The organism is Aquabacterium sp., assembly GCF_035476535.1.
Classification (GTDB): Bacteria; Pseudomonadota; Gammaproteobacteria; order Burkholderiales; family Burkholderiaceae_C; genus Pseudaquabacterium.
The window spans coordinates 1-43,345 of record NZ_DATILJ010000045.1; the positions used below are offsets into that span (position 1 = coordinate 1).

The 43,345-nt window shown below is 68.8% G+C and carries 36 protein-coding genes; 17 read left to right on the forward strand and 19 right to left on the reverse strand.

The annotated features are described in order from the left end of the window. Positions 1-188: 188 nt before the first annotated feature. Complete coding sequence (locus VLK61_RS04650) at positions 189-890, reverse strand: Bax inhibitor-1/YccA family protein (protein WP_325418776.1); 702 nt, start codon at positions 888-890, stop codon at positions 189-191. Positions 891-1,005: 115 nt separating this feature from the next. Then, complete coding sequence (locus VLK61_RS04655; protein WP_325418778.1) at positions 1,006-1,749, reverse strand: TerC family protein; 744 nt, start codon at positions 1,747-1,749, stop codon at positions 1,006-1,008. Positions 1,750-1,861: 112 nt separating this feature from the next. Here VLK61_RS04655 and nhaR point away from each other — a divergent pair, with 112 nt between their 5' ends. Beyond that, complete coding sequence (nhaR, locus tag VLK61_RS04660) at positions 1,862-2,758, forward strand: transcriptional activator NhaR (protein ID WP_325418780.1); 897 nt, start codon at positions 1,862-1,864, stop codon at positions 2,756-2,758. On the opposite strand, the gene VLK61_RS04665 is transcribed toward nhaR, so the two are convergent. Next, positions 2,721-3,863, reverse strand: coding sequence for a glycosyltransferase (locus VLK61_RS04665; protein WP_325418782.1), 1,143 nt, complete (start codon positions 3,861-3,863; stop codon positions 2,721-2,723). The genes nhaR and VLK61_RS04665 overlap by 38 nt on opposite strands. 48 nt (positions 3,864-3,911) lie before the next feature. Next, positions 3,912-4,778, reverse strand: a complete 867-nt coding sequence (gene asd, locus VLK61_RS04670; RefSeq protein WP_325418784.1) for an archaetidylserine decarboxylase — start codon at positions 4,776-4,778, stop codon at positions 3,912-3,914. 53 nt (positions 4,779-4,831) lie between these two features. Between asd and VLK61_RS04675 the strand changes: the two genes are divergently transcribed. Beyond that, positions 4,832-6,481, forward strand: coding sequence for an aminotransferase class III-fold pyridoxal phosphate-dependent enzyme (locus VLK61_RS04675; protein ID WP_325418786.1), 1,650 nt, complete (start codon positions 4,832-4,834; stop codon positions 6,479-6,481). Between the two features lie 2 nt (positions 6,482-6,483). Here VLK61_RS04675 and VLK61_RS04680 read toward each other — a convergent pair whose 3' ends face one another. After that, positions 6,484-7,086 carry a hypothetical protein gene (locus tag VLK61_RS04680; protein WP_325418788.1) on the reverse strand — a complete coding sequence of 201 codons (603 nt, stop codon included), beginning with the start codon at positions 7,084-7,086 and terminating at the stop codon, positions 6,484-6,486. A gap of 134 nt (positions 7,087-7,220) precedes the next feature. On the opposite strand from VLK61_RS04680, the gene VLK61_RS04685 reads away from it, so the two are divergent. Next, entirely contained in the window at positions 7,221-8,453 is a 1,233-nt protein-coding gene (locus tag VLK61_RS04685) for a glycosyltransferase family 4 protein (protein ID WP_325418790.1), read from the forward strand. Positions 8,454-8,476: 23 nt separating this feature from the next. Here the strand turns inward: VLK61_RS04685 and lplT are convergent, their stop codons facing one another. Continuing rightward, positions 8,477-9,736: a lysophospholipid transporter LplT gene (gene lplT / locus VLK61_RS04690; protein WP_325418792.1), complete on the reverse strand. Its 1,260-nt coding sequence runs from the start codon at positions 9,734-9,736 to the stop codon at positions 8,477-8,479. Between the two features lie 222 nt (positions 9,737-9,958). On the opposite strand from lplT, the gene VLK61_RS04695 reads away from it, so the two are divergent. Then, on the forward strand, positions 9,959-11,395 hold the full coding sequence (locus VLK61_RS04695; RefSeq protein WP_325418794.1) for an aldehyde dehydrogenase family protein: 1,437 nt from the start codon (positions 9,959-9,961) through the stop codon (positions 11,393-11,395). Between the two features lie 96 nt (positions 11,396-11,491). Here the strand turns inward: VLK61_RS04695 and rpoD are convergent, their stop codons facing one another. Then, positions 11,492-13,486, reverse strand: a complete 1,995-nt coding sequence (gene rpoD, locus VLK61_RS04700) for an RNA polymerase sigma factor RpoD (RefSeq protein ID WP_325418796.1) — start codon at positions 13,484-13,486, stop codon at positions 11,492-11,494. Positions 13,487-13,807: 321 nt separating this feature from the next. Between rpoD and VLK61_RS04705 the strand changes: the two genes are divergently transcribed. The 7 genes from VLK61_RS04705 to VLK61_RS04735 all read left to right on the forward strand — a co-directional run bounded on the left by VLK61_RS04705 (position 13,808) and on the right by VLK61_RS04735 (position 27,209). After that, positions 13,808-15,133 carry an efflux RND transporter periplasmic adaptor subunit gene (locus VLK61_RS04705; protein WP_325418798.1) on the forward strand — a complete coding sequence of 442 codons (1,326 nt, stop codon included), beginning with the start codon at positions 13,808-13,810 and terminating at the stop codon, positions 15,131-15,133. A gap of 97 nt (positions 15,134-15,230) precedes the next feature. Continuing rightward, positions 15,231-18,359 (forward strand): efflux RND transporter permease subunit, encoded by a 3,129-nt coding sequence (locus VLK61_RS04710; RefSeq protein ID WP_325418800.1) that lies wholly within the window; start codon positions 15,231-15,233, stop codon positions 18,357-18,359. After that, the gene (locus VLK61_RS04715; protein ID WP_325418802.1) at positions 18,356-21,535 is read left to right on the forward strand and encodes an efflux RND transporter permease subunit; all 3,180 of its coding nucleotides are present in this window, start codon (positions 18,356-18,358) and stop codon (positions 21,533-21,535) included. Before VLK61_RS04710 ends, VLK61_RS04715 begins: the two co-directional genes overlap by 4 nt. A gap of 19 nt (positions 21,536-21,554) precedes the next feature. Next, entirely contained in the window at positions 21,555-22,970 is a 1,416-nt protein-coding gene (locus VLK61_RS04720; RefSeq protein WP_325418804.1) for an efflux transporter outer membrane subunit, read from the forward strand. Between the two features lie 130 nt (positions 22,971-23,100). Continuing rightward, positions 23,101-23,457 (forward strand): hypothetical protein, encoded by a 357-nt coding sequence (locus tag VLK61_RS04725; RefSeq protein WP_325418806.1) that lies wholly within the window; start codon positions 23,101-23,103, stop codon positions 23,455-23,457. Positions 23,458-24,248: 791 nt separating this feature from the next. Continuing rightward, entirely contained in the window at positions 24,249-26,621 is a 2,373-nt protein-coding gene (locus tag VLK61_RS04730) for a DUF6351 family protein (protein WP_325418808.1), read from the forward strand. 462 nt (positions 26,622-27,083) lie between these two features. After that, positions 27,084-27,209: a hypothetical protein gene (locus VLK61_RS04735; RefSeq protein ID WP_325418810.1), complete on the forward strand. Its 126-nt coding sequence runs from the start codon at positions 27,084-27,086 to the stop codon at positions 27,207-27,209. Positions 27,210-27,298: 89 nt separating this feature from the next. On the opposite strand, the gene VLK61_RS04740 is transcribed toward VLK61_RS04735, so the two are convergent. The 12 genes from VLK61_RS04740 to nac all read right to left on the reverse strand — a co-directional run bounded on the left by VLK61_RS04740 (position 27,299) and on the right by nac (position 36,998). Then, positions 27,299-28,144, reverse strand: coding sequence for an ABC transporter substrate-binding protein (locus VLK61_RS04740; RefSeq protein WP_325418812.1), 846 nt, complete (start codon positions 28,142-28,144; stop codon positions 27,299-27,301). A 40-nt stretch (positions 28,145-28,184) separates the two neighbouring features. Beyond that, complete coding sequence (locus VLK61_RS04745) at positions 28,185-28,919, reverse strand: amino acid ABC transporter ATP-binding protein (protein ID WP_325418814.1); 735 nt, start codon at positions 28,917-28,919, stop codon at positions 28,185-28,187. A gap of 12 nt (positions 28,920-28,931) precedes the next feature. After that, positions 28,932-29,690 carry an amino acid ABC transporter permease gene (locus VLK61_RS04750; protein WP_325418816.1) on the reverse strand — a complete coding sequence of 253 codons (759 nt, stop codon included), beginning with the start codon at positions 29,688-29,690 and terminating at the stop codon, positions 28,932-28,934. A gap of 4 nt (positions 29,691-29,694) precedes the next feature. Next, positions 29,695-30,396, reverse strand: coding sequence for an amino acid ABC transporter permease (locus VLK61_RS04755; protein ID WP_325418818.1), 702 nt, complete (start codon positions 30,394-30,396; stop codon positions 29,695-29,697). 42 nt (positions 30,397-30,438) lie between these two features. Further along, positions 30,439-31,191 (reverse strand): SDR family oxidoreductase, encoded by a 753-nt coding sequence (locus VLK61_RS04760; protein ID WP_325418820.1) that lies wholly within the window; start codon positions 31,189-31,191, stop codon positions 30,439-30,441. Between the two features lie 113 nt (positions 31,192-31,304). Next, positions 31,305-32,075 carry a LamB/YcsF family protein gene (locus VLK61_RS04765; protein WP_325418821.1) on the reverse strand — a complete coding sequence of 257 codons (771 nt, stop codon included), beginning with the start codon at positions 32,073-32,075 and terminating at the stop codon, positions 31,305-31,307. Then, the gene (locus VLK61_RS04770) at positions 32,075-32,506 is read right to left on the reverse strand and encodes an acetyl-CoA carboxylase biotin carboxyl carrier protein subunit (protein ID WP_325418823.1); all 432 of its coding nucleotides are present in this window, start codon (positions 32,504-32,506) and stop codon (positions 32,075-32,077) included. Before VLK61_RS04770 ends, VLK61_RS04765 begins: the two co-directional genes overlap by 1 nt. 2 nt (positions 32,507-32,508) lie before the next feature. Further along, positions 32,509-33,519: a biotin-dependent carboxyltransferase family protein gene (locus tag VLK61_RS04775; protein ID WP_325418825.1), complete on the reverse strand. Its 1,011-nt coding sequence runs from the start codon at positions 33,517-33,519 to the stop codon at positions 32,509-32,511. Continuing rightward, complete coding sequence (gene pxpB / locus VLK61_RS04780; protein WP_325418827.1) at positions 33,516-34,172, reverse strand: 5-oxoprolinase subunit PxpB; 657 nt, start codon at positions 34,170-34,172, stop codon at positions 33,516-33,518. Before pxpB ends, VLK61_RS04775 begins: the two co-directional genes overlap by 4 nt. Next, positions 34,169-35,521, reverse strand: a complete 1,353-nt coding sequence (accC, locus tag VLK61_RS04785) for an acetyl-CoA carboxylase biotin carboxylase subunit (protein WP_325418829.1) — start codon at positions 35,519-35,521, stop codon at positions 34,169-34,171. The genes pxpB and accC overlap by 4 nt, the downstream gene beginning before the upstream one ends. Positions 35,522-35,535: 14 nt before the next feature. Further along, positions 35,536-35,991, reverse strand: a complete 456-nt coding sequence (locus VLK61_RS04790; protein WP_325418833.1) for an acetyl-CoA carboxylase biotin carboxyl carrier protein — start codon at positions 35,989-35,991, stop codon at positions 35,536-35,538. Positions 35,992-36,059: 68 nt separating this feature from the next. After that, entirely contained in the window at positions 36,060-36,998 is a 939-nt protein-coding gene (gene nac / locus VLK61_RS04795; protein WP_325418836.1) for a nitrogen assimilation transcriptional regulator NAC, read from the reverse strand. A 157-nt stretch (positions 36,999-37,155) separates the two neighbouring features. On the opposite strand from nac, the gene VLK61_RS04800 reads away from it, so the two are divergent. The 6 genes from VLK61_RS04800 to VLK61_RS04825 form a co-directional block, all read left to right on the forward strand. After that, positions 37,156-38,364, forward strand: coding sequence for an aspartate transaminase (locus VLK61_RS04800; RefSeq protein ID WP_325418838.1), 1,209 nt, complete (start codon positions 37,156-37,158; stop codon positions 38,362-38,364). Between the two features lie 19 nt (positions 38,365-38,383). Continuing rightward, positions 38,384-39,061 carry an RraA family protein gene (locus VLK61_RS04805; RefSeq protein ID WP_325418840.1) on the forward strand — a complete coding sequence of 226 codons (678 nt, stop codon included), beginning with the start codon at positions 38,384-38,386 and terminating at the stop codon, positions 39,059-39,061. Positions 39,062-39,205: 144 nt separating this feature from the next. Further along, positions 39,206-40,459 carry a LysR family transcriptional regulator gene (locus VLK61_RS04810; protein ID WP_325418842.1) on the forward strand — a complete coding sequence of 418 codons (1,254 nt, stop codon included), beginning with the start codon at positions 39,206-39,208 and terminating at the stop codon, positions 40,457-40,459. A gap of 133 nt (positions 40,460-40,592) precedes the next feature. After that, a complete protein-coding gene (locus tag VLK61_RS04815; protein WP_325418844.1) occupies positions 40,593-41,573 on the forward strand; it encodes a Bug family tripartite tricarboxylate transporter substrate binding protein in 981 nt (326 codons plus the stop codon). 10 nt (positions 41,574-41,583) lie between these two features. Further along, positions 41,584-42,444, forward strand: a complete 861-nt coding sequence (locus VLK61_RS04820) for a metal-dependent hydrolase (protein ID WP_325418846.1) — start codon at positions 41,584-41,586, stop codon at positions 42,442-42,444. Positions 42,445-42,457: 13 nt separating this feature from the next. After that, positions 42,458-43,345: porin (locus VLK61_RS04825; RefSeq protein WP_325418848.1), on the forward strand; the 888-nt coding region annotated here is incomplete at its 3' end.

Genomic DNA, 43,345 nt, shown 5'->3' on the forward strand with positions numbered 1-43,345 from the left:
CGGGTTCGGCGGCGCCCCGTGAACAGGACCCGCAGCACGAACCCAGTGGCCAGCAGCAGTGCCAGCAGGGTCGTCGCCACCAGCAGGGCCAGCACCAGCACGGCCCGCGCCACGCGCCCCAGCGCGGTCAGGGCGACAGCCAGCCCGGATGCCGGCGCATGGCTTCGGATGTTGGACATGGTCGTCACCTACTCGTCGCGCCCGCCGAAGATGCCCAGCAGCATCAGCAGCGACTGGAAAACGTTGTAGATGCTGAGGTACACGCCCAGCGTGGCGCTGATGTAGTTGGTTTCCAGGCCGTCCTGTACCCGCTTCAGATCATGCAGGATGAAGGCCGAGAAGATGCCGATGGCCAGCACCGACAGCGTGATCATCAGCGCGCTGGACTGGATGAAGAAGTTCGCGATGCCAGCCACCAGCAGCATGATCATGCCGATGAACAGCCACTTGCCCATGGCGCTGAGGTCGCGCTTGATCACCGACGACAACGAGGCCATGCCGAGGAAGATCGCCCCCGTGCCGGCGAACGCCGTCATCACCAGGCTGGCGCCATTGCCCAGGCCCAGCACCGTGCCGACCAGGCGGGACAGCATCACCCCCATGAAGAAGGTGAAGCCCAGCAGCATGGGAACGCCAGCGGCCGAGTTCTTGGTCTTCTCGATCGCGTACATGAAGCCGAAGGCGCCGGCCAGGAAGACGATCAGGCTGATGCCCGGCGTCATCGCTCGCGACAGGCCGGTGGCCACGCCGAGCCAGGCGCCCAGCACCGTGGGCACCATGGACAACGCGAGCAGCCAGTAGGTGTTGCGCAGCACGGTGTTGCGCTGCACGGTCGACACCCCGGGGCGGGTGCCGGAGAAGCCGTCTTGACGGATGGGTTGAAGGTTCATGTCGAATCCTTGGTGGTTCGTGACAGGTTCAATCTACGCGGTCCAACACTTCGCGTAAATGCGCAAGTTGCGATCAGTGAATTCGGGAAAACCAATGTGATGTCCCGAAAGGGGCTCAAGCGGGCTGCGCTTGCCGCTTGCTGCGGGAACGGATGTTCAGGGCCTCAACGGCCAGCGAGAAGGCCATCGCGGCATAGATGTAGCCCTTGGGGATGTGGGCGTCGAAGGCTTCGGCCGTCAAGGCCATGCCAACCATCACCAGGAAGGCCAGTGCCAGCACCTTGACCGAGGGATGACGATCGACGAAGTCGCCGATCGGCTTGGCCGCCACCAGCATCACGCCGACCGAAGCCATCACCGCCGCGATCATCACGCCGATCTGGTCGACCATGCCCACCGCGGTGATCACCGAGTCGAGCGAGAACACGATGTCGATGATCGCGATCTGCCCGATCACGCCCCAGAACACGCCCCGGCGTGCTGCCGCCGCGGCGGTGGCACTTTCGCCGGGCTCATGCTGGTCAGGCGCCTCGACCTCGACGAAGATCTCGTGCGAGGCCTTGTACAGCAGGAAGATGCCGCCGAGCAGCAGCACGATGTCACGGCCGCTGATGCCCTTGCCGAAGAGGGAGAAGAGATCGCTGGTCAGGCCCATGACCCAGCTCAGCGACAGCAGCAGCAGCACCCGCGTGACCATCGCGAAACCCAGGCCCAGCCGGCGCGCCCGGTCGCGTTGCTCGGCCGGCAGGCGGCCGACCAGGATGGAGATGAAGATGATGTTGTCGATGCCCAGCACGATTTCCAGGGCGGTCAGCATCGCGAAAGCGATCCAGAGGTTGGGGTCGAGCAGGAATTCCATGGTGGTGCGTCGTCAGCTTCAGTGCCACGAACTGTAGGCACCCTCATGATTCGCGTAAAGTCGGGATTGACGTGATTTTTATTCGAAAAAATCGCACTGTTCGGAACGCTCAGTGAACTTCAAGCACCTGCACTACTTCTGGGCCGCGGCCAAGGCGGGCGGCATCGTGCGTGCAGGCGAACAGCTGCACATCTCGCCGCAAACCCTGTCCGGCCAGATCAAGCTGCTCGAGGACCGGCTGGGCTGCGCGCTGTTCCGCAAGGCCGGCCGCGGCATCGAATTGACCGAGGAGGGCCGCCTGGCGCTGGGTTATGCCGATCAGATCTTTGCGCTCGGCGCCGAGCTGGAGTCCAAGATCGGCAAGACCGCCGATGGCGAGCAGGCGCTGGACTTCCACGTCGGCATTGCCGACGCCGTGCCCAAAGCCATTGCCTACCGCCTGCTGGAGCCGGCGCTGGGCGTGTCGGCGCATGTGCGCCTGATCTGCCATGAAGGCCGGTTCCAGGACCTGCTGGGCCAGCTGGCCGTGCACCGGCTGGACATCGTCATTGCCGATGAGCCGATGGGCCGGCAGGTCAGCGTGAAGGCCTACAACCACCTGCTGGGCGCCACCGAGATGAGTTTCTTCGCGGCGCCGGCACTGAAGCGCACGCTGACGGGCGCGTTCCCGCAATGCCTGGATGGCGCGCCGATGCTGCTGCAGGGCTCGTCGTCGGCGATGCGCCAGCGCTTCGACTTCTGGCTGGCGGCGCACAAGATCCGGCCACGCGTGATCGGTGAGTTCGACGATGCGGCGCTGATGAAGGCCTTCGGCGGTGAAGGCCGCGGCATCTTCATGACACCCACCGTGCTGGAGTCGGAAACCTCGGCGCAATATGGCGTGCGCGTGGTCGGGCGGACCTCGGAACTGATCGAGGAGTTCTATGCAGTGTCGATCGAGCGCCGCATCACCCACCCCTGCATCGCCGCGATCACCGATGCAGCGCGGGAGCAGCTGTTCGGCAGCTGAGCAGATCCGCCAGGATCTCCGGCACCTCGAACACTGCCCGGTTGTGCATGCCGGCCACGCGGGCCGCGAAGGCCGGCCTGTCGGCCAGCAGTGACTGCAGCGCCGGCGCAAGCTGCCGGAAGCTGCTGACCACGACGCCCAGGCCGTTCTCGCGCACCCAGCGCACGTTGTAGCGCTCCTGCGGCATCGTGAAGGCATTGCGTGAAGTGATCACCGGCAGGCCTTGCTGCACCGCTTCGCTCAGGCTGCCAGGTCCCGGCTTGCCGATGAAGACGTCGGCCAGCGCCATGTAGCGCCGCACCTCGGTGGTGTAGCCGACGACCACCCGCGCCGCGGCCGCGGGCTGCGCCCGCAGTTGCGCGGCCAGCGCCGCGTTGTGGCCGCACAGCAGGATCAGCGGCGTCTCGGGCAGCTGGCGGGCGATGCTGCTCATCACCGGCGAGCCCTGGCCGCCGAAGAGCACCAGCGCGACCGGCTGGTCCAGCGGCAGGCCCAGCCGCTGGCGCTCGGCGACGCGGTCCAGCGGCAGCGGGTCGTAGAAGTCCGGCCGCAGGATCATGCCCGAGCACAGGTGCAGCCGGTGTTCGGCATGGCCGGCTGCGCGTGCCTGCGCCAGCGCCATCGGCGTGCCGCAGACGATGTGCTGTGGTTGATCGGGCTCGATCCAGAAGTTCGGTGGGTGATCGGCCATGTCGGTCATCACCGTCACATAGGGCACGCCGGGCCGCGCCTGGGCCAGGCTCTCGAACAGCACGCGGTTGAAATTGGGCACCAGCGAGACCACCAGGTCGGGCGCCGTGGCCTGCCAGTGCCGCGCCAGGCGCTTGCGCATCGCGGCATGGCCGAGCCGGATCAGGCCCTGCAGCAGTTTCAGTTCCTGCGCCAGCCCCAGCGTCCAGCCCTTGGCCAGGCGCTTGTTGTACAGGTCCTCCGGCGCCAGGCCGGTCACTTTGCGGAATAGCGCCTGCGGATCCAGCACGTCCACCAGGTTCACCAGACGGACCGTCCAGGGTCGCCGCTGCTGCGCGATCACCGCCTGCAAGGCCAGCGCGGCGGCGCGGTGCCCGCCGCCGGCATTGAAGTAGATCAGGTCGATGGTGCTCATGGGCGCTTGCGCCGGCATCGTCGGGTGGCTCGATGACCCCCGTGTGACTCAGGGCCGCAGCATCAGCCGCTGGCCGGCGCGCAAGGGCTGGCCGGGCACGATGCCCTCGCACAGCCGGAAGCCGCGCGGCGCGAACACGATGATCGTCGATCCGTGCTGGAACCAGCCCATCTCCTGGCCCTTGCTGAAGTCGGCCGCGCAGGGGATCTGGTTCGGCCCGCGGTACTTCAGGTGCAGCAGCACGTTCAGGAAGTGCAGGCGGATGCTGGCCACCAGGATGGCCGCGACGGGCACCAGCGCGATCGGCGGCCCGTCCGGCGAGAGGCGGCAGCGGATCACCGCACGCTCGTTGCGGCAGAACAGCCGCTCGACGCGGCGCAGCGCGATCGGGTTGACGTTCCAGGTGTCGCCGCTGATGTAGCTGACATGCTCGACATGGCAGTCGTGCGGCGCGTGGAAGCGGTGGTACATGCTGGACTGCAGGCGCAAGGTGACGTAGCAGCCGTCGCGGTAGGTCTCGGCGAGCTCGCTGCCGCCGAACAACTCGGTCAAGGCATACGGAAAGCCCTTGGCCTGGAACACCTGCGTGCCGGCCACCGCGCCGCAGGCGCCGACGATGGCATCGCAGGGGCTGGCCAGCACGGCGGGGTCGGCATCGAAAGTCCGCGCGCCGGGTAGCAGTTCGCGCACGAAGCAGTCGTGCAGGCTGGTGAACGAGGACTGCTTCGCGTCACTCAGGTCCAGTTCGGTGAACAGCCGCCACACGGCGATAGACAGCCGCGTCAACCACGGGCTGCGGATCTGGCTGTACCAGCCCATCCAGCGTGTCAGCAGCAGGCGTGGCACGCGGTTGGTCAACAGGAAGTTCAAGTCTTCCTGCAGCAACAGGCGCTCACGCCAGCGCCTGGGTTTCATCGTTGTGTCGTGCATCTTGGGTACATCTCCGGAATGAGGACTTGTCTCTGACCATGAACCTGACTGTCACCTTGACCGCCACCGCGCTGGCCGCACTGGCCGCCTGCGCACCACTGGCCTGGCGCCGGCTGCAGCTGTCGCGCGCCAAACATCCTTCGTTGATCGGCCACCAGCGCTGGGCCAAGCGCGTGGCCGCGCAGATCCCGGGCTACGACTACGACGCGCAGCGCTTCTTCGGCTCGGACGGCGCGCCGCATGAGCTGGTGGCACGGCGCCGCGCGGCGCTGGCGCGGCTGTCGGCGCTGTACCTCCAGCGCTACCCGCGCTCGCTGGCGCTGACGGCCGAGGCCGCCGAAGGCATCAGCGACCTGCAGTTCACCGGCGCCTACCGCGTGCCTTACCAGTACAGCCGCGTTCTGCGCGAACACCTGCGGGTGGGCTCGTTCATGCAGGCCGCCAGCGGCGTGACGCTGACTGACCTTGACGGCAATGAATTCTTCGACCTGACCGGCTCCTACGGCGTCAATGTCTTCGGCATCGATTTCTACAAGCAGTGCATCGCCGAAGGCAGCGCCCGCGTGCAGGCGCTGGGGCCGCTGCTCGGCAGCTACCACCCCTGCGTGGCCTGGAACGTGCAGCGCCTGCGCGAGATCTCGGGGCTGGACGAAGTGTCCTTCCACATGTCCGGCACCGAGGCCGTGATGCAGGCCGTGCGCCTGGCGCGTTATCACACCCGGCGCAGCCACCTGGTGCGCTTCTGCGGCGCCTACCACGGCTGGTGGGAGGACGTGCAGCCCGGCCCTGGCAACCCGCTGCCGCCGCACGAAACCTACACCTTGCGCGACATGCACGCCCAGTCGTTGCACGTGCTGGCGACGCGGCGCGACATCGCCTGCGTGCTGGTGAACCCGCTGCAGGCACTGCACCCGAACAGCGGCGCGCCCGGCGATTCGTCGCTGGTCGACAGCAGCCGCCGCGCCGGCGCCGACCGCGCGGCCTACACCGCCTGGCTGAAGCAGCTGCGCGCGGTGTGCAGCGAGCGGGACATCGTGCTGATCTTCGATGAAGTGTTCGTCGGCTTTCGGTTGGCACCCGGCGGCGCGCAACAGTATTTCGGCGTGCAGGCCGACCTGGTGTGCTACGGCAAGACGCTGGGCGGCGGCCTGCCGGTGGGCGTGGTCTGCGGCCGCAAGGACCTGATGCAGCGCTACCGCGCTGAGCGTCCGGCCGACATCTGCTTTGCGCGCGGCACCTTCAATGCCCATCCGCATGTGATGGGCGCGATGCAGGTCTTCCTGGAGCGCCTGAACGAGCCTGCGCAGCAGGCGCTGTACGAGGGCCTGGACGAGCGCTGGAACCAGCGAGCCGAGCAGCTGAACCAGCGGCTGGCCGAGGCTGATCTGCCGGTGCGCGTGGCCAACTTGTCGACGATCTGGACCGTGCTCTACACCCGGCCGTCGCGCTACAACTGGATGCTGCAGTTCTACCTGCGCGCCGAAGGCCTGGCGCTGAGCTGGGTGGGCTCGGGCCGCCTGATCTTCAGCCTGAACTACAGCGAAGAAGAGTTCCAGGCCGTGGCCGAACGCTTCTTCGCCGCTGCACAGGCGATGCGCGAAGACGGCTGGTGGTGGGAGGGCCCGGCGCAGACCAACCAGGCCATCCGCCGTGGCCTGTTGAAGGAGATGCTGGCGCACCGGTTCTGAGATCAGTGCGCGTGCGGCATCGGGTCGATCAGCTCGCCGCGCAACAGCGCCAGCGGTGCCTTGCGGTACAGCAGGAAGTCGTGGAAGGGGTCGGTGAGGATCTTCGTCACCCACACCAGCGCGGTCATCGTGCTCTGCTGCAGCGTCAGCTGCAGCGCGCGGAACAGCAGCCCGCCGATGCCGATGGCCAGCCACAGCAGGCCGACATCGTGCAGCCAGCCGGCCAGGCTGGTGCTGGGCACGATCAAGCCGAACATCGAGCGGTCCAGCGCCAGCAGCACCGGCGCCAGCGCCCATACCGCCATCAGCACCACTTTGCGGCGCAGGTTGTAGCCAACCTTGATGGCTTCCTTGTGCTCATGCGTGGCACGGTTGACCAGGTCGTAGCCGCGCGGCTCGAAGAAGAAATGGCCGGCCTGCCGCGTCGTCATCGAGACGCCCCAGGCCAGCAGCGCGGCGCTGGCCGGGTCAATCAGCAGCAGCCCGTAAGACACGATGAAGCAGATCGCGCTGACCAGGTGCAAGCTCTGGTTGATGCGGCTGTGGTGGTAGTAGCGGTGGTCGTCCCAACGCTGAACCTTGAGGGCCTGCAGAAATTCGGTCACGGTCTCTCCTGGGGTCTGGAAAACGTGACCGCATGGTGACGCTGCATGGTGAAACTTCGGTGACTGCGCGATGTCATTCGCTGCCGCGCGGCCACCGTCATCGAACTGTTGCGTTGGGCCGGCACCATGCTCGCATGGCCGCTGTGCAATCCGCCCCCTTCGTCGTCGACGACTTCGCCCCTGCGCGGCGCTCGATGCGCATCGCCGTCGTCACCGAAACCTATCCACCCGAGGTCAACGGCGTCGCGATGAGCCTGGCGCGGGTGGTCGAAGGCCTGCATGCGCGCAACCACGCGATCCAGCTGGTGCGCCCGCGCCAGCCGGCCAGCGACGCGGAGGGCGGCGACGGCCGCTTCGACGAAGTGCTGCTGCGCGGGCTGCCGATTCCGCGATATCCGCACCTGAAGATGGGCATGCCGTCGAAGAAGGTGCTGGTGGGGCTGTGGACGCTGCGGCGGCCCGATGTCGTGCACATCGCATCCGAAGGGCCGCTGGGCTGGTCAGCACTGCAGGCGGCGTTGCAGCTGAAGCTGCCGGTGTGCTCGGACTTCCGCACCAACTTCCACACCTACAGCAAGCACTACGGCATGGGCTGGTTGAACCGGCCGATCCTCGGTTACCTGCGCAAGTTCCACAACCGCACGCAACACACCATGGTGCCCACCGAGGCGCTGCGCGATCAGTTGACGGGACATGGCTTTCTCAACGTCTCGGTGCTGGCGCGCGGCGTCGACACCACGCTGTTCCATCCAGCGCGGCGCAGCGCAACGCTGCGAGCCGAATGGGGCGCCGGGCCGGACGACACGGTGCTGTTGTGCGTGGGCCGCCTGGCGCTCGAGAAGAACCTCGGCAGCTTGCTCGCGGCCTACGAAACCATTCGGCAGTCCGAGCCGAAGACGCGGCTGGTGCTGGTGGGCGATGGCCCGGCCCGCAAGGACTTGCAGCGGCGCTGCCCGCAGGCCGTGTTCGCCGGCGTGCGTTCGGGCGAAGACCTGGCCACGCACTACGCCTCGGGCGATGTGTTCCTGTTTCCCAGCGTCACCGAGACCTTCGGCAATGTGACGCCCGAAGCCATGGCCAGCGGCCTGGCGGTGCTGGCCTTCGACTATGCCGCCGCGGCGCAGCTGATCCGCAGCGGCGACAACGGCCTGCTGGCGCCCTACAACGACAACGGCGACTTCGTGCGCCAGGCCGTGCTGCTGGCCGCCGACCGCAGACTGGCGCGCGGCATGGGCCTGCGCGCACGTGACACCGCCTGCCAGTTCGGCTGGGACCGCATCGTCGGCCAGCTCGAGGCGGTGCTGCTGTCGGCCATCGACGCGCAGGGCGAAGCGCCTTCCGTCGCGGCGCTGCGCGCGACGGCCTGACCTCGAGCCTCGACGGCCCTGCCTCAGCGCGGCGCCACGAATGCGGCCGCCTGCAACTCGGCCCGCACGCGGCAGCGTTCGCGCCACCACAGCATCGCCATGGCCGCGGCAATCGCCACGCCCAGAGCGCTCATCACCCAGACGATCGGCACTTCCCAGGCCAGCAGCGCGGCATAGGCCGCCAGCATGCCCAGCACACTGAGGTTCTCGTTGAAGCCCTGAACGGCCACCGATCGGCCGGCACTGAGCAGTTGGTAGCCGCGGTGTTGCAGCAGCGCATTCATCGGCACCACCAGCAGGCCGCCGACGGCACCCACGAGCATCAGCATCGGCAAGGCCGTGCCCAGGTGGCTGCACGCAGCGGCCAGCGGGATCAGCAGGCCCAGCACGATGCCCAGCGGCAGCACGTTCACCGCGCGGTGCAGGGCAATGCAACGCCCGGCCACGGCAGCGCCCGCCACCACGCCCACCGCCACGCCGGCCTGCAGGTAGGCGGCGCGGTCCAGCGTCAGCCCCAGCACATCCACCGCCCAGCGCAGCACCGCGAACTGCAGCGTGGCGCCGACGCCCCAGAACAGCGTGGTCACGGCCAGCGACAGGCCGCCTTCGGCATCGCGCCATAACATTCGATTGGCGTGGCCGAAGCTGCGCGACAGCGCCATCGGGTTGCGCCCGCTCCTGGCGTAGCGCACACCGCTGTCCGGAATGCCGATGTTCAGCCAGGCGGCGATGCCATAGACCAGCAGCAGAGACGTCAAGGACAGCGCCAGGCCGCTGGCCGAGCCGCCCCACAGCGCCTGCACCTGGCCGGCCAGCCCCAGTTCGCGCAACGGCTGGCTGACCAGCACACCGCCGAGTCCGGTGCCCAGCAGCGCGGCGCAGACCACCGACACCTCGATCCAGCCATTGGCCGCCACCAGCTGGTGCGGCCGCACCAGCTCGGTCACCAGCCCGTACTTGGCCGGCGCGTAGGCGGCGGCGCCGAGGCCGACGATCGCAAACGCCAGCGCCGGGTGCAGGCCCAGCAGCAACGCGATCACGCCGACCACCTTGACGCCGTTCATCCAGGCCATCAGCCGGGCCTTGGGCACGGCATCGGCCACCGGCCCGACGAAGGGCGCTAGCACCACATAAGCAATCGTGAACGAGAACTTCAGCAGCGGCGCCCACCAGCCAGGCAGTTGCTGCTCTTGCAGCACGGCGATGGCGACGATCAGCAGGGCGTTGTCGGCCAGCGCTGAAGCGAACTGGGCAGCAATCAGTCGATGGAAACCAGGTGGCATGCGGGGCGAACTGCGGCGCGGCTGGAATCGGCCGCCGGAAGTGCGGAACAAGCGGCGATGGTGCCGGCCGCGCGCGACGCGCGCCTGACGCTGCGGTGACAAAGTGATGACGCGCCTGCGGCGGGCCGAGCACCGGCTGGGGACCGACCGGTGGCCGGCGACGCGGCCTAGAATTCCGCTTCAACCCGGCCCGCAGCGGCCGCCGCCTTCCTGGAGCCCACCATGCGCGATTATCTGAAGTTCTACATCAACGGCAGCTGGGTCGACCCGGTCGCGGCCAAGCGCATCGAGGTCATCAACCCGGCCACCGAAAGCGCGGCAGGCCACATCTCGATGGGATCGGCAGCCGACGTCGACCGTGCCGTGAAAGCCGCGCGTGCCGCGTTCGCCAGCTATTCCCAGACCAGCGTCGATGAGCGCGTGGCGCTGCTCGAACGCATCATTGCCGAGTATCAGAAGCGTTATGCCGACATGGCCGCCGCCATCACCGAAGAGATGGGCGCTCCGGCGGTGCTGGCCCAGAAGGCGCAGGCCGCGATGGGCATCGGCCACCTGCAGGCGGCGCTGGGCGTGCTGAAAAGCTACCACTTCCAGGAACTGCGCGGCACGACGATGCTGGCCAAAGAGCCGATCGGCGTCTGCGGCCTGATCACGCCGTGGAACTGGCCGGTCAACCAGATCGCCTGCAAGGTGGCGCCGGCGCTCGCCGTGGGTTGCACGATGGTGCTGAAGCCTTCGGAGTTGTCGCCGTTCTCGGCGCAGATCTGGACCGAGATCCTCGATGCCGCCGGCGTGCCGGCCGGCGTGTTCAACCTGGTCAACGGCGACGGGCCGACGGTCGGCGCGGCGATCGCCAGCCATCCCGAGGTCGACATGGTGTCCTTCACCGGCTCCACCCGGGCCGGCGTGGAAGTGGCGCGCAATGCCGCGCCCACCGTCAAGCGCGTGCACCAGGAGCTGGGCGGCAAGTCGCCCAACATCATCCTGGAAGACGCCGACTTCAAGCGCGCCATCACCGCCGGCGTGCGCGGCGTGATGAGCAACTCGGGCCAGTCCTGCAACGCGCCGACGCGCATGCTGGTGCCCAACGCGCGCCTGGCCGAGGCGCTGGCCATCGCCAAGCAGGCGGCCGAAGCCACGACGGTCGGCGCGCCGGACAGCGGCGCCGCGCTGGGGCCGGTGATTTCGGCCACGCAGTGGGACAAGATCCAGACCCTGATCCACAAGGGCATCGAAGAAGGCGCCACCGTGGTCGCCGGCGGCCCGGGCAAGCCGGCCGGGCTGGAGACCGGCTACTACGTGAAGCCGACCGTGCTGGCAGTGAAGGACAACCAGGCCACCGTGGCCCGCGAAGAGATCTTCGGCCCGGTGCTGACGATCCTGGGTTACGACACCGTGGATGAGGCCATCGCCATCGGCAACGACACGCCTTACGGCCTGGCCGCCTATGTCTCGGGTACCGACCTCGACGCGGCGCGCAAGGTGGCTTCGCGCCTGCGGGCCGGCCAGGTCAACATCAACAGCGCGGCGCCCGACCTGATGGCGCCTTTCGGCGGCTTCAAGCAATCCGGCAATGGCCGCGAGTGGGGCGACCACGCCTTCGCCGAGTTCCTGGAGGTCAAGGCACTGCTGGGCTACGCGCCCAAGCCGGCGGCCTGAGAGCGCTTCCAGGCTGGTCTTGCCGGCATTGCCGGCCGCCCCCGCGGGGAACTGAGCAGCCCGGAAGCGGCGCCGGATCTGCTCAGGAGCACCCGATCACTGCACCTCGGCGTACATGCGGATCTTGTCCGCGCGGCTGGGGTGCTTGAGCTTGCGCATGGCCTTGGTCTCGATCTGGCGGATGCGCTCGCGGGTCACGTCGAACTGCTTGCCCACTTCTTCCAGCGTGTGGTCGCTGCTCATGTCGATGCCGAAGCGCATGCGCAAGACCTTGGCCTCGCGCGGCGTCAGCCCGTCCAGCAGCTCGCTGACCACGGCGCGCAGGCCGGACTGGATTGCCGCGTCCATCGGCGTGGTGTTGTACTTGTCCTCGATGAAGTCGCCCAGCGTGGTGTCGCCATCGTCGCCGACCGGTACCTCCAACGACACCGGCTCCTTGGCGATGCGCATGATCTGGCGCACTTTCTCTTCGCTCAGTTCGAGCTTGGCGGCGATGGTGGCGGCATCAGGCTCGAAGCCGAATTCCTGCAGGTGCGCGCGGCTGACGCGGTTGATCTTGTTGATCGACTCGATCATGTGCACCGGCACGCGGATCGTGCGGGCCTGGTCGGCGATCGAGCGCGTGATGGCCTGGCGGATCCACCAGGTGGCGTAGGTCGAGAACTTGAAGCCGCGGCGGTATTCGAACTTTTCCACCGCCTTCATCAGGCCCACGTTGCCTTCCTGGATCAGGTCCAGGAACTGCATGCCGCGGTTGGTGTACTTCTTGGCGATCGAGATCACCAGGCGCAGGTTGGCCTCGATCATCTCGCGCTTGGCGTCCAGCGCGGTGCGGTCGCCTTCGTTCATGCGCTTGTTGATCGCCTTCAACTCGGCCAGCGGAATCACCGCCTTGGTCTGCAGGTCGATCAGCGCGTTCTGCAACTCGTGGATCGCCGGTTGGTTGCGGCGCAGGATGGCGCTGTAGGGCTTGCCGGTAGCGGCTTCGGTCTCGACCCAGTCCAGGTTCAGCTGGTTCGGCGGAAACTGCTCGATGAAGTGCTGCTGCGGCATGCCGCAGCGGTCGACGGCGATCTTGCGGATCTCGCGCTCGCAGCGGCGCACATGCTCCACCTGGGAGCGCAGCAGGTCGCACAGGCGGTCGCTGGTCTTGACGGTGAAGCGCAGCGTCATCAACTGCTCGCTGAGCGCGGCCTGGGCCTTGCGGTAGGCGGCCGAGTCGTAGCCGGACTTTTCATGCGCCTTGCGCAAGGCGTCGAAGCTCTTGCGCATCAAGGCGAAGCGCTCCAGCGCGGCGCCGCGCATCTCGTCGAGCCGGCGGGTCATGGCCTTGCTGGCCCCCGGGCCTTCGTCGTCCTCGCTGTCGTCGAAGGAATCGGCGTCTTCTTCAGCCACGTAGTCGTCGGCTTCACCGTCGACCACGAAGCCGTCGACGACCTCGGCGATCGACAAGCTGCCGTCGGCAATCTTCTCGCCGCAGACCAGCACCTCGGCCATCACCGAGGGCAGGGCGGAGACGGCCAGCATCGTGGCCTGGCGGCCGGCTTCGATGCGCTTGGCGATCTCGATCTCGCCTTCGCGGGTGAGCAGGTCGAAGGAGCCCATCTCGCGCATGTACATGCGCACCGGGTCGGTGGTGCGGCCGAACTCCGAGTCGACCGTGGACAGCGCGGCTTCGGCGGCCTCTTCGGCCTCTTCCTCGCTGGTGGCCGTGCCGGCGCCGCCCACCACCAGCAGGGTGGCCGCATCGGGTGCTTGCTCGTACACGGCGATGCCCATGTCGTTGAGCATCTTGACGATGGCCTCGATCACCTCGGCATCGACCAGCTTCTCCGGCAGGTGGTCGTTGATCTCCTGCTGGGTCAGGAAGCCACGCGACTTGCCCATCTTGACCAGGGCCGTCAGTTCGCGGCGGCGCTTCTCCACCTCTTCGGCGGTGAGCAGCGTCACGTCCAGGCCGAATTCGCGAATCAGTGCGCGGGCCTTGGACTTGGGCACCTTCACGCGCAGCGGCTTGGCTCCAGATGGTTCGACCTCGGTGGTCTCGGGATCGGGCAATTCGGCAGTGTGAACGGGCTTCTTGGCGGTCATGCGGGTCCTGACGGTGACACAGACCGTGCAAGCGTGGCCTGAGTGGAGAATGCCCCTGCGGGGCCGGACGGATGACGGAAACGAGCGTCGAAAACGCTAGTCGCCGGCAAAACCGGTGCGCACTGATAAATTGGGGCGGAACCCGCCATTGGAACACCTTCTGGCAATCCCGACAAATCCGCACCTGCGGGGGCTGCGCGGCATGTGACTTGCCACCGCCCGGCCGGCACCGCCGAGGGCCAGAAACATTGGCTTGACAGTGCAAAGGTTCGGCGTTTACATGCCGCGCGCACAGTGCCGTGCACCGCTTCCTCGAACAACATGCCAAATATTCAAGAAGCATCGCCCCCATCGCCGCCCCGTGCGCGCCGCCGCTGGCTCGGCTCGCTGGTGGCCATCACCGGCTTGCTCCTGCTGGGCGGTTTGACCTGGTACCTGACGCACCGGCCCGCGACCACGCCGGCCGGCGCGGTCGGCGGCGCCGGGGGACCGGGTGGACCGGGCGGCGGCGGTGGCCGTGGCGGCGGCCTGGCCAGCACCGTGGCGGTGGTCACCGCGCGCCAGGCCGATGTGCCGGTGTGGCTGAACTCGCTGGGCACGGTGACGCCGGCGGCCACGGTCACCGTGCGGCCGCAGGTCTCGGGCGTGCTGAACCAGGTGCTGTTCCAGGAAGGCCAGCTGGTGACCAAGGGCCAGTTGTTGGCGCTGATCGATGCGCGGCCCTTCGAGATGGCGCTGATGCAGGCCAGTGGCGCCCGCATGCGCGACGAGGCGCAGCTGCAGAACGCCAAGCTGACGCTGGAGCGTTACCGCACGCTGCTGGCGCAGGATTCGATTGCGCGGCAGGAGGTGGACACGCAGGACGCGCTGGTCAAGCAGCTCGAAGGCACGGTGACGACCGACCGGGCCAACGAAGGCACGGCGCGCCTGAATCTCGCCTACACCCGTATCGTGGCACCGGTGGCCGGGCGGGTCGGCCTGCGGCCGGTGGATGCCGGCAACCTGGTCAGCGCCAGCGACACCACCGGCGTCGCGGTGATCGCCCAGGTGGCGCCGATCGACGTGCAGTTCACCGTACCGCAGGACAAGGTACCCGAAGTGATGGAGCGCCTGGGCCAGGGTCCGCTGCTGGCCCGCGCCTTCGACCGCACCCGCAGCCTGATGCTCGAGGAAGGGCGCTTTGCGACGCTGGACAACCAGGTCGACACCACCACCGGCACCGTCAAGGCCAAGGCGCGGTTCAGCAACACCAAGGGCGCGCTGTTCCCGAACCAGTTCGTCAATCTGCAGATCGAGCTGCGCATGATCAAGAACGCCGTGGTGGTGCCGGTCAGCGCGGTGCGCAATGGCGCGACCGGCGACTTCGTCTACGTGCTGAACGACGACAAGACCGTCAACCAGCGCAAGGTGATGCGCGGCGAGGCCACGCCGGACCAGGTGGTGATCAACAGCGGGCTGCAGGCCGGCGAGCGCGTGGTCACCGAAGGCGCCGACCGCCTGAAGGACGGCGCCAAGGTGCAGCTGGGCGCCGACCGCGCTTCTGCACCCGCCCGTGACCGCGCCTCGGGCGCCGGCCGCGGCGCTTCCAGGCCCGCTGGCGCTTCCCGTCCGCATCGCGGCGACCGGGCCTCCGCGCCGGCGCCATGAGTCCCGCACGGTCGCCACTGCCTCGCAAGAGGCCATTGCATGGCCCGGGGGCTCATTCCCGCTCGGCGGGACGGCGCGCAGCGCCAAGGGTGCACCAATGAGTCCTTCAAAGCCGTTCATTGAGCGGCCGGTCGCCACCGGGCTGCTGATGCTGGCCATCGTGCTGGCCGGCCTGGTCGGCTTCCGACTGCTGCCGCTGTCCGCGTTGCCGCAGGTGGACTATCCGACGATCCAGGTGCAGACCCTGTACCCCGGCGCCAGCCCGGAGGTGATGACCCGCACCGTCACCGCGCCGCTGGAGCGGCAGTTCGGCCAGATGTCGGGCCTGAACCGCATGAGCTCGACCAGTGCCTCGGGCGTCTCGATCATCACGCTGCAGTTCGCGCTGGCCGAATCGCTGGACGGGGCCGAGCAGGAAGTGCAGGCCGCGATCAACGGCGCCGGCTCCAGCCTGCCGGCCGACCTGCCGGCGCCGCCGGTGTATGCCAAGGTCAACCCGGCCGATGCGCCGGTGCTGACCCTGGCCATCACCTCCGACACCTTGCCGCTGACCGAAGTGCAGAACCTGGTCAACACCCGCCTGGCGCAGAAAATCGCCCAGGTCACCGGCGTCGGCCAGGTGTCCTTGAGCGGCGGCCAGCGCCCGGCCGTGCGCATCCAGGCCGATACGCAGGCGCTGGCAGCCAAAGGCATCGGCATCGACGCGCTGCGCACCGCCATCTCGGCAGCCAACGCCAACAGCGCCAAGGGCAGCTTCGACGGGCCGACACGCGGCTACAGCATCAACGCCAACGACCAGCTGCTGACCGCCAACGACTACCGCAACCTGATCATCAGCTACAAGAACGAGGCGCCGGTGCGCTTGTCGGACGTGGCGCGGGTCGTCGACAGCGCCGAGAACACGCAGCTCGGCGCCTGGGCCGGCAGCAGCGGCACGACGGTGACGCTGACGCCGGCCATCATCCTCAACGTGCAGCGCCAGCCCGGTGCCAACGTGATCCGCACGGTCGATGCCATCAAGAAGCAACTGCCGGCGCTGGAAGCCCAGTTGCCGGCCACGCTGAAGGTCGAGGTGCTGAGCGACCGCACCACCGGCATCCGCGCTTCGGTCGAGCATGTGCAGATCGAGCTGTGCCTGGCCGTGCTGATGGTGGTGCTGGTGATCTTCTTTTTCCTGCACAGCCTGCGCGCGACGATCATCGCCAGCCTGGCGGTGCCGATCTCGCTGATCGGCAGCTGCGGGCTGATGTACCTGCTGGGCTACAGCCTGAACAACCTGAGCCTGATGGCGCTGACGATTGCCACCGGCTTCGTCGTCGATGACGCCATCGTCATGCTCGAGAACATCTCGCGCCATGTCGAGCGCGGCGAGAAGCCGATGGACGCCGCGCTGAAAGGCGCCTCCGAAATCGGCTTCACAATCATCTCGCTGACGGTGTCGCTGATCGCCGTGCTGATCCCCTTGCTGTTCATGGGCGACGTGGTCGGCCGGCTGTTCCGCGAGTTCGCGGTGACGCTGGCGATCACCATCCTGATCTCCGCAGTGGTCTCGCTGACGCTGGTGCCGATGATGTCGGCGCGCTGGCTGGGCGATGCGCATCAGCACGGGCCCGGCCGCTTCGGTGCCGCGGTGCAGCGCTTCTTCGACCGCGTGATCGCCGGCTACGACGTCTGGCTGGGCCATGTGCTGGCGCACCAGACGCTGACCCTGCTGCTGGCGCTGGCGACGCTGGTGCTGACGGTGATCCTTTACCTGGTGATCCCCAAGGGCCTGTTCCCGACGCAGGACACCGGCCAGCTGCAAGCCCGTGTCGAGGCCGTGGAAGGCGTGTCGTACAACCGCATGCGCGACCTGCAAGTGGCGGCGGCCGAGGCCATCCTGGCCGACCCGGCGGTGGCCTCGCTCAGTTCCTTCGTCGGCGTCGATGCGGCCAACAACACCATGCTGCACACCGGCCGCCTGCTGATCAACCTGAAGCGCGAGCGCGACGCCCAGGCCACGGTGATGCAGCGCCTGCGCGATCGGGTGCGCCAGGTGGCCGGCGTCACGCTGTACCTGCAGCCGACCCAGGACTTGACGATCGATGCCGAGACCGGCCCGACCGAGTTCCGCGTCTCGCTCGAAGGCGCGGACACGGCCAGCGTCACCGAGTGGGCGACGAAGCTGGTGCAGCGCCTTCATGGCGTGGACGCGGTGCGCAACGCCGTCACCGATGCCGGCGCCACCGGGCCCTCGGCCTATGTCGACATCGACCGCGACACCGCGTCGCGGCTGGGCATCACCGCGAGCGCGATCGACGATGCGCTGTACTCGGCCTTCGGCCAGCGCATCGTCTCGACCATCTTCACCGAGACCAACCAGTACCGCGTGATCCTCGAAGCCCGGCCCGGCGTGCTGACCACGCCGCAAAGCCTGAGCGAGCTGCGCCTGAAAGCCGGCAACGGCAGCAGCACACCGCTGTCGGCGATTGCCACCGTGCGCGAGCAGCCGGCGCCGCTGCAGATCACCCACGTGGCGCAGTACCCGGCCACGACCATCGGATTCGACACCGCGCCGGGCGTGGCGCTGGGCAAATCGGTCGATGCCATTCGCCAGGCGGCGCGCGACATCGGCCTGCCCGCCGGCGTGACGATGAGCTTTCTCGGCGCCGCCGGCGCCTACGAGAACTCGCTGTCCAACCAGCTGTGGCTGATCCTGGCCGCGGTGGTCTGCGTCTACATCGTGCTCGGGGTGCTGTACGAGAGCTACATCCACCCGCTGACGATCCTGTCCACCCTGCCGTCGGCGGGCGTGGGCGCCTTGCTGGCGCTGATGCTGGGCGGCCATGACCTGGGCGTGATCGGCATCATCGGCATCATTCTCTTGATCGGCATCGTCAAGAAGAACGCGATCATGATGATCGACTTCGCGATCGACGCCGAACGGCACCAGGGCAAGCCGCCCGAGGCGGCGATCCGACAGGCCGCGCTGATGCGCTTCCGCCCGATCCTGATGACCACGCTGGCGGCGCTGTTCGCCGCGCTGCCGCTGATGTTCGGCTGGGGCGAGGGCGCCGAGTTGCGCCGCCCGCTGGGCCTGGCGATCTTCGGCGGGCTGGTGCTGAGCCAGATGCTCACACTCTTCACGACGCCGGTGATCTACCTGGGCTTCGACCGGCTGGGCCGCCGCGTGGGGCGTTGGCGCGAGCGCCGCGCGCAGCGGCGCGGCGAAGGGGCCGCGGCGTGAATCTTTCCAAGCCCTTCGTCGAGCGGCCGGTGGCCACCGTGCTGCTGACCATCGGCCTGGCGCTGGCCGGCGTTGCCGCCTTTTTTGCGCTGCCGGTGTCGCCGCTGCCGCAGGTCGACTTCCCGACCATCTCGGTCAGCGCCAACCTGCCCGGCGCCAGCCCGGCGACCATGGCCTCCAGCGTCGTCACGCCGCTGGAGCGGCGGCTGGGCGTGATCTCCGGCGTCAACGAGATGACCTCGTCCAGCTCGGCGGGCTCGGCGCGTGTCACGCTGCAGTTCGACCTGAACCGCCAGATCGACGGCGCCGCGCGCGAGGTGCAGGCCGCCATCAACGCCGCGCGGGTGGACCTGCCGTCCACGCTGCGCAGCAACCCGACCTACCGCAAGATGAACCCGGCCGATGCGCCGGTGGTGATCCTGGCGCTGACCTCGAAGACGCGCACGCCGGGCCAGGTGTACGACGCGGTGTCCAACATCGTCAGCCAGCGCCTGGCGCAGGTCGACGGTGTCGGTGATGTCGAGATCGGCGGCGGCTCCTTGCCGGCGGTGCGCATCGAGTTGCAGCCGCTGGCGATGCAGCGCCTGGGCGTCTCCAGCGCCGAAGTGCGGGCCGCGCTGCAGGCCGCCAACGCCAACCGGCCGCAGGGCGCCATCGAGAGCGGCGAGCGCCGGCTGCAGCTGTACACGCCGCGGCCGGCGCGCGACGCGGCCGAGTTCGGCCGCCTGATCGTGGCCTGGCGCAACAACGCGGCGGTGCGCTTGTCGGACATCGCCAGCGTCGAAAACGGCGTCGAGAACACACGCACGCTGGGCCTGTTCAATGGCCAGCCCGGGATCGTGGTGCTGATCACGCGGCAGCCCGGCGCCAATGTCATCGAAACCGTGGACGCGGTGCGCAAGCTGGTGCCCGAGTTGCGCGCCCAGCTGCCGCAGGACATCGAGCTGCAGGTGGCCTCGGACGGCACCAATTCGATCCGCGCGTCGCTGAAGGAAATCGAGCTGACGCTGGTGGTGTCGGTGCTGCTGGTGGTGGGGGTCGTCGGCATCTTCCTCGGCAGCCTGCGGGCCACGCTGGTGCCGGCCGTGGCCACGGTGGTGTCCTTGCTGGCCACCTTCGGCGCGATGTATTTCTTCGGCTTCAGCCTGAACAACCTGAGCCTGATGGCGCTGACCGTGGCCACCGGCTTCGTCGTCGACGACGCCATCGTCGTGCTCGAGAACACCGCGCGCCACATCGAGTCGGGCATGGACCGCATGCAGGCGGCGCTGCTCGGCGCACGCGAAGTCGGCTTCACGGTGCTGTCGATCAGCCTGTCGCTGGTGGCGGTGTTCATCCCGCTGCTGTTCATGGAAGGCCAGGTCGGCCGGCTGTTCCGCGAGTTCGCGATCACGCTGTCGGCCTCGGTGATGATCTCGCTGGTGATCTCGCTGACCACCACGCCGATGATGTGCGCGTGGTTCCTGCCCAACCCGCAAAAGAAGCGGCCCGAGAAAGCCCGCGGCCTGCTGGCGCGCGCCGGTGCCGGCGCCTGGGGCTTCGTGATGCGCGGCTACGCGCGCAGCCTGGACTGGGCGCTGGCCAGCAAGGCGCTGGTTATGCTGATCCTGGTCACCGTCGTCGGGCTCAACGTGTGCCTGTACGTCATGGCGCCGAAAGGCTTCTTCCCGCAGCAGGACACCGGCCAGATCAACGGCGGCCTGGCGGCCGACCAGAGCATTTCCACCAAGGCCATGGGCACCAAGCTGCGCCAGGTCGTCGACATCATCCGTGCCGACCCGGCGGTGGCCACGGTGGTCGGTTTCACCGGCGGCAGCCGCGCCGGCGGCGGTTTCCTGTTCGTCAACCTGAAGCCGGCCAACGAAAGAACCGACAAGGCGCTGGCGGTGATCAACCGGCTGCGGCCGCAGCTGGCGCAGGTGACGGGTTTGCGCATCTTCCTGAACCCGGTGCAGGACCTGCGCGCCGGCGGCCGATCGAGCAACGCCACCTACCAGTACACGCTGAAGGCCAACAACCTGTCGGACCTGCGCAACTGGGCGAGCAAGCTGGCCGAGGAGCTGAAGCAGGACGACCGGCTCACCGACGTCAACACCGACCAGACCGACAACAGCGTCGAGAGCTATGTCGAGATCGACAAGGCCAGTGCGGCGCGCTTCGGCATCACCGCAGCCGATGTCGACGCGGCCCTGTACGACGCCTTCGGCCAGCGCGCGGTGAGCACGATCTACGGCGACGTCAACCAGTACAAGGTGATCATGGAATGGGCCCCCGGCTTCACCCGCGGCCCGACCGCGCTGAACGACGTGCAGGTGCCCACGCGCGCGCCCGACGCCACCGCCGGCAGCTCGGTCAACCCCGGCCAGCGCGATGCCTCGACCGCCGCCGCGCTGAGCACCAGCGCGAACACGATGGTGCCGCTGTCGGCCATCGCGCGCTTCAAGGAATCGGCCGCACCGACCTCGGTGCAGCACCAGGACGCCGAGATCGCGACGACGGTGTCCTTCAACCTGGCCGATGGCGTCTCGCTGGGCGACGCGCAGCAGGCCGTGGCCCAGGCCCAGGCCAACATCGGCATGCCGACCAATGTACGCGGCGCTTTTGCCGGCACGGCGCTGAACTTCCAGCAGTCGCAGGGCCAGCAGCTGTGGCTGATCATCGCTGCGCTGGTGGTGATCTACATCGTGCTGGGCATCCTGTATGAAAGCCTGATCCACCCGATCACCGTGCTGTCCACGCTGCCTTCGGCCGGTGTCGGCGCGGTGCTGGCGCTGCTGATGCTGCGCATGGAGTTCTCGATCATTGCGCTGATCGGCGTGTTCCTGCTGATCGGGATCGTCAAGAAGAACGCGATCCTGATCATCGACTTTGCACTCGAAGCGGAGCGCGCGCGCGGCTTGACCGCCACCGAAGCCGTGCGAGAAGCCTGCCTGCTGCGCTTGCGCCCGATCCTGATGACCACGCTGGCGGCCGGCTTCGGCGCGCTGCCGCTGGCCATCGGCTTCGGCGAGGGCGCCGAGCTGCGCCAGCCGCTGGGCGTGGCCATCATCGGCGGCCTGATCGCCAGCCAGCTGCTGACGCTGCTGACCACCCCGGTGGTGTACGTGCTGCTCGACGGCCTGCGTCGGCGCAAGGCCGATGAACACCTGCTGAGCCGGGCATCCCAAGGCGCTTGAATCCATGAATCGTTCTCCCATGGCAACTTTGACCCGGCCTGTGCTGATGCTGGCGCTGTCCGGCCTGCTCGGCGGCTGCGCCGGCACCGGGCCGGCCTACCAGGTGCCTTCGGTGGCCACGCCGGCGCATTTCAAGGAAGCGCCGACCGCACAGGGCTGGGCACCGGCGGCGCCGGCCGACGAGCAGGCCAAGGGCCCGTGGTGGCAGCGCTTCGGCGACGCGCAACTCGATGCGCTGGCCCCGCAAGTGGAGGTCAGGAACCAGACCGTGGCCGCTGCTGTTGCGCGTTATGCAGCGGCACAGGCCCTGGTCGCCGGCCAGCGGGCCAGCCTGCTGCCGACGGTGCAGCTCACCGGCAGCGGCACACGCTCCGGCGGCGGCGGCGATGCCGTCACGGCCAACGCCTTTCGCGCCAGTGTCGGCGCCAGCTGGGAGCCTGACCTGTGGGGCCGCCTGTCGGCCTCGGTGAGGCAGGCGCAGGCCAACGCCCAGGCCAGCGCGGCCGATCTTGCGGCGGCGACGTTGTCGGCCCAGGCGGCGCTGGCCAGCAACTATTTCTCGCTGCGCGAGGCCGATGCCGAACTGGCGCTGTTGCGCGACACCGTGGCCGGCTACGAACGCAGCCTGCAGATCACCGACAACCGCTATGCCGCCGGCCAGGTCGCGCGCACCGACGTGCTGCAGGCCCAGACCCAGCTGGCCAATGCGCGCGCCGACCTGGCAGGGCTGGTGGGCCAGCGCGCGCAGTTCGAACATGCCATCGCCGTGCTGCTGGGCCAGGCACCGGCAGACATCTCGATCGCCGCCGCGCCCTGGACGATGACCGCGCCCGAGCCGCCGCTGACCTTGCCCTCCGAACTGCTGCAGCGCCGGCCGGACATCGCGTCGGCCGAGCGGGCCGTGGCGGCCGCTAACGCGAACATCGGCATTGCGCGGGCCGCGTACTTTCCGAGTTTGACGCTCAGCGCCTCCGGCGGCACCTCTGCCACCCGCCTGGCGGACCTGTTCAGCGCATCGCACACGCTGTGGTCGCTGGGCCTGTCTTTGGCGCAGATCCTGTTCGACGGCGGCGCACTGAACGCTGCGCTGCGCAACGCCGAGGCCAGCCGCGACGTGACGATCGCCACCTACCGGCAAACGGTGCTGACGGCGTTCCAGTCGGTCGAAGACCTGCTGAGCACGCGGCTCGCGCTGAACGAGCAGCTGCTGCAACGCCAGCAAGCCTCAGCCGCCGCCGACCTGAGCGAGCAGCAGGTGCTCAACCGCTACCGTGCCGGCCAGGTCGGCTACACCGAGGTGGTGACGGCGCAGAGCAGCGCCGCCAGCGCGCGGCGCAGCGTGGTGCAGCTGCAATCGAGCCGGCAGCTCAATGCCATTGCGCTGATCCAGGCGCTGGGCGGCGGCTGGCAGGTCGCGCAAGGCGTCGCACCATAGACGTCGACAAGGAGCGCGACAAGGGCGACCATTGCCACGTCGGCGGCCGCCAGCGCGCCAACACGGTCGTTTCCGTGGAGCAACGGATGGCAGACTTCATCGCGGCGGTCGACACCGCACGGAGACGCCCATGAGCAAACGGACGCTGACGATCACGCTGCAGCCGGACTGGAACGCCGCGCTGCGCGAAGCAGGGCGGAGCGCCAGCGCGCGCTCGTACCAGGGCGAGGTGTTGAGTTTCGAGAGTCCCGGGGCGTTCGTTGGGCGCATGACCGAGCGCCGGTGGGCGCTTGTTCGCGCGTTGCAGGGGCAAGGCGAGATCTGGCTGCTCGAGCTCCCACGGCGCGTCGAGCGTGATATGAAGCGCGTTCACGAGGTCGTGCAGAAGCCGATCCAACTCGGCCTCGTCGAGCGCGGCGAAAACGGCGGCGTGGTGTGTCCGTTTGCCATCATGCACATCGACATGGCGCTGCGCGCGGCCGCCTGAAAGGTCGGGCACGGCGAGTCCGTCCACGTCGGGCGTGACAAGCCGCATGGGTATGAACGTCTGGTTCCGGCGCCGAATTGCGCGTCGGCCGAGCGTGCCCGACCGGCCACTTTCAGTCGGCCACAAGCGGCAGCTTCCGGGTTTCTGAACACTGACCGATCCATGACTCGCAGAAGTCCACAGGCCTCACTTGCGAGCCCTCCGCGACTTCGTCACGTTGCAGTCTGAGCACATCGGCCGCGCCATCGCAGTCGGCTTCGAAGGCGGCGACCCATGCAGCCGATCGTCCCCGGCGTCATGCTCGCCGCGTCGACCGCACAGTATCCATGGTTGCAGCGCTCTTTCGAGAACAGTTCATCCATTCGTTCCAGCCGGCTTCGATTCTCTTCAACTCCTCATCTCTTCGTCGGTTACGCCTTTTCCGTTCCAGCCATCTGGCAGCGCAAACGGGGGGTGGCAGCCGGACCTTGCCGGACACCCGGGGCTATGTTTCGATCACGCCGGCATGGCTGCTTCGCCTGTCGTCGCCAGGGCGTTGTCGTCGATCGGCGGCCGCATGACCACGAACCAGGGGTCTTGGGTTCGAATTCCGCCAGCCGCACCCGTGAGAACAGAGGTCAGCGCTGGCGTTTTTTGAAAGCTTGGTTGCACCTGGCCCGACCTTTTCGGCCAAGTTTTCTGGACGATTCCGCCATTGATCCTCCACGCATGCGTCAGGACACTGTTGATGTGACACCCGATCTACCTGTCCGCCAAGACGGCGGGAGACAGAACTCAACGGAGACAAGGCGATGACAATCTTGCGACAAGTATTGGCCGTGACCGCAGCAGTAGCGGCGCTCGGCGGTTGTGGCAGCGGCGGTGGGAACGCTGCGCCGCTGGAAATTTCGACCCTCAGCAACCGCGCTGACCTGATCAGCGACGGCAACGCAATCGTGGCGGTGCGGCTGCCCTCGGGTTCCAATGCGTCTTCGCTGAAAGTCGAGGTCGACGGGCGCGACGTCACGTCGTCCTTCGTGGTTGCCTCCGGCGACAGCCGACAGGGTCTGGTCAGTGGGCTCGCAGTGGGCCGCAACGTGATCGTCGCGCAAGCAGGGGGTGCCGTCTCCGCGCAGTTGATCGTGACCAACGCGCCGCGTGGCGGGCCGGTGCTTGCCGGGGCGCAGCTGATGCCGTACATCTGTGCCACCCGCGTGGCGAGGGCCGCCACCGCTACTGCGGCCGCGACCAACGCCAGCGGCTTCGGCACCGAGGCCGTGGATGAGCAGTGCAACATCGCGGCAGAGACGTCGTACTTCTACCGCAGCACCCTGGCTGGGTGCTCGACGGCCAACCCTCATCCGAGCCCACCCGCCACGGCCCCGGCGAATGCCTGCTTCAAGCCCTACACGATCGGCATGGCGACGCCCGCCGACCTGGCGACGACGACCACCGACGGTGGGCTGACCGTGCCCTACATCGTCCGGCTCGACCGCGGGGTGATCAACCGCGGAATCTACGAGATGGCCGTGCTGTTCGACCCCGCGAAGCCGTGGGCGAACGGCCTGGCTCCGCAAGCCACCTGGACCGGCAAGCTGGAGTTCCTCTTCGGCGGGTCCAGCGGGCAGTCGCGCCGCCAGTTCCGGCCAGCGAGCCTGTGGAACCACGACGCTGCGCTGGCCAAGGGCTGGGTGGTGGCGACCAACAGCCTGATCGACGGATCGCGCAACTCCAACCGCGCCGTGATGACCGACACGGTGATGATGATGAAGGAGGACGTGATCGAGCGTTACGGCCCGCTCAAGCACACGGTGGCGAGCGGGTGCTCGGCCGGCTCGATGACCGCGTTCGCGATCAGCTCCACTTTCCCTGGCCTATTGGATGGCCTGTTGACCTCGTGCGCACTGAACGACGCCGAGTCGTCCAATCAGGAGAGCGTCGACTGCGGATTGCTGGTGGAAGCCTACGACAGGCCCCGTTGGCGTAATCTGATGGCGGCGAGTGGCTACAGCCTGACGGACATCAACCGCAAGAAGGCGGCGATCAATGGCCATGCGGACTACACCGCCTGCATCGGCTGGTTCAACAGCTTCGGGACCAATAAGCTCGCGGGCAACTTCAGCGTCGTTCGCGAGGTGACCACAGCGAACCGAGAGACCGGTGTCATCACCGAACGACCGCTCGCCGAGCCGACCAACCTGTGCCAGTTGCCCGCGAGTCAGGTGTACGACCCGGTCACCAACCCGGGCGGCCTGCGCTGCTCGCATTGGGAACACGCCGCGTCCGTCTGGGGCAAGCGCGCCGATGGCGAGGCGAACGCCACACGCGACAACACCGGCGTGCAGTACGGCCTGAAGGCGCTGACCAGCGGCACCATCACACCGGAAGAGTTCGTCACGCTCAACGAGACGATCGGCAGCGTCAACCGCAGTGGCATCAACGTGCCCGCGCGTGCGGTGGCCGATACACCGGCGCTCGAGACGGCCTACCGAAGCGGCCTCATGCCCGACTACAAACTGGTGGCCAGGGTGCCGGTCCTGGACTTCCGCGGGTACGACGACAGCCTCGAACCGCCGGTGACCAACACCGGCCGCAGCGGCCTGCACCAGATCTGGAAGAGCTTTGCCAACCGCGAGCGCCTGCAGAAGGCCAACGGCACCTCGACCAACATGGCGATGTGGCGGTACGGCGTCAGCCCGAACGGCTTCGTCCCGAGCGACCCGATGGCCGCCGAAGGCTTCTTCGTGATGGACCAGTGGCTCACCGCGCTGAAGTCCGGCAGCACCGGCACCCTCGAGGCCCGCGTGCTGGCCAGCCGCCCCGCGTCGGCCGGGGACTACTGCCTGCTCAGTACCGATGCGACGCAGTCGATCAAGGTGACCAACCCCGCCACCTGCGATGCCGACCCGCTGCTAGTGCGCGGGATGTCGCCCCGAGAGGCCGCCGGCGGCCCCTTGTCCAACGACCTGCTCAAGTGCCAGCTCAAGCCGCTGGACGTGGCTGACTACCAGCCCGCAGTGCTGAGCGCCAGCCAGCTCGACCGCATGCGAACGGTGTTTGCGGGAGGCGTGTGCGACTACAGCAAGCCGGGCGTCGGATACCAGCCGTCCTGGGGGATCACGACCTTCGCCGCCGGTCCTGGCGGCCAGCCGCTGCCGGCGGCGCCGGTGTCGACGCCCCGCTGATCGGCACCACGGGTCCGAGATGTGGCAGTCTGGGTCGCGCCCAGGCTGCCGCGCGACTGCCGGTATTCGCCCGAGGCCAAGCCGCTCCACTTCTTGAACGCGCGGTGGAACAAAGCGGCTGTGCATTGCTGATCGACACCAATGGCCAACGCTGCGAATGACCGCTTGCGGGTTGTGAACCGCTCCAGTCAAATCTCGCCATCGGGTCGCGGGCTGCCGGTCGCCGGTGAGGAAGCTGCCATCCATTCTCCAGCGAATGGGTCGGCGCAACGCTGGGCAGGATCGAGGTCGACGGCGACCATTCGCTGCGCCTGGACGGCAAGGGCAGCAAGGCCGGCAAGGGGCATTGCCTCCGCTGGTGCGTGCTTGCTTGACCGGTGCCTCGTCCAACGCAGCGTGCCTACGACGCCTGCGCGGTGGACGCCTTCCACGCCGTGGGTCGGCCGCCTTGAGCAGGACAGCGTGGCCGGCATCATGGCCGCGCGGCTGTGGCCCGTCATGCAGCGGTTCTTCTCGCAGGTGGCCGAGCTGATTCAGGACCAGAGCCCGGCGTCCGCTGAAAAGCCACGCCGAGAGGTTTCGCGCTGAATGCGTCACTCGCACGCCCCATTGCCCTGGTGCGCGCGGCGCGGCAGTTCACACAGCGCCGGGCGCGCCAAGTCCCGCCGCGCCCACCCTCACGGCAGCGGCGTGAACTTCAGCTCGCTCAACGGCACCACCTTGTCCTCGCGGACCATCTTGAACTCGGTGGTCGGGCCCAGCCACTTGGCCCAGATCTGGTTGATCTCGCCGGACTTGTCCATCGCCAGCAAGGCGGCATTGACCTTGGCCAGCAGCGCCGGCTCGTCCTTCTTCATGCCCACGCCGATGGGCTGGAAGGCCATGGGCTCGGCGATCATCTTCAGCTCGATGCCGCCGGTCTTCGACTGGTTGACGAGCTTGGTGATGGTCATCGTGTTGGCCACCATGCCCAGTGCCTTGTTCTGCTGCACCGCCATGTAGGCCGAGCCGGTGTCCTGGAAGGTCACCGGTTCGGAGCCGTTCATCTTGATCGACAGCTCCGAGGTCGAGCCCTTGGTCGAGGCCAGGCGCTTGCCCTTGTAGTCGGCCTTGCTGGTGGCGGTGTCGCTGGCCTTGACGGCCAGCATCTCCTTGGCCAGGTAGTAGGGGTCGCTGAACTGGATCTGCTCGGCGCGGCCCAGCGTGTAGGCCAGGTTGGCCACGGTGATGTCGACGCGCCCCATCTTGACCTCGGGCACGCGGGCCTCCACCGACAGCGGGGTGATCTTTGCGCTCACGCCCAGCTGCTTGGCGATGGCGCCGCACAGGTCGACGTCGAAGCCGACCATCTCGCGCGATTTCGGGTCGGGTGCGGCGAAGGGCGGCACGTCGGCGAAGGTGCCGCAGCGCAGTTCCTTGCGCTGCTGGATCTCCTGCCATTGATCGGCGCGGGCCAGCATGGGCAGCGTGCAGAGCGTGGCCGCGGCAAGGGCCATCAGGGCGGCGGTGGGGCGGTAGGTCATGGTGGACTCCAGCGGGGTTGAAGACGGAAACGCGGCCGGCTCAGTGCGAGCGCAGGTCGGCCAGAAACCGCTGCGCGCGCGGGTGCTGCGGGCTGCGGAAGAAGGTTTCGGGCGCGGCCGATTCGAGGATGCAGCCGGCGTCCATGAACCACACGCGGTCGGCTACTTCGCGGGCAAAGCCCATCTCGTGGGTGACGCACATCATGGTCATGCCCTCGGCCGCGAGGCTGCGCATCACGGCCAGCACCTCGCCCACCATCTCGGGGTCGAGTGCGCTGGTGGGTTCGTCGAACAGCATCGCCGGCGGCTCCATCGCCAGCGCGCGCGCGATGGCCACGCGCTGCTGCTGGCCGCCGGACAGCTGCGCCGGGTAGGCCATGGCCTTGGCCGCCAGGCCCACACGTTCGAGCAGCTGCATGGCCTTGTCGCGCGCCTCGGCGCGCTTCAGGCCGTTGACATGCACCGGCGACAGCATCACGTTGTCCAGCGCCGACAAATGCGGGAACAGGTTGAAGCTCTGGAACACGAAGCCGATGCGGCTGCGCAGGCGGTTCAGCTGCGGGCCGCTCATCGGCGCATGCATGTCGTGGCCGTCGACCATCAGGCGGCCGGACTTGATCTCTTCCAGCCGGTTCACGGTGCGGATCAGCGTCGACTTGCCGGAGCCCGAGGGGCCGCAGACCACCACCACCTCGCCGCGTTTCACTTCGGCATTGATGTCGGTCAGCGCGCGGTAGTCGCCGTACCACTTGTTGACGTCGGTGAAGGTGATCATCGGAAGGGCTCCTCAGGGCTCGGCGGCGACGGGCTGCACGACCACCGGCGCGGCGGCCGCGCCGCGCTGCCCGGTGCCACCGGCGCGCTTGGTTTCGATGCGCCGCTCCAGCGCCGTGGCCGCGTAAGTCAGCGTCCAGCAGACGACGTAGTAGATGATCGCCAGGATGAAAAACACCTGGAAGGGCTGGGTCAGCAGCTGGTTGTTGATCTGGTTGGCCGCGAAGGTCAGCTCGGGCACGTTGATCACATAGCCCAGCGTCGTCTCCTTGATCGTCGAGACGAACTGGCTGAGCATGCTGGGCAGCATGTTGAACAGCGCCTGCGGCAGGATCACCAGCCGCATCGCGCCCAGGTGGCTGTGGCCCAGCGCGCGCGCGGCTTCCATCTGGCCCTTGGGCAGCGCCTCGATGCCGGCGCGCACCACCTCGGCCAGGTAGGCGCCTTCGTACAGCACCAGCGTGCACAGCATCGTGACGAAGCCCGAGACGTTGTGGCCGATCAGCAGCGGCACCAGGAAGTACACCCACAGGATGATCATCAGCAGCGGCACGCCGCGCGCCACGTAGACCAGCGCGGTGGCCGGCCAGTTCAGCAGCTTCCACGGCGACAGCCGCGCCAGCGCCAGCGCCACGCTGAGCGGGAAGGCCAGCACGATGCCCAGCACCGACAGGATCAGCGTGCAGGCAATGCCGCCCAGCGGCCCGTTGGGGTACTGGCCGATCAGCAGCAGCAGCCAGTTGTCACGCAGGATGTCGAACACGGCGCCCATGTCCTTACCTCGCTCCGGCGATGCGCTGGCGCCGGGCCAGCCAGGCGCCGCCGGCCATGATCAGCAGCGAGAAGGCCAGGTACAGCACGGTGGCCAGCAGGTAGGTCTCGAAGGCGCGGAAGCTCTGGTTCTCGATTTCCTTGACCGCATGCGTCAGCTCGGCCACGCCGATGGCCATCGCCAGGCTGCTGTTCTTGAACAGCGAGACGCTGTGGTTCACCAGCGCCGGCAGCGCATGGCGCACGGCCTGCGGCATCAGCACATGGCGCATCGCGCCGAGGTAGCTGTGGCCCAGCGCACGCGCCGCCTCGCCCTGGCCGGTGGGGATGGCGCGCAGGCCCGAGCGCAGGTCTTCGCTGAAGTAGGCCGCCTGGCACAGGCCCAGGCCGATGATCGCGAACACCGCCTCGGCGCTGTGCTCCGACAGCCAGGCCTGCACGGCGCCCGGCAGCAGGCTGGCGATGCCGAAGTACCACAGCATCAGCTGCACCAGCGTCGGCACATTGCGGTGGTAGGAGATGTAGCCCATCACCGCGCGCTGGGCCAGCCGGCTGGGCGTCAGCCGCACCACCAGCAGCACCACCGCCAGCGTCATCGCCAGCAGCCAGGAGCCGAGCGCGATCACCAGCGTCATCTGCACGCCGTGCAGCAGCATGCGGCCGAACTCGGCGTTCAGCAGGATCGCGAAGAGGTCGAAGCCTTTCATGCGCGTTCTCGGTGAGGGGCGGCTGGGCGGTCGTGCGGGCGTTCAGGCCTGCGGAGATTCGGGCCGCGTGGTGGACAGCCCCCCCGGCACCTGCAGCGTCGGCGTGATCTCCATGTGGCCGATGTTCACCGCCACCGGTGCGGCGATCGCAAAGGCGATGGCGTCGGCGATGTCAGCCGCCTGCGGCAGCTCGAAGCCCTTGACGAAGCGCTCGTGGGTTTCATTCGAATCGCCGTGCACATGGGCAAAGATGTCGGTGGCCACGCGGCCCGGGCAGATCTCGGTGACACGCACGCGCTTGCCGAAGGCATCGATGCGCAGTTGGCGCGACAGCATGCTCACCGCCGCCTTGGTGGCGTGGTAGGTGGAGTTGCCGTTGAAGTTGTAGGCCCCGGCGATGGAGCTGATGTTGACCACATGGCCGCGGTCGCGCGACACCATGCCCGGCACCACCAGCCGGCACAGGTGCAGCACGGCGCGCAGGTTCACGTCGATCAGCAGGTCGATGTCCGCGGCGTCGGCCTGCAGGAACGGCTTCGGCCGGTCCACGCCGGCGTTGTTGACCAGCACGTCGAAGGGCACGTCCCGGCACAGCCGCGTGATGCCGGCGAGATCCGTCACGTCCAGCGCATGCGCGATGCAGCCGGTGCGCTCGGCCAGTTCACGCAGGGCCTGCTCGCTGCGCGCCAGGGCATGCACCTCCAGGCCTTCGCGGCGCAGGCGTTCGACGACGGCGGCCCCGATGCCGGACGAGGCGCCGGTGACCAGTGCGGTCTTGTAGTCGGAGAAGGGCATGGCAATCCTTGTTCGCTTGAGATCAATTTATCGATCAGGCCGGGCTTGCGCCAAGACGGATTGACTGTGGCGAGATAAGGTGACCTTATGTTGCAAGCCTGATGCTGCGAAGCTCATGGGGCGAGCTGACGCGAAATCGGCACGATGCGCCCGCCGGCCGCTTCGATCTCGCGCCGCAGCGTGCGCGCCAGCGCCACCGCGCCGGGCGTGTCGCCATGGACCAGGATCGAGCGCGGCTGCATCGCCAGGTGCCGGCCGCTGTGGGTGACGACATGGCCCTCGGCGAGCAGCGTGCGCACGCGCGCCAGCACCACGGCTTCGTCATGGATCACCGCGCCCGGCAGCTGGCGCGGCACCAGCAGGCCTTCGTCGTCATAAGCCCGGTCGGCGAGGAAGGCGGTGGCCACGCGCAGCCCGCAGCCGGCCGCCGCGGCTTCGATCGCGCGGCTGTTCGACGAGCTGATCACCAGCGTGGGGTCGAAGGCCGCCACCGCCTGCACCAGCGGCGTGGCCAGCGCCGCATCGGCCGCGGCCCGGTTGCCCAGCGCGCCGTGGAAGCTCATGTGCGTCATGCGGTGGCCGGCTGCGCGCGCGATGCCGGCCAGCGCGCCGAGCTGGTAGGTCACCATCGCCGCCAGCTCGCCGACGTCGATCTGCATCGCGCGGCGGCCGAAGCCCTGGCGGTCGGGGTAGCCCACATGCGCGCCGACGTCAACGCCGCGCGCCAGCGCCTGGCGCACCGTGCGCTCCATGATCAGCGGGTCGCCGGCATGGAAGCCGCAGGCCACGTTGGCCGAGGACAGCAGGTCCAGCAGCGCCTCGTCCTCGCCCATGCGCCAGGGGCCGTAGCCTTCGCCGAGGTCGGCGTTCAGGTCGATGTCCATCAGAGTCCTGCGGTGGGGGTGGGGTGAAGCTCGACCAGCGGCGTGCCGTAGCCGACGCTCGTGCCATGCAGCACACGGTGGGCCGCGACGATGCCGGCCCGCGGCGCGCTGACCGGCAGCAGCAACGCGCCGATCTGCAGCAGGCCGAGGCATTGGCCGGCCTGAACGCGGGTGCCGACGGCGGCGAGCGGGGCGGGGTGCAACGGATGCCGGTGCAGGAAGACACCCACCGAGCCGGCGCTGGCCAGCACGGTCGATGCCGGTGCTGAGGCTGAGGCTGAGGCCGTTTCGCTGGACAGGGTGTCGGCCTGCGTCACCCGCGCGCCGTCGTGCCGCAAGCACAGGTGGGTGCCGGGTCCGCGCAATTCCAGCAGGCCGATGTCGGTCGCAGCCAACCAGGCCGAGAGTTGTTCGATCAAGACGGTCTGCATGCTCAGGCCTTCCTGAGTTGCGTGCGCTGAAGTATGACCAGGCGGCGGGCCCTGTCCAGCCAGCGCTGGTTGGCCTGCTGGGCGGCGACGGCTTCGTCCCAACTGGTCTCGATGAAGCGCACGTGGCTGCCGATCGGCGCCTGGCCCAGGCGCCACAGGTCGGCCTCGATCACGGTGCCGATCTTGGGGTAGCCGCCCGAGGGCTGCGCATCGCGCATCTGCACGATGGGCTGGCCGCCCGGAGGCACCTGGATCACGCCGGGCACGATGCCGTGCGAGCGCATCTCGATGGCAGCCTCGGCCTGCAGCGGCGTGCCGGCCAGGCGGTAGCCGTAGCGGTCGCTCTGCGCGGTGATCTTCCAGGGCTCGGCCCAGAAGGCGGCGCGCGAAGCCTCCGTGTAGCGCCTGTATTCGGCGGCGGGCAGCACACGCATTGCCGGCAGCCCGTCGACCTGCAAGGGCAGCGCCAGCGCCGGCGGCACCAGGCCGAAGCCCGCGCTGCCGATGTCACCGCTGTTGCCATCGCTTTGGCCACAACCGGTGGTCAGCGGCAGGCGGTCGCCCTGGCGCAAGGCCCGACCCTCATGACCGCCGAAAGCGCCGCGCAGCTGTGTGCTTCGCGAGCCGAGCACGGCTTGCACGTCGATGCCGCCGGCCACGCACACATAGGCCCGGCTGGCCGGCCAGGCGCCGCGCTGCGGCAGCCCCAGCTGCAGCACCTGGCCGGCGCGGGCGGGCGTCAACCACCAGGGCAGCACCGGCACCTCATCCAGCCGTGCGCTGGTGTCGGCGCCGGTGACCGCGAACGTGCAATCGACGCCGAAACGCAGCTGGAAGGGCAGCACCGGCACCTCGATGCCGGCGGCGTTGTCGTCATTGCCCAGCAGCACATTGCCGGCGGCCAGCGCCAGCGGGTCCATCGCGCCGGCGCTGCCGACACCCCAGCGCAGCGCGCCCTCGCGGCCCAGGTCCTGCACGGTGGCCAGCGCGGTGGCAGAGAGGATCTCGATCATCGGATCACCTGCTGGACGCGAAAGCGGATGCTGTCGCCCGGCTGCAGCAGCGCCGGCGGCTTGCGCGCGGGGTCGAAGAAGCACATCGTGGTGCTGCCGATGGTGTTCCAGCCGCTGGGCCCGTCGGAGGCCGACACGCCGGTCTGCGTGCCGCCGATCGACACCGCGCCGCCGGGGATGCTGAGCACCGGCACGGCGCGCCGCGGCGTCGCGATGCGCGGATCCATGCCGCCCAGGTAGCAGTAGCCCGGGTGGCTGCCGAGCGCGTACACCGGGTACAGCGGTGCGCAGTGGCGCTCGACGATCTCGTCGATGCCCATGCCGGTGTGGGCCACCACGTCGGCCAGGTGCGGGCCGCCGGCGCCGCCGTAGACCACCGGCAGTTCGATGACGCGTCCTTCGAGTGATAGCGGCCGCGCGGCCTGCCAGGCGGCCAGCAGCCGCTGCTCCAGCGCCTGCAGCGAGTGCGGCACCTGGGCAAAACTCAGCATCAGGTTGTTCATGCCGGGTACCGCTTCGCGCACTTCCGGCCAGGCCTCGGCCTCGCGCGCCAGCGCCCAGATGCGCTGCTGCGCGGCCAGCGAGGTGTCGCCGGGTGCTTCAAACAGTAGCGCGGAAGTGCCCAGCAAGCTGATCTTGGGTTCGCTGTTCATGCCGCGCTGCGCTGCTGCAACCAGCGCTCCAGGTGGTGGATGTCGACACCGCCGGCGACGAAGCCGGGCTCGTGCACGATGCGCCGGTGCAGCGGCAGGTTGGTGGCGATGCCGCCGACCTGCATCTCGTCCAGCGCCAGCCGCATGCGCGCGAGGGCGTCGTCGCGGTCGCGGCCGTGCACGATCAGCTTGGCGATCATCGAGTCGTAATACGGCGGCACGCGATAGCCGGCGCCGGCATGGCTGTCGACGCGCACGCCGAAGCCGCCGGGCACCGTCCAGTGATCGATGCGGCCCGGCGCCGGCGCAAAGCTGTCGGGGTTTTCGGCATTGATGCGGCATTCCAGCGCATGGCCGTGGCAGCCGATATCGGCCTGCGTCAGGCTCAGCCGTTCGCCGCGCGCGGCGCGGATCTGCTGCTGCACGATGTCGATGCCGGTGGTCATCTCGGTCACCGGGTGCTCGACCTGCAGCCGCGTGTTCATCTCGATGAAGAAGAAGGCACCGTCCTCGTACAGGAACTCGAAGGTGCCGACGCCGCAGTAGCCGATCTGCCGGCAGGCCTGGGCGCAGCGTTCGCCGACGGCGGCGATGGCCGCGGCTGCGATGCCGGGCGCGGGCGCTTCTTCCAGCACCTTCTGGTGGCGGCGCTGCAGCGAACAGTCGCGGCTGCCCAGCCACAGCGCCTGGCCGTGGCCATCGGCCAGCACCTGGATCTCGACATGGCGCGGGTGCAGCAGGAACTTCTCGATGTAGACCTCGGGGTTGCCGAAGGCGCGGCGCGCTTCTTCGCGCGTCAGCGCCAGCGCCTCGGGTAGCGCGCCGGCCTCGTGCACCACGCGCATGCCGCGGCCGCCGCCGCCGCCGGCGGCCTTCACGATCACCGGGTAGCCGATCTCGCGGGCGATGGCCATCACCGCCGCCGGGTCCTCGGGCAGCGCGCTGTCGGGGCCGGGCACGCAGGGCACGCCGGCCGCGCGCATTGCCCGCTTGGCCGAGACCTTGTCGCCCATCCTGCGGATGCAGGCGGCGCTGGGGCCGATGAAAGTCAGTCCGGCGGCTTCGACCTGTGCGACGAAGCCGGCGTTCTCCGACAGGAAGCCGTAGCCCGGGTGGATGGCCTGGGCGCCGCTCACTTCGGCTGCAAACAGGATCGCGGCTTGGTTGAGGTAGCTCTGGCCCGGCGACGCGGGGCCGATGCACAGTGCCTGGTCGGCTTGCTGCACGTAGAGGGCGTCGCGGTCGGCCTCCGAATACACCGCCACGGTGCGCAGCCCCAGGCCGCGGCAGGCACGCTGGATGCGCAAGGCGATCTCGCCGCGGTTGGCGATCAGAACGGTGTCGAACATCGTGGCGCCTTGTCTCAGCGCAGGCGCAGCAGCGGCTGGCCGGCGTCGACTTCCTGGCCGCTGGCCACCAGCACGGCATCGATGGTGGCGTCGCGCTCGGCGCGCACTTCGTTGAAGACCTTCATCGCCTCGATCACGCACAGCGTCTGTCCTGCCTGGATCGCCAGGCCGGGCGTGACGAAGGGCGGTTCGCCCGGCGTGGGCTGCAGGTGCACGACGCCGTAGAGTGGGGCGCAGACGGTGTCGGCGCTGGTCGCCGGCGTGCCGGCCTCCGGGGCCTCGACGACGGCACTGTGGGCGACGCTCGCCGATGTGCCGGCAGTCATCGCCATGCCGGTCGCCGCGGTCCGGGGCAAGCCCGACGGCCGCCGTACCAGGCGCAGCGTCCAGCCGTCGCGGGCCACCTCCATCTCGGCGAGATCCGACGACGCCATCGCGTCGATAAAGGCCTTGATCTGCAGCGCGTCCATGCCTGCAAAGGTACCGGCGGCGGGCCGCCGGCGCCAAGACGGAATGGCTGTGACCCGATAAGGCGGCCTTATGACAGCGGCAAGCGCGTCTCGTCCGGTGCCAGCAGGCTGCCCGGCAGTGCGGCGACCAGTTCGAGCAGGATCTCCTTGATCGCCTGCGCCGGCTCCGACAACGGCAGGTGGTCGGACTGGCACAGCGCCAGCGGTGCGTCGATCACCGGCTCGACGATGCGGCACTGCCAGGCATTGCAGCTCAGCATCACCTCGCGCGCCATCGACGCCGGCAGGATGGTGGCGCCCAGGCCGTCGGCGATCACCGCGCTCAGCGTGCTGGCCGATTCGATCTCGGCCACCACGCGCGGCGTCAGGCCGATACCGGCAAAGGCCTCGTCGACCATCTTGCGCACCACGTTGTAGGGCCGCGCCAGGTAGAAGTCCATCTCGGCCAGCAGGCGCAGCGGCACCTGCTCAGGCGGCGCCGGCAGGCTGGCCGGGCCGACGACGTAGAGCTGCTCCTTCAGCAGCGGCAGGAAGGACAAGCCGTGCACCGCCGTCTTGCCGCCGTACAGCACGGCCAGGTCCATGCGGCCGTTCATGATCAGCTCCGACAGCGTGCTGCCATAGGTCTCGTTCAGGTACAGCAGCACGCCCGGGTGGCGCGCGCGCACCGTGCGCAGCAGTGGCAGCGCCAGGCCGGCGGCCGCGGTGCCCGGCGCCAGCCCGACCGAGGCCGCGCCGGACAGGCCGCGGCCGGCCGCGTCCATGTCCACCCGCGCCTGATCGCACTGGCGCAGGATCAGCTGGGCATGGCGGTACAGCACCTTGCCGGCTTCGGTGGGCGTGACGCCGCGCTTGGTGCGCAGCAGCAGCTGCTGCCGCACTTCGCCCTCCAGGGTGGCGAGCTGCTGGCTCAGCGCCGGCTGCGCGATGTGCAGCAGGTCGGCCGCCTGCGTGAGGCTGCCGACGTCGACGATCTTCACGAAGTATTTCAAGCGCCTCAGGTTCACGTGCCGTCTCCGATCGAATGCGCTCCCAGGTCAGCCAATGATGCCCCCAAAAGCCCATCCATAAGCATTGCGTATAGAGGCAGTGCGATCTCGTCTTGGCGTTGATTCCCGCCGCGGCCTACCGTTGCGGCTGTACCGCATGCCACAAGGAAGCCCAGTGACCGAGTCCCGCATCGCCGAACGTGTCCGGCGCATCAAGCCCTCGCCCAGCACTTCGGCCGCCGACCGCGCCAACGAGCTGCGCCGCCAGGGCCAGTCCATCGTCAACCTGGTGGTCGGCGAGCCGGACTTCGACACGCCGGCGCACATCGGCCGCGCCGCCGCCGCGGCGATCGAGAAGGGCGCGACGCGCTACACGCTGATGGCCGGCACGGTCGAGCTGCGCCAGGCCATCGTCGCCAAGCTGGAACGCGAGAACGGCCTGCGCTATGCGCTCAACGAGATCATCGCCACCAGCGGCGCCAAGAGCGCGATCTACAGCGCCTTCGCGATCACGCTGCAGGCGGGCGACGAGGTCATCATCCCGGCGCCGTACTGGGTCTCCTACCCCGACATGGTGCTGGCCAACGACGGCACGCCGGTGACCCTGGCCTGCCCGGAATCCGCCGGCTTCAAGCTCACGCCGGCGCAGCTGGAAGCCGCCATCACGCCGCGCACGCGCTGGCTGCTGATCAATTCGCCCAGCAACCCCACCGGCGCCAGCTACACGCTGGACGAGTACCGCGCGCTGGCCGAGGTGCTGGCGCACCACCCGCAGGTGCTGGTGATGACGGATGACATCTACGAGCACATCCGCTTCGACGGCCAGCGCACGCCGCACCTGCTGAATGCCGCGCCCGAGTTGCGCGAGCGCACGCTGGCCATCAACGGCGTCTCCAAGACCTATGCGATGACCGGCTGGCGCATCGGCTGGGCAGCCGGCCCACGCGACCTGGTGCAGGCGCTCGACACGCTGCTGTCGCAGTCCACCGGCAACTGCTGCTCGGTGAGCCAGGCCGCGGCTGCCGCGGCGCTGAACGGCGACCAGGGCTTCGTCACCGAAAGCGTCGCGGTCTACCGGCAGCGGCGCGACCGCACGCTGGCGCGCATCAACGCCATCCCGGGCCTGAGCTGCCGCGCGCCCGACGGTGCGTTCTACCTCTACGTCAACTGCGCCGGGCTGATCGGCAAGACCACGCCGATGGGCACGCAACTGGCCGACGATGGCGAGGTCGTGATGTACCTGCTGGACCGTGTCGGCGTGGCCGTCGTGGCCGGCACGGCTTATGGGCTGTCGCCGTATTTCCGCCTGTCCATCGCCACGTCGATCGAGGCGCTCGACGAAGGCTGCGAGCGCATCGCGCGTGCCGTTGCTGCCTTGACCTGATCCGCTGGAGTCCAACACCATGAGCCAGATCTACAAAGCCCTGCGCAAGAACCCCTCCGCCACGCCCGCCGACGAGCGTGTGCTGGCTGCCTTGCACGAGATCCCGGTGGCCGCCTTGAGCGACAACATGCACCGCAACATCGGCACCAGCGGCCTGCAGCCCTACCACCGGCCGGGCGACAAGACCATGGCCGGCACGGCAGTGACCGCGCGCTCGCGCTGCGGTGACAACCTGACCTACCTGCGCGCGCTGGAGTTCTGTCGGCCCGGCGACGTGCTGGTGATCGACGGCGGCGGCGACCTGAACAACGCCGCGGTGGGCGGCATCCTGAGTTTTTATGCCGCCCGCATCGGCCTGGCCGGCCTGGTGATCGACGGCGCGATCCGCGACGTGGCCGAGATCCGCAGCCGCGACTTCCCGGTCTATGCGCGCGGCGTCACGCACCGCGGGCCCTACAAGGACGGGCCCGGCGAGATCAACGTGACGATCAGCGTCGGCGGCATGGTGGTGAACCCCGGCGACATCGTGGTCGGCGACCAGGACGGGCTGCTGGCCATCCCGCAGGACGGTGTCGAGGCCTTGATCGACCGCGCCCGCGCGACGCTGGCCGCCGAGGCGCAGACGATGCGGGCGATGCAGGAAGACCGCTGGGATCGCTCGTTCATCGATGCGCTGGAAGCGCGCTGCAACAACTGAGCACAGGCACCGCCGGAAGACACGCCGCAGCCGGAAGCAGCGGCGGCGGCACGGCTGAAGCGCGAGCACGCAGGGCTATCATCTTCGGATGCGACTGACTTCCTGGTGCGCGCGGGTCACCGCGACCGAGCAGGGCACAGCGCGGTGAGCGCAGCGGGCGAGGGCAGCGGCGCAGCCTTGCGGCTACTGCGTTCGGTCGAAGCCGTGGCCAGGCTGGGCAGTGCGGCCCGCGCCGCGGGCGAATTGCACCTGTCGGTGTCGGCGGTCTCGCGGGCCGTGGTCCAGTCCGAGATGGCGCTGGGGGTCGTGCTGTTCGATCGCGTGGCGCGCGGCATGAACCCGACGTTGGCCGGCACCCTCATCGCGGCCCGCATGCGCCGAGCGCTGGCGGAGCTTCGCAGCGGCGGTGGTGTCCCGCTGGCAACGCGCGCCACCGATGCGATGCTGCAGGTCCTCGTCGCCGTGGCGGAATCCCGCAGCGAGGGCGCGGCGGCTTCCCGCCTCGGCGTCAGCCAGCCCGCTGTGCACCAGAGCCTGAAGCAACTGGAGCATGCGGCGAAGCAGCGCCTGCTGCTGCGAACGAGGAGCGGCACCCGCCTGACCGATGAAGGCGAGCGTGTGCTGCGCGCGGCGAAGCTGGCGCTGTCGGAGTTGCGCACCGGCCGCGACGAACTGGCAGCGCTGCTCGGTTCGTCGCCGGGCCGGGTGGCCGTCGGCGCGCTGCCGATGACGGCCGATGTGCTGGTCCCGCAGGCCCTGTCGCGGCTGTTCGCGGCGCAGCCCGGCATCATCGTCACCGTGGCCGATGGCACCTACGAAGCGCTGCTGCACCAGCTGCGCCACGGTGATCTCGATCTCGTCGTCGGACCGCTGCGCGGCGCGGAGGCGGCGGCCGACGTGGCCGAGCAGCCGCTCTTCATCGACCGGCTGCTGCCCGTGGTGCGGGCGCAGCATCCGCTGGTGGTGAGTTCGGGCACGGGCACCGGCCCACGCGCCCGCGGGCCAAGCAGCTTGCGCACGCTGCTGCGCTGGCCGTGGATCGGGCCGCTGCCGGGCACGCCCGCGCGCGCCGCCTTCGAACGCGCCTTCGTCGGTGCCGGGCTGGCAGTGCCGGTGGTGGCGCTGCAGGCCAACAGCCCGGCCGTCGTGCGTTCGGTGCTGATGTCGGGCGACCATGTCGCGATGCTCTCGCCGCTGCAGATTCGCGCCGAACTGGCCTCCGGATTGCTGAAACTGCTGCCAGTGGTGGTAGCAGGCACGCAGCGCAGCATCGGCGTGATGCAACGCCGCGACAGCCTGCCTTCGGCCGCCGTGTCCTCGCTGCTGGCCGAGCTGCGCGCGCTGGCCGGCGAGTTGGCCGGGTCGCCCCCAAGCGGTCGGTCAAGCGGGCCGTCATAAGCAGAACGCAAGGCTGACCCGGTCTTGCGCGCTGGTCCTTGCAGCGCGCAGCTGCCAAGCTTGCGGGCTGTAGACGTTGCGGCGGTTCCCGCTCGGGTTCCCCGTCAGCAGCGCAAGGCCGCCCGGAGTGTGCATGTCGTTGGTTCCCGTCTCTTTGTCGCGCCGCGCCGTCGTGGCCGCGGCTTTCTCGCCGATCCTCGCGCCCGGGGTGCACGCCCAGTCCGGCCGGCCGATCCGCCTGGTCGTTCCCTTCGCGCCGGGCGGCAGCACCGACATCCTCGCCCGTGCCATCGGCCCCAAGCTGTCGGTCGCGCTGGGGCAGACGGTGCTCATCGAAAACCGCGCCGGTGCCGGCGGCTCGCTCGGCGCGACCGACGTGGCCAAGGCCGAGCCCGATGGCCTGACCTTGCTGATGGGACACATCGGCACGCTGGCGGTCAACCCCGCGATCTATCCGAAGCTGGGCTACGACCCGCTGAAGAGCTTCGTGCCGGTGGCCTGGGTGGCGCGCGTGCCGAACGTGCTGGTGGTGTCGGCGTCGTCGCCGGCCAAGACCTTCCAGGAGTTCGTCGAGCTGGCGCGCAAACAGCCCGGCCGCCTGACCTATTCGTCCGGCGGCAACGGCAGCGCGGCGCACATCACCTTCGAGTACCTGAAGCTGCGGGCCAAGTTCTTCATGGTGCACGTGCCCTACCGCGGCACGGCGCCCTCGGTCACCGATGTGCTGGGTGGGCAGGTCGACGCCACCTTCACCGGCGCCCCGGCGGTGCTGCCGCACATCCGCAGCGGGCGCCTGCGGGCTTTGGCCGTCAGCAGTGCCAAGCGCATTCCGGCCTTGCCCGAGGTGCCCACCGTGGCCGAAAGCGGCTACGCGGGCTTCGAGGCCGACCAGTGGTACGGCGTCGTCGCGCCCGCCGGCACGCCCGCGGCGCTGGTGACGCGGCTGAACGCCGAGATCAACAAGGCCCTGGCGCAGCAGGACGTGGCCCAGCAACTGGCCACCGAGGGCGCCTTGCCGACGCCGACCACGCCCCAGGCCTTCGGCGAGTTGATCGCGCGCGAGATCCCGCGCTGGGCCGAGGTGGTCAAGGCCGGCAACGTCAAAGCCGATTGAGGGAGTGCCGATGTTTCGACGACTGATGCCGCTGGCGGCGGCACTGGTGCTGGCGGCCTGCGCCAATGGGCCTGCCGCGCCACCTTCCACGCCGACAAGGCCAGAGGCGTCCGCGGCCGGCGCTTCGCGTGGCGTCGACGTGGTGTGGCTGGGGCAATCGGCCTTCAAGATCACCACGCCCGGCGGCCAGGTGATCGTGACGGATCCCTGGCTGCGCAGCAACCCGCTGACGCCGCCGGAGTACAAGCGCCTGGAGAGCTTCGGCCGCATCGACGCGCTGCTGGTCAGCCATGGCCACTTCGACCACATCGCCGACGCCGCGGCGCTGGCCCAGATGTACAACGTGCCGGTGCGCGCGCCCGGTGATCTGAACAACACCGCGATGACGCTGGGGGTGCTGCCGGCGAACCTGCTGCCGCGCATGAACAAGGGCGGCACGGTGTCGCCGGCGCCGGGCGTGAAGATCACCGCCGTGCGCGCCGAGCACTCGTCGATCTTCGTCTGGCGCAACCCGGCGACCGGCAAGGACGAGACGCATCCGGGCGGCGAAGCGATCGGCTGGATCATCGAGCTGGACACCGGCTTTCGCATCTATCACGCAGGTGACACGGCCGTGTTCGGCGACATGAAGCTGATCGGCGAGCGCTACCAGCCCGACCTGGCGCTGGTGCCCATCGGGGGCCATTTCACGATGGATCCGGCCGATGCGGCCTGGGCCGTGAAGACGCTGATCCGGCCCACGGCCGTGATTCCGATGCACTACGGGGCCAACCCGCTGGCCACCGGCACGGCCCAGGCCTTCGTCGAGGCCATGGGCGACAGCCCGGTCAAGGTCATCGTGGCCACGCCGGGGCAGGCGCTGAAATTCTGACAAGGAGACTCCGATGAAAAAACTGCTGATCGCCTGTACAACGCTGGCTGCCGCACCGCTGGTGTCGGCACAGAGCAATGTGACCGTCTATGGCCTGTATGACGCGGCCGTGCGCCACGCCAGCAACGCCGGCGCCAACCGCGAATCGCTGCGCACGATGGAAGACGGCATCTTCACCGGCACCCGGCTGGGCTTTCGCGGCCGCGAGGACCTGGGCGACGGCCTGGCGGCGGTGTTCACGCTGGAAGCCGGCTTCGACCCCAGCGCGGGCACGTCGCTGCAGGGCACGCCCACCGGCGACTTTGGGCAGGCGACTTCACCGACGCGTTTCTTCGGCCGCGAGGCCCATGTCGGCTTGCGGGCACCCTACGGCGCGCTGACGCTGGGGCGGCAGTACACCGTGGCCCATGCGATGGCGGCACGCTTCCAGGCCCAGGGCAACCCGAACAGTCTGGCGCACTCGCTGTTCAGCAGCCACCACATCGCGCGCCAGGACAATATGCTGCGCCTGGATGCCAAGCTGGGACCGGTGGATCTTGCCGCGTCGACCACCTTCGGCGAGCAGACCTCGTCGACTTCCGCCAACGGCTCGTGGGCGCTCAGCGCCGGCACCACGCAGGGGCCGGTGTCGCTGGGTGCCTACTTCCAGAAGATGAAGAACCTGCTGGGCAGCGAGACGCGCGAGATTGTCGGCCTGGGCGGCAATGTCAAGCTGGGCGAGCAGGTGACGGTGTTCGGCGGTGCCATGCAGCGCAGCAACGCCGTGAGCGTGCAGAAGAACCGGGCCTGGACGCTGGGCGCCAACCTGCAGGCCAACCCCTTCGTTACGGTGAGTGCCGAGCACTACCGCGACGACCAGAGCGGCAGCGCAGCCTTGGACGGTGCACGCACGGTGAGCTGG

What these genes read in the sequence shown, in the direction of transcription:
- asd (WP_325418784.1), bottom strand. Translation starts at nt 4,778, where the DNA reads ATGAAACCCAGGCGCTGGCGTGAGCGCCTGTTGCTGCAGGAAGACTTG.
- VLK61_RS04815 (WP_325418844.1), top strand. Translation starts at nt 40,593, where the DNA reads ATGTCGTTGGTTCCCGTCTCTTTGTCGCGCCGCGCCGTCGTGGCCGCG.
- VLK61_RS04765 (WP_325418821.1), bottom strand. Translation starts at nt 32,075, where the DNA reads ATGGACATCGACCTGAACGCCGACCTCGGCGAAGGCTACGGCCCCTGG.
- VLK61_RS04730 (WP_325418808.1), top strand. Translation starts at nt 24,249, where the DNA reads ATGACAATCTTGCGACAAGTATTGGCCGTGACCGCAGCAGTAGCGGCG.
- VLK61_RS04740 (WP_325418812.1), bottom strand. Translation starts at nt 28,144, where the DNA reads ATGACCTACCGCCCCACCGCCGCCCTGATGGCCCTTGCCGCGGCCACG.
- VLK61_RS04725 (WP_325418806.1), top strand. Translation starts at nt 23,101, where the DNA reads ATGAGCAAACGGACGCTGACGATCACGCTGCAGCCGGACTGGAACGCC.
- VLK61_RS04665 (WP_325418782.1), bottom strand. Translation starts at nt 3,863, where the DNA reads ATGAGCACCATCGACCTGATCTACTTCAATGCCGGCGGCGGGCACCGC.
- VLK61_RS04760 (WP_325418820.1), bottom strand. Translation starts at nt 31,191, where the DNA reads ATGCCCTTCTCCGACTACAAGACCGCACTGGTCACCGGCGCCTCGTCC.
- VLK61_RS04770 (WP_325418823.1), bottom strand. Translation starts at nt 32,506, where the DNA reads ATGCAGACCGTCTTGATCGAACAACTCTCGGCCTGGTTGGCTGCGACC.
- rpoD (WP_325418796.1), bottom strand. Translation starts at nt 13,486, where the DNA reads ATGACCGCCAAGAAGCCCGTTCACACTGCCGAATTGCCCGATCCCGAG.
- VLK61_RS04805 (WP_325418840.1), top strand. Translation starts at nt 38,384, where the DNA reads ATGAGCCAGATCTACAAAGCCCTGCGCAAGAACCCCTCCGCCACGCCC.
- VLK61_RS04685 (WP_325418790.1), top strand. Translation starts at nt 7,221, where the DNA reads ATGGCCGCTGTGCAATCCGCCCCCTTCGTCGTCGACGACTTCGCCCCT.
- VLK61_RS04775 (WP_325418825.1), bottom strand. Translation starts at nt 33,519, where the DNA reads ATGATCGAGATCCTCTCTGCCACCGCGCTGGCCACCGTGCAGGACCTG.
- VLK61_RS04655 (WP_325418778.1), bottom strand. Translation starts at nt 1,749, where the DNA reads ATGGAATTCCTGCTCGACCCCAACCTCTGGATCGCTTTCGCGATGCTG.
- VLK61_RS04650 (WP_325418776.1), bottom strand. Translation starts at nt 890, where the DNA reads ATGAACCTTCAACCCATCCGTCAAGACGGCTTCTCCGGCACCCGCCCC.
- VLK61_RS04755 (WP_325418818.1), bottom strand. Translation starts at nt 30,396, where the DNA reads ATGAAAGGCTTCGACCTCTTCGCGATCCTGCTGAACGCCGAGTTCGGC.
- VLK61_RS04710 (WP_325418800.1), top strand. Translation starts at nt 15,231, where the DNA reads ATGAGTCCTTCAAAGCCGTTCATTGAGCGGCCGGTCGCCACCGGGCTG.
- VLK61_RS04790 (WP_325418833.1), bottom strand. Translation starts at nt 35,991, where the DNA reads ATGGACGCGCTGCAGATCAAGGCCTTTATCGACGCGATGGCGTCGTCG.
- VLK61_RS04745 (WP_325418814.1), bottom strand. Translation starts at nt 28,919, where the DNA reads ATGATCACCTTCACCGACGTCAACAAGTGGTACGGCGACTACCGCGCG.
- VLK61_RS04720 (WP_325418804.1), top strand. Translation starts at nt 21,555, where the DNA reads ATGGCAACTTTGACCCGGCCTGTGCTGATGCTGGCGCTGTCCGGCCTG.
- VLK61_RS04675 (WP_325418786.1), top strand. Translation starts at nt 4,832, where the DNA reads ATGAACCTGACTGTCACCTTGACCGCCACCGCGCTGGCCGCACTGGCC.
- lplT (WP_325418792.1), bottom strand. Translation starts at nt 9,736, where the DNA reads ATGCCACCTGGTTTCCATCGACTGATTGCTGCCCAGTTCGCTTCAGCG.
- VLK61_RS04695 (WP_325418794.1), top strand. Translation starts at nt 9,959, where the DNA reads ATGCGCGATTATCTGAAGTTCTACATCAACGGCAGCTGGGTCGACCCG.
- VLK61_RS04750 (WP_325418816.1), bottom strand. Translation starts at nt 29,690, where the DNA reads ATGGGCGCCGTGTTCGACATCCTGCGTGACAACTGGCTGCTGCTGCTG.
- VLK61_RS04705 (WP_325418798.1), top strand. Translation starts at nt 13,808, where the DNA reads ATGCCAAATATTCAAGAAGCATCGCCCCCATCGCCGCCCCGTGCGCGC.
- accC (WP_325418829.1), bottom strand. Translation starts at nt 35,521, where the DNA reads ATGTTCGACACCGTTCTGATCGCCAACCGCGGCGAGATCGCCTTGCGC.
- pxpB (WP_325418827.1), bottom strand. Translation starts at nt 34,172, where the DNA reads ATGAACAGCGAACCCAAGATCAGCTTGCTGGGCACTTCCGCGCTACTG.
- VLK61_RS04820 (WP_325418846.1), top strand. Translation starts at nt 41,584, where the DNA reads ATGTTTCGACGACTGATGCCGCTGGCGGCGGCACTGGTGCTGGCGGCC.